This window comes from Microcystis viridis FACHB-1342 (assembly GCF_014698335.1).
GTDB lineage: Bacteria > Cyanobacteriota > Cyanobacteriia > Cyanobacteriales > Microcystaceae > Microcystis > Microcystis ichthyoblabe_A.
In genome coordinates this window covers 1-54,823 of record NZ_JACJSV010000028.1, presented here as the reverse complement: position 1 = coordinate 54,823, position 54,823 = coordinate 1, and the positions used below count along the sequence as shown (strand labels likewise).

General features: G+C 42.7%; 58 protein-coding genes. 42 read left to right on the top strand and 16 right to left on the bottom strand.

What is annotated here, in order from left to right; genetic code table 11:
• Nucleotides 1-333: 333 nt before the first annotated feature.
• Entirely contained in the window at nucleotides 334-1,686 is a 1,353-nt protein-coding gene (gorA, locus tag H6G40_RS11155) for a glutathione-disulfide reductase (RefSeq protein ID WP_069475569.1), read from the top strand.
• Between the two features lie 261 nt (nucleotides 1,687-1,947).
• Here gorA and H6G40_RS11150 read toward each other — a convergent pair whose 3' ends face one another.
• Nucleotides 1,948-2,700, bottom strand: coding sequence for a slipin family protein (locus H6G40_RS11150; protein WP_002745305.1), 753 nt, complete (start codon nucleotides 2,698-2,700; stop codon nucleotides 1,948-1,950).
• Between the two features lie 232 nt (nucleotides 2,701-2,932).
• On the opposite strand from H6G40_RS11150, the gene H6G40_RS11145 reads away from it, so the two are divergent.
• The 13 genes from H6G40_RS11145 to H6G40_RS11085 all read left to right on the top strand — a co-directional run bounded on the left by H6G40_RS11145 (nucleotide 2,933) and on the right by H6G40_RS11085 (nucleotide 13,034).
• Nucleotides 2,933-3,418 carry an allophycocyanin subunit alpha-B gene (locus H6G40_RS11145; RefSeq protein ID WP_002738559.1) on the top strand — a complete coding sequence of 162 codons (486 nt, stop codon included), beginning with the start codon at nucleotides 2,933-2,935 and terminating at the stop codon, nucleotides 3,416-3,418.
• A gap of 229 nt (nucleotides 3,419-3,647) precedes the next feature.
• On the top strand, nucleotides 3,648-4,160 hold the full coding sequence (locus H6G40_RS11140) for a hypothetical protein (RefSeq protein ID WP_002738762.1): 513 nt from the start codon (nucleotides 3,648-3,650) through the stop codon (nucleotides 4,158-4,160).
• Between the two features lie 24 nt (nucleotides 4,161-4,184).
• A complete protein-coding gene (locus H6G40_RS11135) occupies nucleotides 4,185-4,694 on the top strand; it encodes a tetratricopeptide repeat protein (protein ID WP_002739264.1) in 510 nt (169 codons plus the stop codon).
• Between the two features lie 662 nt (nucleotides 4,695-5,356).
• Nucleotides 5,357-6,823, top strand: a complete 1,467-nt coding sequence (locus H6G40_RS11130; RefSeq protein ID WP_190537677.1) for a cation:proton antiporter — start codon at nucleotides 5,357-5,359, stop codon at nucleotides 6,821-6,823.
• A 143-nt stretch (nucleotides 6,824-6,966) separates the two neighbouring features.
• Nucleotides 6,967-7,314, top strand: coding sequence for an NADH-quinone oxidoreductase subunit K (locus tag H6G40_RS11125; protein ID WP_002796737.1), 348 nt, complete (start codon nucleotides 6,967-6,969; stop codon nucleotides 7,312-7,314).
• Nucleotides 7,311-8,747 (top strand): cation:proton antiporter, encoded by a 1,437-nt coding sequence (locus tag H6G40_RS11120; RefSeq protein ID WP_190537675.1) that lies wholly within the window; start codon nucleotides 7,311-7,313, stop codon nucleotides 8,745-8,747. Before H6G40_RS11125 ends, H6G40_RS11120 begins: the two co-directional genes overlap by 4 nt.
• Entirely contained in the window at nucleotides 8,744-9,127 is a 384-nt protein-coding gene (locus H6G40_RS11115; protein ID WP_190537673.1) for a Na+/H+ antiporter subunit E, read from the top strand. Before H6G40_RS11120 ends, H6G40_RS11115 begins: the two co-directional genes overlap by 4 nt.
• A complete protein-coding gene (locus H6G40_RS11110; RefSeq protein WP_069475571.1) occupies nucleotides 9,124-9,375 on the top strand; it encodes a hypothetical protein in 252 nt (83 codons plus the stop codon). Before H6G40_RS11115 ends, H6G40_RS11110 begins: the two co-directional genes overlap by 4 nt.
• Nucleotides 9,372-9,641: a monovalent cation/H(+) antiporter subunit G gene (locus tag H6G40_RS11105; RefSeq protein WP_002738537.1), complete on the top strand. Its 270-nt coding sequence runs from the start codon at nucleotides 9,372-9,374 to the stop codon at nucleotides 9,639-9,641. The genes H6G40_RS11110 and H6G40_RS11105 overlap by 4 nt, the downstream gene beginning before the upstream one ends.
• A gap of 8 nt (nucleotides 9,642-9,649) precedes the next feature.
• Nucleotides 9,650-10,192 (top strand): DUF4040 domain-containing protein, encoded by a 543-nt coding sequence (locus H6G40_RS11100; RefSeq protein WP_002738849.1) that lies wholly within the window; start codon nucleotides 9,650-9,652, stop codon nucleotides 10,190-10,192.
• Nucleotides 10,192-10,854, top strand: coding sequence for a Na(+)/H(+) antiporter subunit B (locus tag H6G40_RS11095; protein ID WP_002738825.1), 663 nt, complete (start codon nucleotides 10,192-10,194; stop codon nucleotides 10,852-10,854). The genes H6G40_RS11100 and H6G40_RS11095 overlap by 1 nt, the downstream gene beginning before the upstream one ends.
• Before the next feature lie 701 nt (nucleotides 10,855-11,555).
• Nucleotides 11,556-12,338: a pentapeptide repeat-containing protein gene (locus H6G40_RS11090; protein WP_004161935.1), complete on the top strand. Its 783-nt coding sequence runs from the start codon at nucleotides 11,556-11,558 to the stop codon at nucleotides 12,336-12,338.
• Between the two features lie 243 nt (nucleotides 12,339-12,581).
• A complete protein-coding gene (locus H6G40_RS11085) occupies nucleotides 12,582-13,034 on the top strand; it encodes a hypothetical protein (protein WP_069475572.1) in 453 nt (150 codons plus the stop codon).
• 17 nt (nucleotides 13,035-13,051) lie between these two features.
• Here H6G40_RS11085 and H6G40_RS11080 read toward each other — a convergent pair whose 3' ends face one another.
• Both H6G40_RS11080 and gatB read right to left on the bottom strand, forming a co-directional pair.
• Nucleotides 13,052-13,717, bottom strand: coding sequence for a ParA family protein (locus H6G40_RS11080; RefSeq protein ID WP_002739071.1), 666 nt, complete (start codon nucleotides 13,715-13,717; stop codon nucleotides 13,052-13,054).
• Nucleotides 13,718-13,866: 149 nt separating this feature from the next.
• Nucleotides 13,867-15,339, bottom strand: coding sequence for an Asp-tRNA(Asn)/Glu-tRNA(Gln) amidotransferase subunit GatB (gene gatB, locus H6G40_RS11075; protein ID WP_190537671.1), 1,473 nt, complete (start codon nucleotides 15,337-15,339; stop codon nucleotides 13,867-13,869).
• A 714-nt stretch (nucleotides 15,340-16,053) separates the two neighbouring features.
• Here gatB and H6G40_RS11070 point away from each other — a divergent pair.
• Nucleotides 16,054-17,583, top strand: coding sequence for a pyruvate kinase (locus H6G40_RS11070; protein ID WP_159253552.1), 1,530 nt, complete (start codon nucleotides 16,054-16,056; stop codon nucleotides 17,581-17,583).
• A 170-nt stretch (nucleotides 17,584-17,753) separates the two neighbouring features.
• Here the strand turns inward: H6G40_RS11070 and H6G40_RS11065 are convergent, their stop codons facing one another.
• The gene (locus H6G40_RS11065; protein ID WP_002738625.1) at nucleotides 17,754-17,948 is read right to left on the bottom strand and encodes a hypothetical protein; all 195 of its coding nucleotides are present in this window, start codon (nucleotides 17,946-17,948) and stop codon (nucleotides 17,754-17,756) included.
• Between the two features lie 236 nt (nucleotides 17,949-18,184).
• Between H6G40_RS11065 and H6G40_RS11060 the strand changes: the two genes are divergently transcribed.
• From H6G40_RS11060 to H6G40_RS11045, 4 genes are all read left to right on the top strand, one after another.
• Complete coding sequence (locus H6G40_RS11060; RefSeq protein ID WP_002738922.1) at nucleotides 18,185-18,760, top strand: hypothetical protein; 576 nt, start codon at nucleotides 18,185-18,187, stop codon at nucleotides 18,758-18,760.
• Between the two features lies 1 nt (nucleotide 18,761).
• On the top strand, nucleotides 18,762-20,441 hold the full coding sequence (locus H6G40_RS11055; protein WP_069475573.1) for a glycosyltransferase family 39 protein: 1,680 nt from the start codon (nucleotides 18,762-18,764) through the stop codon (nucleotides 20,439-20,441).
• Nucleotides 20,442-20,452: 11 nt separating this feature from the next.
• On the top strand, nucleotides 20,453-20,662 hold the full coding sequence (locus H6G40_RS11050; protein ID WP_002739214.1) for a hypothetical protein: 210 nt from the start codon (nucleotides 20,453-20,455) through the stop codon (nucleotides 20,660-20,662).
• Between the two features lie 305 nt (nucleotides 20,663-20,967).
• Complete coding sequence (locus tag H6G40_RS11045; protein WP_002738634.1) at nucleotides 20,968-21,366, top strand: hypothetical protein; 399 nt, start codon at nucleotides 20,968-20,970, stop codon at nucleotides 21,364-21,366.
• Between the two features lie 106 nt (nucleotides 21,367-21,472).
• Here the strand turns inward: H6G40_RS11045 and H6G40_RS11040 are convergent, their stop codons facing one another.
• The 5 genes from H6G40_RS11040 to rpmH form a co-directional block, all read right to left on the bottom strand.
• Entirely contained in the window at nucleotides 21,473-21,967 is a 495-nt protein-coding gene (locus H6G40_RS11040; protein WP_069475574.1) for a Jag family protein, read from the bottom strand.
• The gene (gene yidC / locus H6G40_RS11035; RefSeq protein ID WP_002739053.1) at nucleotides 21,967-23,115 is read right to left on the bottom strand and encodes a membrane protein insertase YidC; all 1,149 of its coding nucleotides are present in this window, start codon (nucleotides 23,113-23,115) and stop codon (nucleotides 21,967-21,969) included. Before yidC ends, H6G40_RS11040 begins: the two co-directional genes overlap by 1 nt.
• Before the next feature lie 84 nt (nucleotides 23,116-23,199).
• Nucleotides 23,200-23,595, bottom strand: coding sequence for a PH domain-containing protein (locus tag H6G40_RS11030; protein WP_002763099.1), 396 nt, complete (start codon nucleotides 23,593-23,595; stop codon nucleotides 23,200-23,202).
• Nucleotides 23,585-23,947, bottom strand: coding sequence for a ribonuclease P protein component (gene rnpA, locus H6G40_RS11025; RefSeq protein ID WP_002738574.1), 363 nt, complete (start codon nucleotides 23,945-23,947; stop codon nucleotides 23,585-23,587). Before rnpA ends, H6G40_RS11030 begins: the two co-directional genes overlap by 11 nt.
• A 26-nt stretch (nucleotides 23,948-23,973) precedes the next feature.
• A complete protein-coding gene (gene rpmH / locus H6G40_RS11020; RefSeq protein ID WP_002739276.1) occupies nucleotides 23,974-24,111 on the bottom strand; it encodes a 50S ribosomal protein L34 in 138 nt (45 codons plus the stop codon).
• A gap of 91 nt (nucleotides 24,112-24,202) precedes the next feature.
• Between rpmH and H6G40_RS11015 the strand changes: the two genes are divergently transcribed.
• Nucleotides 24,203-26,167 carry an amylo-alpha-1,6-glucosidase gene (locus H6G40_RS11015; protein ID WP_190537668.1) on the top strand — a complete coding sequence of 655 codons (1,965 nt, stop codon included), beginning with the start codon at nucleotides 24,203-24,205 and terminating at the stop codon, nucleotides 26,165-26,167.
• 90 nt (nucleotides 26,168-26,257) lie between these two features.
• Complete coding sequence (locus H6G40_RS11010) at nucleotides 26,258-26,899, top strand: HAD-IA family hydrolase (RefSeq protein ID WP_069475576.1); 642 nt, start codon at nucleotides 26,258-26,260, stop codon at nucleotides 26,897-26,899.
• 94 nt (nucleotides 26,900-26,993) lie between these two features.
• Here the strand turns inward: H6G40_RS11010 and grpE are convergent, their stop codons facing one another.
• Nucleotides 26,994-27,716 (bottom strand): nucleotide exchange factor GrpE, encoded by a 723-nt coding sequence (grpE, locus tag H6G40_RS11005; protein WP_002738986.1) that lies wholly within the window; start codon nucleotides 27,714-27,716, stop codon nucleotides 26,994-26,996.
• 240 nt (nucleotides 27,717-27,956) lie between these two features.
• Here grpE and H6G40_RS11000 point away from each other — a divergent pair, with 240 nt between their 5' ends.
• The 3 genes from H6G40_RS11000 to H6G40_RS10990 all read left to right on the top strand — a co-directional run bounded on the left by H6G40_RS11000 (nucleotide 27,957) and on the right by H6G40_RS10990 (nucleotide 32,580).
• A complete protein-coding gene (locus tag H6G40_RS11000) occupies nucleotides 27,957-29,972 on the top strand; it encodes a GspE/PulE family protein (RefSeq protein ID WP_190537666.1) in 2,016 nt (671 codons plus the stop codon).
• A 145-nt stretch (nucleotides 29,973-30,117) separates the two neighbouring features.
• On the top strand, nucleotides 30,118-31,224 hold the full coding sequence (locus H6G40_RS10995; RefSeq protein WP_069475578.1) for a type IV pilus twitching motility protein PilT: 1,107 nt from the start codon (nucleotides 30,118-30,120) through the stop codon (nucleotides 31,222-31,224).
• 141 nt (nucleotides 31,225-31,365) lie between these two features.
• Nucleotides 31,366-32,580 carry a type II secretion system F family protein gene (locus H6G40_RS10990; RefSeq protein ID WP_002778013.1) on the top strand — a complete coding sequence of 405 codons (1,215 nt, stop codon included), beginning with the start codon at nucleotides 31,366-31,368 and terminating at the stop codon, nucleotides 32,578-32,580.
• 220 nt (nucleotides 32,581-32,800) lie between these two features.
• Here H6G40_RS10990 and H6G40_RS10985 read toward each other — a convergent pair whose 3' ends face one another.
• Nucleotides 32,801-35,371 carry a TIGR03960 family B12-binding radical SAM protein gene (locus tag H6G40_RS10985; protein WP_190537664.1) on the bottom strand — a complete coding sequence of 857 codons (2,571 nt, stop codon included), beginning with the start codon at nucleotides 35,369-35,371 and terminating at the stop codon, nucleotides 32,801-32,803.
• A gap of 242 nt (nucleotides 35,372-35,613) precedes the next feature.
• On the opposite strand from H6G40_RS10985, the gene H6G40_RS10980 reads away from it, so the two are divergent.
• The 6 genes from H6G40_RS10980 to H6G40_RS10955 all read left to right on the top strand — a co-directional run bounded on the left by H6G40_RS10980 (nucleotide 35,614) and on the right by H6G40_RS10955 (nucleotide 40,250).
• The gene (locus H6G40_RS10980) at nucleotides 35,614-36,396 is read left to right on the top strand and encodes an ABC transporter ATP-binding protein (protein WP_002739028.1); all 783 of its coding nucleotides are present in this window, start codon (nucleotides 35,614-35,616) and stop codon (nucleotides 36,394-36,396) included.
• A gap of 46 nt (nucleotides 36,397-36,442) precedes the next feature.
• Nucleotides 36,443-37,777: an MlaD family protein gene (locus tag H6G40_RS10975; RefSeq protein ID WP_069474211.1), complete on the top strand. Its 1,335-nt coding sequence runs from the start codon at nucleotides 36,443-36,445 to the stop codon at nucleotides 37,775-37,777.
• 107 nt (nucleotides 37,778-37,884) lie between these two features.
• A complete protein-coding gene (gene wecB / locus H6G40_RS10970) occupies nucleotides 37,885-38,988 on the top strand; it encodes a non-hydrolyzing UDP-N-acetylglucosamine 2-epimerase (RefSeq protein WP_069474210.1) in 1,104 nt (367 codons plus the stop codon).
• 3 nt (nucleotides 38,989-38,991) lie between these two features.
• Nucleotides 38,992-39,477 (top strand): crossover junction endodeoxyribonuclease RuvC, encoded by a 486-nt coding sequence (locus H6G40_RS10965; protein ID WP_069474209.1) that lies wholly within the window; start codon nucleotides 38,992-38,994, stop codon nucleotides 39,475-39,477.
• Between the two features lie 108 nt (nucleotides 39,478-39,585).
• Nucleotides 39,586-39,930: a type II toxin-antitoxin system RelE/ParE family toxin gene (locus H6G40_RS10960; protein ID WP_232306098.1), complete on the top strand. Its 345-nt coding sequence runs from the start codon at nucleotides 39,586-39,588 to the stop codon at nucleotides 39,928-39,930.
• Complete coding sequence (locus H6G40_RS10955; RefSeq protein ID WP_002752110.1) at nucleotides 39,927-40,250, top strand: helix-turn-helix domain-containing protein; 324 nt, start codon at nucleotides 39,927-39,929, stop codon at nucleotides 40,248-40,250. The genes H6G40_RS10960 and H6G40_RS10955 overlap by 4 nt, the downstream gene beginning before the upstream one ends.
• Here the strand turns inward: H6G40_RS10955 and secF are convergent.
• The 4 genes from secF to H6G40_RS10935 all read right to left on the bottom strand — a co-directional run bounded on the left by secF (nucleotide 40,247) and on the right by H6G40_RS10935 (nucleotide 45,227).
• Nucleotides 40,247-41,179 carry a protein translocase subunit SecF gene (gene secF, locus H6G40_RS10950; RefSeq protein WP_069474208.1) on the bottom strand — a complete coding sequence of 311 codons (933 nt, stop codon included), beginning with the start codon at nucleotides 41,177-41,179 and terminating at the stop codon, nucleotides 40,247-40,249. The genes H6G40_RS10955 and secF overlap by 4 nt on opposite strands.
• A 174-nt stretch (nucleotides 41,180-41,353) precedes the next feature.
• Nucleotides 41,354-42,760: a protein translocase subunit SecD gene (secD, locus tag H6G40_RS10945; protein ID WP_002738599.1), complete on the bottom strand. Its 1,407-nt coding sequence runs from the start codon at nucleotides 42,758-42,760 to the stop codon at nucleotides 41,354-41,356.
• A gap of 26 nt (nucleotides 42,761-42,786) precedes the next feature.
• Nucleotides 42,787-43,770, bottom strand: coding sequence for an alpha-ketoacid dehydrogenase subunit beta (locus tag H6G40_RS10940; protein ID WP_002742584.1), 984 nt, complete (start codon nucleotides 43,768-43,770; stop codon nucleotides 42,787-42,789).
• Between the two features lie 269 nt (nucleotides 43,771-44,039).
• Nucleotides 44,040-45,227, bottom strand: coding sequence for an RNA-guided endonuclease InsQ/TnpB family protein (locus H6G40_RS10935; RefSeq protein ID WP_190537662.1), 1,188 nt, complete (start codon nucleotides 45,225-45,227; stop codon nucleotides 44,040-44,042).
• A gap of 89 nt (nucleotides 45,228-45,316) precedes the next feature.
• Between H6G40_RS10935 and H6G40_RS10930 the strand changes: the two genes are divergently transcribed.
• The 12 genes from H6G40_RS10930 to H6G40_RS10875 all read left to right on the top strand — a co-directional run bounded on the left by H6G40_RS10930 (nucleotide 45,317) and on the right by H6G40_RS10875 (nucleotide 53,595).
• Nucleotides 45,317-46,885 carry a YcjF family protein gene (locus H6G40_RS10930; RefSeq protein WP_190537661.1) on the top strand — a complete coding sequence of 523 codons (1,569 nt, stop codon included), beginning with the start codon at nucleotides 45,317-45,319 and terminating at the stop codon, nucleotides 46,883-46,885.
• An 80-nt stretch (nucleotides 46,886-46,965) separates the two neighbouring features.
• A complete protein-coding gene (gene yqeK / locus H6G40_RS10925) occupies nucleotides 46,966-47,562 on the top strand; it encodes a bis(5'-nucleosyl)-tetraphosphatase (symmetrical) YqeK (RefSeq protein WP_069474205.1) in 597 nt (198 codons plus the stop codon).
• A 55-nt stretch (nucleotides 47,563-47,617) separates the two neighbouring features.
• Entirely contained in the window at nucleotides 47,618-48,022 is a 405-nt protein-coding gene (gene rsfS / locus H6G40_RS10920; protein ID WP_002739249.1) for a ribosome silencing factor, read from the top strand.
• A 5-nt stretch (nucleotides 48,023-48,027) separates the two neighbouring features.
• Nucleotides 48,028-48,531 (top strand): CGLD27 family protein, encoded by a 504-nt coding sequence (locus H6G40_RS10915; protein WP_069474204.1) that lies wholly within the window; start codon nucleotides 48,028-48,030, stop codon nucleotides 48,529-48,531.
• A gap of 22 nt (nucleotides 48,532-48,553) precedes the next feature.
• The gene (locus H6G40_RS10910) at nucleotides 48,554-49,507 is read left to right on the top strand and encodes an asparaginase (RefSeq protein WP_002738548.1); all 954 of its coding nucleotides are present in this window, start codon (nucleotides 48,554-48,556) and stop codon (nucleotides 49,505-49,507) included.
• 144 nt (nucleotides 49,508-49,651) lie between these two features.
• Nucleotides 49,652-50,482, top strand: coding sequence for a 4-hydroxy-tetrahydrodipicolinate reductase (gene dapB, locus H6G40_RS10905; protein ID WP_069474203.1), 831 nt, complete (start codon nucleotides 49,652-49,654; stop codon nucleotides 50,480-50,482).
• Nucleotides 50,483-50,736: 254 nt separating this feature from the next.
• Nucleotides 50,737-51,594, top strand: a complete 858-nt coding sequence (locus tag H6G40_RS10900; protein ID WP_069474202.1) for an Rpn family recombination-promoting nuclease/putative transposase — start codon at nucleotides 50,737-50,739, stop codon at nucleotides 51,592-51,594.
• The gene (locus tag H6G40_RS10895; RefSeq protein WP_002749813.1) at nucleotides 51,582-51,677 is read left to right on the top strand and encodes a hypothetical protein; all 96 of its coding nucleotides are present in this window, start codon (nucleotides 51,582-51,584) and stop codon (nucleotides 51,675-51,677) included. The genes H6G40_RS10900 and H6G40_RS10895 overlap by 13 nt, the downstream gene beginning before the upstream one ends.
• Nucleotides 51,678-51,872, top strand: coding sequence for a DUF2887 domain-containing protein (locus H6G40_RS24140; RefSeq protein WP_081330820.1), 195 nt, complete (start codon nucleotides 51,678-51,680; stop codon nucleotides 51,870-51,872).
• Nucleotides 51,821-52,579, top strand: a complete 759-nt coding sequence (locus H6G40_RS10885) for an Rpn family recombination-promoting nuclease/putative transposase (RefSeq protein WP_069474201.1) — start codon at nucleotides 51,821-51,823, stop codon at nucleotides 52,577-52,579. The genes H6G40_RS24140 and H6G40_RS10885 overlap by 52 nt, the downstream gene beginning before the upstream one ends.
• Nucleotides 52,572-53,381: an Rpn family recombination-promoting nuclease/putative transposase gene (locus H6G40_RS10880; protein WP_002739057.1), complete on the top strand. Its 810-nt coding sequence runs from the start codon at nucleotides 52,572-52,574 to the stop codon at nucleotides 53,379-53,381. Before H6G40_RS10885 ends, H6G40_RS10880 begins: the two co-directional genes overlap by 8 nt.
• Before the next feature lie 4 nt (nucleotides 53,382-53,385).
• A complete protein-coding gene (locus H6G40_RS10875) occupies nucleotides 53,386-53,595 on the top strand; it encodes a hypothetical protein (protein WP_069474200.1) in 210 nt (69 codons plus the stop codon).
• A gap of 65 nt (nucleotides 53,596-53,660) precedes the next feature.
• Here H6G40_RS10875 and H6G40_RS10870 read toward each other — a convergent pair.
• A partial coding sequence (locus H6G40_RS10870; protein WP_190537659.1) for a tetratricopeptide repeat protein occupies nucleotides 53,661-54,823 on the bottom strand: 1,163 nt, incomplete at its 5' end.

Sequence of the window (54,823 nt, the reverse complement as noted above, 5' to 3'; positions counted from 1 at the left end):
GAAACTATCTCATCAAATTAGTCCCCCCATAGAACCCCCTTGAGCCATCTTGCACACTTTTCTCTTTTTGTCAAATTTTATGTTAAGAAAGATGTGACTAATGGATAGCTTAATAAGGGGGGCAGGGGGGATCAAAGACAAAATCTATCTTCAATTTAATTATAACCAGCTACTTAGTAAATAAATTGGCTCTAATTTAGCAGCATTAGTGACTATATTGTGCTAGTTACTCGATAGATTCAGTTAGGGATTGATCCGAGATATTCGCTCCCCTTTTTGCCCAGAAAGTTTTTTGATTCCGTCAAATTTCTATACATTCGCGAGGATATTTTTATGAGTTATGATTTTGATTTATTCGTGATTGGTGGTGGTTCTGGGGGTATTGCCACCGCTAGACGGGCAGCCGAATACGGGGCAAAAGTGGGATTAGCAGAATATGATCGCTTGGGAGGAACCTGTGTTAATCGCGGTTGTATTCCTAAAAAATTAATGGTTTATTCTAGTCGTTTTCCGCAACTATTTAAGGATGCGGAAGGTTACGGTTGGAGTCCGGTAGAGAGTCAGTTAAATTGGCAAAAATTAATTAGCGCGCTTAATCAGGAAACTATCCGTTTAAATGGCATTTATCAAAAGATGCTCGATAATTCTCAAGTGACGATTTTTCCTAATTATGCCAAGTTTCTTGATAGCCATACCCTAGAGGTGGGAGAGGAGAAAATTACTGCCGATAAAATTTTAATTGCCGTGGGGGGACATCCGGTTAAACCCGATATTCCAGGGATCGAACATACGGTAGTTTCTGATGCCATGTTTCAACTGCCAGAACAACCGAAAAGAATTATAGTTTTAGGAGCGGGATATATTGGGGTAGAATTTGCCGGTATTATGCACGGATTGGGGACAGAAGTGGTGCAGTTAATCCGTAAAGACAAGATTTTAAGAGGGTTTGATGAGGATATCCGCGATGAGATTCAAGCGGAAATGATCCGTCAGGGAATTAAAATTATGCCCGAAACTTTCCCCACTTCGATCGAGAAAACTGAGGAAGGGTTAAAGGTACATATTCAGGGTAAAGAAACCTCAGAAATCTTATTTGTTGATGCTCTAGGTTTAGCCGCTACTGGCAGAATTCCTAAGCTGGAAAAATTAGGCTTAGAGAATGTCAATGTCGAGGTAAAAAATCGGGCAATTGTCGTCAACGAGTATAGCCAAACCAGTGAAGATAATATCTATGCCGTGGGTGATTGTACCGATAAAATTAATTTAACTCCCGTGGCGATTAATGAGGGGCGAGCTTTTGCCGATACAGTCTTTGGTAATAAACCCCGGTTAATGAGTTATGAAAACGTTCCTTCGGCAGTATTTTCTACTCCTGAAGCGGCGACGGTGGGATTAACAGAATTGCAAGCAAAAAAACAATATGGTGACACGGTAATTAAAGTTTATCGGTCTAAATTCCGCCCTGGTTACAATGTTTTACCAGGCCGAGAGGACAAAACTTTGATGAAATTAGTTGTCCATCAGGAAAGTGGTAAAATCCTTGGGGCGCACATGGTGGGAGATCACGCCGCCGAAATTATTCAAGGAGTAGCCATTGCCGTAAAAATGGGGGCGACAAAAGCCGATTTTGATGCCACTGTCGGCATTCATCCCAGTGCTGCCGAGGAATTTGTCACCATGCGTTAATTAAGTAGGTAGGCGTTAAAAATTATCAGACACCCCCCTTATCAAGGGGGGATTAAGGGGGGATCCCCCCGCCTATCGACACCCCCCTTATCAAGGGGGGATTAAGGGGGGATCCCCCCGCCTATCGACACCCCCCTTATCAAGGGGGGCAGGGGGGATCAAAGACAAAATCTATCTTCAATTTAATTATAACCACTTACTTAAACCAACCTAACACACCAGAGAAAATTAACCTTTTTGGCTATTGACAACTGAGCCATTTTATGATTTTTTTTCAGTTAATTTTTGAGCGAGATTTAAGATATCGGAGGGGAGCATAATCACGGTACTGGTGTTATTTTCCGCTCCAATTTCCGTTAACATTTGTAGGCGGCGTAATTCCAAAGCGGCGGGATTTTCCATGATTAATCGGGAAGCTTCCGCTAATTTTAGCGAAGCTTCCTGTTCTGCGGCAGCTTTAATCAAACGGGCCCGTTTTTCTCGCAATGCTTCCGCTTCCTTGGCCATAGCTCGCTGCATACCAGTGGGAATTTCCACATCTTTCATCTCCACCCGTTCGATATCGATGCCCCAAGGTTCGCTAATTTCATCGACAATTTGTTGAACCGCTTGATTAATTTTGTCTCGTTTTTGCAAGACATCATCGAGATGATTTTGACCGACGACATTTCTTAAAGTGGTCATGGCCGCTTGATAAACGGCCGCAGGATAGGATTCGACTTTATTAATCGCTTTGCTAGGATCGATAATGCGATAGTAGAGAACCGCATTAACCTTAATTGTGACATTATCGGCGGTGACAGTTTCTTGCGGGGCAATATCGACGGTTTTGGTGCGAATATCCAGCTGCATTTTTTGGTCAACTAGGGGAATGATCCAGTACAGTCCGGGGCCTTTGGTGTCTTGATAACGACCTAGGCGAAAGATAACACCACGCTGGTATTCTCGATCGATTTTAAAGCCATTTAACCCCAGAATGCCCGCTATCAACAGCAAGGGTGCTAGAAATTCCATATTAATTACCACTTATCGGGTTCAAGTTAATCAGTGTGCGGTGACATCTCAATTGCCATCTCCTCGCTCCTGACCACTAATACATTCATTCTAGACAGTAACCGGGCTGTCGGGGAAACTCATAACGAAATATTACAATTTTTAGGAATTGCCCACCCAGCAGGGATGACTCGACTTCCAGACCCCGACCTGAGATAAACTACAGAATGTTATCAGAATTTACCTTGATATTATGAGCGTAGTTAGCCAAGTCATCCTCAAAGCCGACGACGAACTTCGTTATCCTAGTAGTGGTGAACTACAGGGTATCGGGCAATTTTTAAAAACCGGTGAGCAGAGAATTCGCATTGCCGAGACTCTCGCTGAAAATGAGAAAAAAATCGTCGATCAGGCTCAAAAACAACTGTTCAAGAAACGTCCCGATTATAGAGCGCCGGGGGGTAATGCCTACGGTCAGCGTCAATATAATCAATGCTTGCGCGATTATGGTTGGTATCTGCGTCTAGTTACCTATGGGGTATTAGCCGGAGATAAGGGTCCGATCGAACAAACCGGCCTGATCGGGGTCAAAGAGATGTATAACTCTCTTAATGTTCCCGTCCCCGGCATGGTGGAGGCGATTCGTTGTCTCAAAGAGGCCGCTTTAGGTCTTTTGACTCAAGAAGATGCCGTGGCAGCAGCCCCCTACTTCGACTTTATCATCCAGTATATGTCCTAAGCGATCGGGACAATCCCAGAGGCCTGAAGTCTGAAAAGGGGCAATTCTCCCCTCTTTCAGGGTTCAGGCTTGACTTTTTTCAGTGATCAGTAAACAGTGATCAGTAAGCAGTAAACAGTAATCAGTGAAAAGACAGTAGTAAACTGGCATTTGATCAGGCTCACTTAATACATACTGCTCACTTAATACTCAAAACTGATAACTGATAACTGATAACTGATAACTGATTATGTTTTGGCGCATTATACTACTTACTTTTCTAATACCATCGGTCTATGGGCTGTTTGGCTGGTCGATCGCCCAGGAGCGTTTATCATGGAGTGATTGGTTACTTGCCCGCGGTGATGAGATGAATTGGACTCTCACTAGCGAATGGCTAGAAATCATCATCTATATCCTAGCGGTAGGGGTTATCCTCTCAATTGCCCTAGGATTAACTCTGTTTAGTAACTTAATGCCGCTATTTTTCCGCAGTTGGTTTAAAAATGATATTAGCGCTGTATTATCAATTCTTGGCTGGTCCTTGGCGGTAGTCTTTATCTTCCACAAGTGGGCGGTATTTACTCGAGCTTTAATTCTGTTAGCTGCTGCTATCCTCGGTCGTCTAGAACTTCAGGAAGCGGGTTACAATAGGTGGCAAGTTTTCCTGACGATCACCATTCTCTGCTTAGGTAGTTTTAGCTTGGGAATTTGGGCTTATAATCTTTGGGGTCACGAATTTCATCAAGTTACTACTGATTAATCTTATCTCTAATCTTGAAAAAGTATGCCCAAAAAAAATAACGATACCCTCAAACGAGTCTTAATTGTTTCCTCTGGTTTAGTATTTTTGGCTTTAATGGTGGTGCCAACTTTAGGTTTATGGAAAAATAATAATTCTAATTCCCCCCAAGGCAGTCAACCCGGGCAAGAGGCAACTATTGCCCCCGAAAAATTACAAGAAATGGTCAAAGGTTACGAGAAAATTCTTGAACGCGAACCAGATAACCCCACTGCTTTGCAAGGACTGGCCCAAGCTCGCCTACAGTTAAAAGATTTTATCGGAGCTAGAGAACCTTTAGAAAAGTTATATCAAAAATATCCCAACAATCTGGAAGTTATGCTGGTTCTTTATGGAACAAGATTACAAACTCAAGACGTTTCTGGAGCGAAAAGTCTCCTAGAAAAATTAGTCAAAAATTATCCCCAAGAACCGAAGTTTAAAGAAGAATTAACTCGTTTAAATCAAGCGATTGCGGCAGCTTCCAAACAGCAAACCCCAGAACCTAAAAAGTAATGAAAAAAGAATTAATGGCTCTCCTAGACTGAGTAGGATCGATTAGTAACAAAACGCCAATTTAGGAGGACTCTTCGCCTAAAGTTATCAAAGTTGTTTAACCGATAAGCCTGACTGCTTGACATAAGTGGGTGAAAGCTAGTAGCAGAGGAACTGGGAGAAAAAAGGGTAGAGAGATATAATTGGTTGAAGTAATCACACTTTCGCGCTCCTTTAAGTTTTGATAAGCTAAGACGCATTTAAAACGCTTATTCTTAGATTAGCCGAACCTTCCCCAATCCCTTTACTGTTGCCTTTTGACTCTTGCCTCTTGCCTCGTCTCAACAAGCAATTTAAATTACGAACAGCTTAATCCATATTTTTGCTAATAAACATAGCAAAAGTATGGATAATTTCTTGACCTAAGATCACATCACATTTTATTCTTTTTTCCACTTCTATCTAAAAATCGAGAAAAAAGCAAGACTTTCCATTATACCATAAAAAAATCATACAAGAAGTCTATTATAGAACCAAAACAATCTATTGGCCACCTGAAAAATCTTGAGCAATTGGGACTCGATCGAGGATAATTAGAGAAAGTATCTTTGCTGGTGAAATTGAGCAGATTAGTCCAGGAAAACCCTGCCCTAGACAAAGTAAAGATCAGAAAATCCTACACCATCAATACTCTAACGATCGCTTGGATAGTCGTTCCCTTTTTGAGCGGCTTTATTGGCTATTTACTGTCTCGCTGGGCTAAATATCTGTCCTTAATTACTTCTGTTATCTCTCTCGCCTATTCTCTCCTTCTATTTAGCCAATCCGCCCCCATAACCCTCAACCTACTGGATAATTATGGCGTGAAACTGGTAGCCGATCAGTTAAGTGCCTATTTTATCCTCACTAATGCCCTCGTGACGATGGCGGTGATCCTTTATAACTGGGAAAGTAGCAAAACCGCCTTTTTTTACGCCCAAGCTATCATTCTCCACGGCAGCATTAATTCTGTCTTCGTCTGTGAGGATTTTATTAGCGTTTACGTTGCCTTAGAAGTAATTAGTATTGCCGCTTTTCTGGTGATTGCCTATCCTCGCAGCGATCGCTCTCTCTGGGTTGCCCTGCGTTATCTGTTTATCAGCAATGTGGCGATGTTATTTTACCTTATTGGCGCAGTTTTAGTCTATAAAGCCAATAATTCCTTTGCTTTTGCTGGTTTAAAGGACGCACCTCCCGAAGCCTTGGCTTTAATCTTCATGGGATTATTAGTCAAAGGGGGAATCTTTGTCTCGGGATTATGGCTACCGATGACACACTCGGAATCGGAAACCTCCGTCTCGGCGCTGATGTCAGGGGTGGTGGTAAAAGCGGGCATTTTTCCCCTCCTGCGCTGTGCTTTAATCCTAGAGGATTTGGATGGACTAATTCGGCTTTTCGGGGTGCTAACGGCGATTTTTGGTGTACCCTATATGATTTTTGAAAAGGATAGCAAGCGGATGTTAGCCTTTAGCACGATCGTGCAGCTGGGTTTTATTTTAGCCGCCCCGGTAGTCAGTGGTTTTTATACCCTTACCCACGGTTTAGTTAAATCTTCCCTATTTCTATTAGCGGGAGTTTTACCCAGTCGCAATTTTAAAGAATTACAGCAACAATCGATCCCTAATTCCCTCTGGATTGCTATTGTTATCGCCAGTTTTTCCATCTCTGGATTCCCCTTATTATCTGGTTTTGGGGCGAAAGCGTTAACGATGAAAAATTTATTACCTTGGCAAGAGGTAGCCATCAATTTAGCAGCCGTAGGTACAGCGATCGCCACTGCCAAATTTATCTTTTTACCCCACGCAAAAGTTACCACTGGGAGAAAGTTAACCTTGAGTGGTTGGTTAGGAATAATACTATTGTTAACTGCCTTATTTGTAGCCAATGCTGTCTATTTCGATGCCTACAATCTGGGAAATATCAGCAAAGCTTTAGGGATTATTGCTATCGGTTGGGGGTTGTATCTAGGGATATTTAAAAAGCTGTCCTTACAATTATCAACAGCTTGGGAACAATTTGATAATCTCGTCGGTATGATGGCTGTTATATTAATGCTGTTGTTCCTTTCAATTCTAGCCCAATTAGCTCCCTCATTCCTAGCTTTTAGCTAATAGTAACTATAGATCTTCACCAATTCACCGATGATTCAAGGAAGAAGCGGCAAAGCCTGAGAATTTTTTGATCAATTGGGACTCGATCGAGGATAATTAGAAAAAGTATTTTGACTCATAACCAAATCTAATCAAGAAGCCCAGTGACGATTCCCCTGCTAGAGTTGTTTGTATTCGCCACCGTTTTGTGCGGATTTTTAGGAACATTCCTGAAAAAAAACTTAATCATGAAGATTATCGCCATGGATGTCATGAGTACGGGCGTTATCGCCTACTATGTGGTGATTTCTTCCCGTGACGGTTTATTTACTCCCATCCTCGGTACAGTTAAACAGCAAAATTACGCCGATCCTGTACCCCAAGCAGTGATTTTAACAGCGATCGTCATCGGTTTTTCCATTCAGGCGTTAATGCTGGTGGGAGTGATGAAATTAGCCAAAGATAACCCCACCCTCGACAGCAGCGAGATAGAAAAAAATAACACACCATGAATACTTTAACGATCGCTTGGATAAGTTTACCCTTTTTGATCGGCTTTATCATCTATTTATTGCCGCGATTAGACAAATATCTTGCTCTCGCCGCCACTATTATCTCTCTCGCCTATTCTCTCCTTCTATTTAGCCAATCCGCCCCCATAACCCTCAACCTACTGGATAATTATGGCGTGAAACTGGTAGCCGATCAGTTAAGTGCCTATTTTATCCTCACCAATGCCCTCGTGACGATGGCGGTGATCCTTTATAACTGGGAAAGTAGCAAAACCGCCTTTTTTTACGCCCAAGCTATCATTCTCCACGGCAGCATTAATTCTGTCTTCGTCTGTGAAGATTTTATTAGCGTTTACGTTGCCTTAGAAGTAATTAGTATTGCCGCTTTTCTGGTGATTGCCTATCCTCGCAGCGATCGCTCTCTCTGGGTTGCCCTGCGTTATCTGTTTATCAGCAATGTGGCGATGTTATTTTACCTTATTGGCGCAGTTTTAGTCTATAAAGCCAATAATTCCTTTGCTTTTGCTGGTTTAAAGGACGCACCTCCCGAAGCCTTGGCTTTAATCTTCATGGGATTATTAGTCAAAGGGGGAATCTTTGTCTCGGGATTATGGCTACCGATGACACACTCGGAATCGGAAACCTCCGTCTCGGCGCTGATGTCAGGGGTGGTGGTAAAAGCGGGCATTTTTCCCCTCCTGCGCTGTGCTTTAATCCTAGAGGATTTGGATGGACTAATTCGGCTTTTCGGGGTGCTAACGGCGATTTTTGGTGTACCCTATATGATTTTTGAAAAGGATAGCAAGCGGATGTTAGCCTTTAGCACGATCGTGCAGCTGGGTTTTATTTTAGCCGCCCCGGTAGTCAGTGGTTTTTATACCCTTACCCACGGTTTAGTTAAATCTTCCCTATTTCTATTAGCGGGAGTTTTACCCAGTCGCAATTTTAAAGAATTACAGCAACAATCGATCCCTAATTCCCTCTGGATTGCTATTGTTATCGCCAGTTTTTCCATCTCTGGATTCCCCCTATTATCCGGTTTTGGAGCGAAAGCGTTAACGATGAAAAATTTAGTCCCCTGGCAAGAGATTATGATCAATCTTGTGGCGGTGGGGACGGCGATTTCCTTTGCTAAATTTATCTTTTTACCCCACGCGGGTGGCGAAAGTAAACAGAAGCTAACTATCGGTTTCTGGATAGCAATAATTCTGCTCCTTGCCGCCCTATTTTTATCCAATGCCGTCTATGTTGAAGCTTATAATATCCCCAATATTATCAAAGCTTTAGCTGTCATTGGTGCCGGGTGGTGGTTATATCTGGGAGTTTTCAAAAAGTTATCCCTAAAATTATCACGGGCATGGGAACAATTTGATAATCTCATCGGTATGATGAGTATAATGTTAGTTCTATTGTTTTGGATGGTTTTAGCATGATCGGACATATAATTCTGCGTTTAACTATGTGGTTTTTACTCACCGCTAATTTTACCCCCGCTAATATTATGATCGGGGTGGCTATTGCTTTTCTTTTGCCCCGTAATTTCGCCTCTAGCGAAACTTTAGGCGATTGGTTAAAGGTAATAATTAAAGTCTTTATGGCTATTCCCCAAGCTTATAAAGAAGCGTTTGAAATTATCTTTCGTCCCCACAAGGAAGAAGAAATTATTTTCGAGAGAATTTCGGGTAAACGTTCACCCAGACTGGCTTTTTGGGATATATTTCTCATTACCTTTACCCCGAAAACTATCGTCACCGAATACAAGGAAAATGAGGGTTATGAAGTTCATGTAATTAAACGGAGTACCCAGGGATGAATATTGTTCTCATTGCCATGATTGTCGCCCTATTAATTCCCCTTTATGAAGTGGCAAAAAATGATGACATCTGGCAAAAAATGGCCGCCTTTGCCAGTGCTTCCAGTAAATCATCGATTATTATTCTAGTGGTGTCGGTTCTGCGGGATGATTGGATGATTGGAGTGGTAGGAGTGATTATTCTCAGTGTTGGTAATGCCGGTTTTATGTTATTAGCACAAATTCTTAAACGATTGAACGAATCATGATTGACATTTTCAGTTATATCTGCATCGCTATCGGAGTTTTTTTCTGGTTTTGGGGAACGGCGCATCTTTTAGACAAGCGCTCGGTATTATATAAATTACATGGTCTATCTGTCGCTGATACTTTGGGTTCGATGGCGATTATTTTCGGGCTACTTTTGAAAGTTCCCCATAATTGGCCTTTATTATTATTGGCAATAATTTCCCTAGCAATTTGGAACACCATGTTAGGCTACGTTTTAGCTTATACTTCTAGCGATCGAGAGTAGAATTAAAGATGAATGAAAGTTATCTCTATGTTATTGTTGCCCTCTTGCCTTTAACTGCGGCGATGGTGATGTTACAATCTAATCCCTACCAAGCTTTAGTAATTCGCGGGGTTTTAGGGGCAATAGCCGCTTTAGTTTATGCTTTATTAGGGGCAGCAGATGTATCTTTAACCGAAGCTTTGATGGGAACCATGTTAGCCGTAACTCTCTACGCGGTGGCGATTCGTTCCTCTTTAGTGATGCGTTTAGGAGTAATTGCCGAGGAAACCGATACAGTTTTAGAACAGTTAAAAACTCAACTACAAACGGTTTTAAGTAAACGTTTTATGCGTTTAGAATTAGTTGCCTACAGTGATAAACAAGCTTTGCAACAGGCACTTATAGATAAGGATATTCATGCCGTCTGTATCCGTCAAGACAATCCAGAAACCATCCCCTACGAAACCACAATTAGATTACCCTATCTCTACGATATTTTTAAAAATGAATTAACGGCAGCCAACACGATTTTAACTTGTATTGAAACCCCAAAATTAGAGGAGAAACACTAATGAAATGGATTTATACTCTAGCCGCTATTGCCTTCGCTGTCAAAATGGTAATTATTCCCAATACTGCTTCCTCTATATCATCCTTAGAAATTGTTGAATCCCTGGTGCGCGATGGCGGTGTTCCTAATGCGGTTTCGGTGGTTATTTTTCGTAATCGTCTCTACGATACCATCTATGAAGTGGTTGTTTTTACCATTGCCATTATGGGGGCGAATTTTCTTTTAGCCACCGAAAAACCCGCCAGTAAAATCCATCAATTTACCGACCAACCTTCAATTATTTTAGCCCGTTTAGGGTCAACAATTGCCGCTTTAGTGGGCATTGAATTAGCTATCCGCGGACATTTAAGTCCGGGGGGAGGTTTTGCCGCTGGAGTCGCCGGAGGTACGGCAATTGGCTTAATAGCAATTACCTCGTCTCCCGAATGGATGCAAGCAATTTATCGCCGTTGGCAAGCGGCAACATGGGAGAAAATTTCCGTCTTAGTTTTTATTGTTTTAGCCGCCATTACTCTCTCAGGATTTGAGTTACCCCACGGGGAATTAGGGGCGCTATTTAGTGGGGGTATTTTACCGATACTAAACATTTTAGTCGCCGTTAAAGTAGCTTTAGGTTCTTGGGCAGTAATCCTCGTTTTTATCCGTTATCGCGGTTTATTGTGAGAGGTTAATATAGTCATTTCAATTAAGATTGGGCTCTTCTAGGTTCTGTGTGATAAGTTTAATTGACATAATGATCGATCGATCTTTGTGTCCTTTGTGTCTTTGTGGTTCGTTCCACCCCCTCGCTCTTGAGAAATGTATCTTAGAATACATTTTACCCACCAAAGCTGGGAGAGCCAAGATTGAGAATATCAATGTCGGGGTAAGCGCATCTTAACAATCCTTGACAAAATGAACTTTATGTGAGTTGCTTACCCAGAGGACGATTCAAGCATATTTGAGTAGAATTTACCATCTCAATTGTTAAGCAAAAATAGACCAAATGGGTCGATTTCCTAACTATTCTAATCGACTGGTATCACTTGAAAGTCCCACGCGGATCACAAAATTGGCCAATTGTCAATAGCGTTTGAGACGCTTTCACCCTGCTCGCTTCCCCACTTCTCTCTCCCTAACCCCCAACAGCACAAATTAAGTTTTGTATCAAAAACTTGCTAATTTTGCTGTTATGTGCTATACAGTTACGCATCAAAACAGGATAGAAAAACGAGATTTTCTTAATTACCAGACATTTTCTCAAATTTTATGGCAACTCTCCCAGAGTCAAATTATCCTGAAAGAAATCCTCTCCTAGAAAATCCGACAAGACTCAGAGAAATTGTAGCCATTAATGCTTTTATCCTTGTATTAGGACTTCGATAATGAAAGAATTGGAGCGATACTATAAAGTTTTAGGGTTAGATCACGGGGCATCTCTCGACGAGATCAATCAAGCCTACAAAGATTTGGTGTTTATTTGGCATCCCGATCGCATTCCCAAAGATAATCAGCGTCTTTTGGAAAAAGCCACCGCTAAACTGCAAGAAATTAACCAAGCTAGGGAACAATTGCGGCAAATTCATCAAAATTCTCCTAAACGCTCCAATTCCGCCCCTAAAACTGAAACACAGCCCGCCCACGCCTATAAAACTGCTTCTCCCTATCAGCCTCACCCTAGCCAACCCGGCCAAAATTCCCAAACCCACAGTCATAAAACCCACAGTCAACAAACCCATAGTCAACACAGCCACTCCCAGAATAACCATCAGGTTCACAATCATGGCGCCTGGCGCCCTCACTATCGGGATTTAAACGGAGCCGATTTACAGGGAGCTAACCTGAAAGAAAAAGATCTCTCTAGTCGCAGTCTCATCGGGGCTGATTTAAGCCATGCCGACTTAAGCGATAGTTTCCTGCACAAAATTAACCTAGAAAAAGCTAATCTGTACAAAGCTAATCTTTTTCGCGCCAATCTCCTCGAAGCGAACCTTAAAGGCGCAAATTTACAGGAAGCCAATCTCATCGGGGCGGATTTAAGCGGGGCGGATCTGTCGGCGGCGGATTTACGCGGGGCAAAAATTGGCTTTGGTAAGCGTATTATGGTGAAATTAACCGGGGCAATTTTAACAGGAACAATTCTCCCCGATGGTTCGATTCATCAATGAATAACCTCCTGCTAATTTTGATTTTTCTGGTTCTTCGGTTTGTCTTATGCAATAGACGGGAGTTATAAGGGATGGAACCCTTATAGAGAAAGACATTGGGCGATTTTTGTCAATTGTTTTTTATCTAAAGCAAACTAATCAATTAAATCCCTTACCAGATAAAGATTTTGTTGATTTATGCCCCCCTATCGAACCATAACAAGTAACGAAGAGCCATTTTTCTTTAATAGGAACTATCACCTGATGGGCATTTATTACACAATCGCTGCTGTTTTTCTAGGGATGCAATTAGCCACAGGAGAAAATTTATCGGCGGCAAACCCTGATTTTCTCCAGCTGCAGAAAGCTTTAGAAAAACACAATTTCATCGTCAAAATTGCCCCGCCACCAGCACGAGGAGCCTACGGTTTATTTGATAGTAAAACTAGAATTATTTGGATTCATCCTCTGGTTTTTGACTTAGGTATTGCCCGACCAACATTAATTCATGAAGCTGTCCATGCCGCTCAACTTTGTCATGGAGGCAAAACAGTTAAAGCTCTTAATTTAGGCATAGAACCCCCAGCAATGACCAGAAGATTTTTTATGAATTATCAGGGTTTTAGCAGACAAATTGAAGCCGAAGCCTATACTGTTCAAGTTCAGCCCGATGGTCTAGATTTAGTGATTTCTTTACTGCAAAAATATTGTCCTTAGAAAACCTGTCGATAAATCTACCAATCCCGTTCTAATTCTTCGGCCACACGACGATAATCGGCGCTGGCTTCTTGGGCATTTTTACCGCGCCAATTGGTAATAGCAACCCCGTCTAAAACGGCTTTTTCGTGGGCCTTATAATTTCTGACAAAAGCATGACAAGCAGGAATACCTAATTCTAATAGAGTATTTTGTGCTTCTAAAGTTTCCTTAAGACTACGGGAATCCACTTTTGTTAATAAAACCCGATAGGCAATTCCTAGGGGTTTAACTGCCGTGCGTACCGTGTCAATTAAAGCCATTAAATCCATCGGTGCGGGAGGAGTCGGTAAAATTAAATAATCTGATTCTGCTATTACTGCCGTCAGTAATTCGGAGCGCAAAGCTGGTGGTGTGTCAATCACGATCAGATCATACTCGATAATTTGACGCAATTCTCCTAATTTCTCTGTATTAATTTGTTTGGCTAAATCAAATACCATACCCGCTTGATTTCTTTCTACCCACCAAGTGGAGGAACCCTGGGGATCCGCATCCACCAGCAAAACACGCTGATTCTGTCCCCAAATTGCCGCTAAATTAACCGCAGTGGTGGTTTTACCCACACCACCTTTACCGTTGACAACAGCGAGAATTTTTGGGCTATTAGGCTTTAATTGCGAGGTTGTTGGGGAATTTGGCATTTTCAGTTATCAGTTATTTTAGCTCTCAGGAGACAGGAGACAGGAGACAGGAGACAGTATTCGGGAGAGTGTTTTTATTTATTCTCCCCCCTCCCCAATTCATAATTCATAATTCATAATTTCTACTGATTACTGATCACTGAATATAACTAACCAGAAAGTTTTTGATCTAAGATTTGGCTAGTTAATTTAGGATCGGCTTTACCGCCGCTTTTTTTCATGACTTGACCGACAAAAAATCCCTTAAGATTGGTTTTACCCGCCCGGAATTTTTCTAACTCGCTTGGATGGGCAGCGATAATTTCCTCGATCAGTTTTTCGATGGCAGAAGTGTCAGAAATTTGTATTAATCCTTTCTTTTCCACCAGCGCTTTGGGTGAACCGCCCTGGGTGAGAAGTTCGGGTAAAATTTCCTTAGCAATTTTACCACTAATTGTTCCCGTTTCAATCAGTTTAACTAATTCAGCTAAGTCTGACGCTTGCAGGGCAATTTCCGTGATCATCAGCTTATTATTATTCAAATAAGCGGCGATATCTTGACTGATCCAGTTAGCGACTAATTTCGCATTGGCCCCCGCAATTACGGCAGTTTCAAAATATTCGGCCACGGTGCGATCATCGGTCAAAACCCTGGCATCGTAGGGGGAAAGACCAAATTCTTCTTCATAACGACGACGTTTACGAGCGGGTAATTCCGGTAATTCTTCTGCCCAAGCTTTTAACTGTTCGGGGGAGACTTCTAGGGGGGGTAAATCCGGTTCGGGAAAATAGCGATAATCGCTAGAACCTTCTTTTTTCCGCATACTAATCGTCCGTTGAGTAGCTTCTTCCCAAAGACGGGTTTCCTGTACAATTAGTTCGCCATTTTCGATCGCTTCAATTTGTCGATCAATCTCGTATTCTATGGCTTTTTGGATAGCACTAAAGGAGTTCATATTTTTAATTTCTACCTTAGTCCCGAACTTTTTAGTGCCTTTTTTGCGAACAGAAATATTGACATCGCAGCGCAGGGAACCTTCCTGCATATTACCGTCACTGATGCCGAGATAACGCACTAAACGCCGTAATTCTTGGGCATATTCCGCCGCTTCGGCCCCGGTGCGTAAATCCGGTTCCGAGACGATCTCCAATAATGGTACACCTGTACGATTAAAATCCACGAGGGAATGGGTGGAACCGGAGAGACGTTCGCTGCCAGCATGAACCAGTTTTCCCGCGTCTTCTTCCATGTGCAGACGGGTAATGCCGATAATTTTGCGGCTAACTTCCTTAGTTTTTTTATCGACGATCTCGATTTCTAGTTGACCCTGTTCGACAATAGGGAGATCATACTGGGAAATTTGATAATTTTTCGGCAGGTCGGGATAAAAATACTGTTTGCGATCGAATTTGCTATGAGGTGTGATTTTACCATCGATAGCTAATCCCAGTTTAACGGCACTGGCCAGGACTTCTTGGTTAAGGACGGGTAATACCCCCGGATAACCCAAACAGATGGGACAGACGTTAGTATTGGGGGGACTATCGAAGTTGGTGGGACAGGAACAAAATATCTTGCTTCTGGTGTTCAGTTGACAGTGGGTTTCTAAACCGATAATTGCTTCGTATTCAGTGGCAGACATATTTTCTCGCTCTCGCCGACACAGGAATGATCTGTTTAATCATTATAGTCGCGATTCTGGATCATTCCCTCCCTTCATAAAACTTAATACTGTAGTTACTAATAACTTTATGCACCTTTAATATAGCTCAAAAAAGATAATTTATTCAACCAATGTCCGCCATTATTTTAATAATATCAAAGGTATAAGACAGGGAAGCTTATCGATAATTTTTCACCGATAAACCTAGCTTTTTTAGTATCGACCACCGACTCCCGAAAAAGAAAACTTCCCAACTCACCATGAAGATAACCGACATAAATCGTAGCAAAAATTAACTTCTAGAGGCGGGATATTCGCTTAGTATAGAAACAGAGAGATTATGTCCAAGAACTGACCCCATAGCCGGACAAAAGCAATATAAGCGGCGAAAGTGAGCATTTTCTAGGCAAATATTGCCTTAGTAAGTAGGTGGATGTTAAAAATTGTCAGATACCTCCCTTATTAAGGGGGGATCGGCACCCCCCTTATCAAGGGGGGCAGGGGGGATCAAGGACAAAATCTATTTAATTGAAACCACTTACTTAAGTAGGTAGGCGTTAAAAGTTGTCAGATCCCCCCGCCTATCGGCACCCCCCTTATCAAGGGGGGCAGGGGGGATCGAACCTAAAATCTATCTTCAATTTAATTGAAACCACTTACTTAATTGACGATTTTTACTTTTCACTTGATTTTATGTCTTTAACTCTCTCAGAACAACTCAAACGAGAACAATTATCCTACCCTCAAACTCTCCTCCATCATCTGCAAAAGTTACGGCATTTTGTAACAGTAGAAGGAGAGGAGAAATTGCAGCAGTGGAAAAACCTGATTGAAAAGGATAATTTTCAACCTAGCACCCGTAATTTAGCCTATTATCTCGCCCTGAGACAAGAAGATATCCGGGATTTACAATTAGCTTTAATGCCCTGGGGATTATCTTCCCTAGGCCGGATTGAATCGAAAGTTTTACCGACTCTCGATGCGGTAATTGCCACTTTAGGGGCGGTTTGTCATCAAGAAGCCTCATTATTACCCAAACATCCCCCTTTAGAGGCATTTTTCCAAGGAGATCAACTTTTAGCCTCCCATAGCGCGGAAGTTTTCGGTCTGCCTTCCCCCCGGCGTCGGGTGCGAATTATGGTGACAATGCCGACGGAGGCGGCAACCGACCCCGATTTTATCGCTCAATTACTGCGTTGCGGGATGGACTGTATTCGCATTAATTGCGCCCATGATGGACCCAAAGAGTGGCAGGGAATGATCGAAAATCTGCGCGAGGCGGTCAAAAATCCCGAAAATTTAGTCAATGGACATACCTGTAAAGTTTATATGGACTTAGCCGGTCCAAAAATCCGTTTAGAACAGATTTTAGCTCCCCAGTCCCAAACCAGACTATATCAAGGGGATTTTCTCCTCTTAACCACCCAACCGCCCCACACTGCTCATCCTCAGTATTTTCAGGCTAATTGTTCCCAACCGGAAATTATTCCCCAAATTCCCGTCGGGGCGAAAGTTTGGATTGATGATGGTCATATTGGGGCTGAAGTTATTGCCATAATGCCGGAAGGTCTTTTACTAAAAATTACCCACGCCAGGGAGAAAGGGGAAAAACTCAAAGCAGATAAGGGACTAAATTTCCCCGATACCGTCTTAAATATCGATCCTTTGACCGCAAAAGACCGGCAAGATTTAGATTTTATTGCCGAAAATGCCGATATTATCGGTTACTCTTTTGTACAAAAAGCCAGCGATATCGAGACACTACAGCTAGAGTTACAAAGTCGTTTGGGGGATGCTTGGCGACAAAAAGCAATTGTGGCCAAAATAGAAACACCTTTAGCCGTGAAAAATCTACCGGAATTAATCATCCATGCCGCCGGTAAACAACCTTTTGGCGTGATGATTGCCCGGGGTGATTTGGCCGTAGAAATTGGCTATCAAAGATTAGCAGAAATTCAAGAGGAAATTCTCTGGTTATGCGAAGCGGCCCATATTCCGGTAATTTGGGCTACCCAAGTCCTAGAAAATCTGGTCAAGAAAAGTATTCCCTCCCGGGCCGAGATTACCGATGCCGCTATGGCCGAAAGGGCCGAATGTGTCATGCTGAATAAGGGGAAATATATCCGCGAAGCGGTGACAATTCTCGATGATGTTTTACAAAGAATGCAGACCCACCAAGCTAAAAAAACGCCCCAATTACGCGCTCTCCATTCTTGGGTTTAAGCAGTTATCAGTTATCAGTTATCAGTTATCAGTTATCAGTTATCAGGAGTCAGGAGTCAGGAGTCAGGAGTCAGGAGATTATTTTTATTTATTCTCCCCAGTTCATAATTCATAATTCATAATTTATAATTACTCACACCTTTTAAACAGGATTGAGAATCAGAGGCAAATTAACGCATATTATTGACCGCACCGCTAACCAAACCAGCGCTAACATAGCGACCATAACCATCAAGACGGTTTTGTTGAGCGATTCGAGAGGGATTATTGACGAGATCGGCAACTCCCACACCCATCATCACCACGGAGATAACTGCGATTAAGTAGTTACGGACAAAAGTTGGATTTTGGTGGCTGACTAACATGGTTGTTACCTCTCTTTCCTGTCGATAACCTTAGAATACGAGAGGGTTTGGGGTGATGTCAGTCCCATAATTCCGGGTGACAGAAGTGGAAAAAAGTGGAATCCACAGACAAGCTATGATTTTTTGTCGATTAGAATCGGTAGATAGGGAATCGGGAACAGGAAAAGGGCAATATTCGTCATTAATCTGGTTAAATAATCAGTAAATTGCCTAAAAACTCAGATATTCTCCAGAATATGACCTTAGAAACCGCGATTATGACCATAAAATTTTTCTGGCCTTTAGTTTTAGGATTATCTATTGTTATTATTGACAATGGGCAATATTTGAGAGCAGAAACGGTAACTTTGAGCGCCAGTCAACGCCAACAACTGCGATCGCTAGATGCTAAGATTATTTTACCTAACTATATCCCTCCTGGATTTCGGGCCAGCGAGATTAAAATCCTCGCAGAAGAGGGGAAAGGATACGCAGTCCTCTTTGAAAATGCCGAGAATAGCTGTTTTTTGGTGGAAGGAATCGAAAACGCCAGGGGCGATGATGGTTTAGAATTAGAGGGAACCCTAGCGCTCAATTCCCCACTATTTGGAGAAGGATACTGGCTTAATTATGGTACACCCAAAGACTCGGAATTAAGGCAACAATTTCCCGAACCCGATTTGTATTCCGATTGGATGAAAATGGGAGAATATTTTTATCGTCTCAGTGGGGCATTAATTGCCCGGGAGGAGTATGATTATCCTAATTGCCGTCAAGATATTTCCCCATCGGAAGCGGTTAAAATAATCGAATCTTTTGGAGATAACAATTAAATTGAATTTATCTACAGTCATTTCTAATCTACAACAAAAAGGCAAGGAGCGGTTAGCTTGGTCTGATTTTTTTGGGTTAGGATTAGTAATAATTTTGGGACTGGTTATTAGGTTAACACAATTAACGAGCAAACCTCCCTGGACGGATGAATTTGCCACTATGGTTTTTAGTATTGGCAATAATTACCAGATAGTGCCGTTAAATCAAATAATTTCCCTAGACACTTTATTAGCACCTCTCCAGAGCAACCATCAGGCAACTATTGCCGATGTAATTAAATTAGTTATTCAGGAGGACAATCATCCACCTTTATATTTTATTTTCGCCTATTTCTGGAATAAATTATTCTTTGATCGGGGAGAATATGTATCCTTAGCAGGAATGCGATCGCTGGCAGTATTTTGGGGAGTTATTTCGATTCCTCTAATTTATTTTATCAGTAAATTGGTCTTTAAATCTGGCTCGATCGCTTTTCTGTCGGCGATTTTAATGGCGGTTTCTCCCTACGCGGTTTTTATCTCCCAAGAAGCGCGTCATTATACTTTAGCGGTTGTATTTGTCCTCATATCTTTAGGCTGTTTTCTGAGGGCAAGCAGCAAAATTATCGACCATAAGAGAATATCCCATACTTTGGTTTTTTTCTGGTTAATTGTCAACTGTCTAGGGTTATTAGTCCACTATTTTTTTAGTTTAACTATCCTAGCGGAAGTGCTAACTTTATTATGGATTTTATTCAATCAAATCAAACAAAAAAACTTTTGGATAACTAATTGGTGGCGTTTAAGTTTAGTTTTTTTAGGTAACTTGAGCTTTATTATTATTTGGTTTATCAGCTTTGTACCCAAAGATTATGGCAATCAGATGACTGGTTGGATTCAGAGAGACAATGATAGTTTTTTAGCCGTAATTAGCCCCCTTTTTCAGTTACTGGGAACATTAATAACTATGCTTTCCCTGCTCCCCGTTGAATCAGAATCTTTAATAATTATCTTGATTTCTGGGGCAATAATGATCGGTTTTTTTCTCTGGATTATCCCACAATTAAAAACAGCATGGCTAGACTCCTATAAACCAGAATTAGGCATTCTCTCGGCATTTTTTCTCAGTTCAATTGCCATTTTCTTTGTCATCACTTATCTGCTTTCGATCGATATTACCCGGGGAGCTAGATATAGTTTTGTTTACTTTCCCTCGGTAATTTTAATTCTGGCAATTTTATTAGACAATTGTTGGCAAAGGCAGCAGAAAAGAATAGTAATTATTGTAATTATCATGGCTTTAGTTAGTTCCCTAAGTGTGACTTTTAATTTAGGCTATCGTAAGTATTATCGCCCAGATAAATTAGTTACCACTATCGAAAATAATAGCCGTTATCCGTTAGTAATTGCCACTAGCTATAGGAGTTTGGTGCAGGTGGGAGAAATGATGGGAATTGCTTGGGAATTTAACCAAAGATTTCCCGATAAAAACCCTAAGTTTATCTTAGTTAACCCAGAAGAAAAGCCAAATTTTAATCGGTCATCTTCTCCCCCTTTTGAATTATGGTTAATCAATTTCCATTCTTCAATAGATTTATCGGACTGTCAACCTTCAGAGTTGTCCTCCAATTATGTAACAGGTTATCAATATCAAAAGTTTCTCTGTGGGCGATCGATGGATTATAATAATAAAGTTAAGTAGGGCTATTAACTATGATTATTTGGGTAAATGAACAGATTGATCCCTGTGGTTTAGTACAAGCTTGTATTGCCTGTCAAGACGAACAAGCGGCAAAAGATTGTCATCAAAGTTGGTTAACCAGTCTTACGGACGAACAAAAACAAGCGGGGTGGGTGGCAGTTTTAAGAACCGTAGAATCTTGGGATGATGTACCAGTAAATGCTCTGAAGTTAAGTTATTAACTAGGGTTTGCGGCAAAAAGTTTTGCGTGGGTGTGGGGTGTTTTTAAAGTTGAATAGGGAGTTAATCCCACTATTAACAACGTCAATCGATGACAAAATTTTGGCTGCCAGAGCTTTGAGAGCAAAAACAGGCGAAAAGACAGAAGAGAAAGGAGATATCTGGCTAAAATAACGTCAGTTCGGGTTAGGCAGATTTTGCCATGACTTTCAGGAAAGAATAGGACTGACTGGCTAAGGTAAAATTAGGGTTTCGGCTTATCTTGAACTGAGGTTAAAATAAAAAATATTTCAGTTATCAATTTTTCATGAATATCAGACAAGAAATCACTTTATTGATGATGTGCATGGCATTTTCGAGTACATTTTTCGGTGAGGTTTTCGCTGCTCCACGTCTTGACTGGCACAGTGCCGATTTTGAAGGTCTGCGAGTAATTGCCGAGTCAGCTTGGAAGACCGAATACGAAGCAAAGAAACGCGGGGAAGAACTACACTTCAAATATGGATTTCAAAATCTGGGTATTCTTTGGATTCCTTACTATAGTAATCTATCGGGAAAATCGCTCTATCAAACAATTATCGTTCCAGAGGGCAATTGTGATCGATTTTTACAAGAGAATATTCGACGAATCAATCGCGATGCCTACTGCTTTACACCCAGTAATCGTGGTTTAGCCCCCAATCGTCGAGGTGGTCGGATTTTCTAATTTTATATCTCCCTGGCTGTGGTAATTCTCAACTCAATTTTAGAGTGAGCAAGAAGGCTAAAGCCTAAAATAAAAAAGAGGGCAGGTTTTACCCCACCCTTTGATCTTATTTTAAACGAATTACTAACCGGCGATCGGGTTCCACGCCGCGACTTTCCGTGGTTAAATCGTTTTCTTCCTGAAAAAAGGCATGGATTTGGCGACGTTCCGCCGAAGATAGGGCTTTTAATTCTATTTCCTGTCCTGTTTGCCGCACTTGCGTCGCCGCTTGATTAACCCAGTCGAAAAGTTCTGACTGTCTTTGTTGACGATAGCCATTGATTTCGACAATATAGAACTGATGTTCTGCCGACTCGACATCAATATTCAGAATCGTATTAGCTAGGGATTGAATCGCATCCAGTCCCTCACCCTTGTTAGCGAGGAGAAGTTCCACTTGTTGGGGACTCAATTGACTGCTATCAATAATTAACCAACAGGAGGAAGGTCCAGTTCCCAATTCCTGCACTCCAATCTGGACATCTGCGGGCATGGCCATCAACTTTAGCAGTTTTTCCAGCCATTGTTTAGCTTTCTCGCTATTTTGCTCCCATATACTCATTACGATGTTTTTTCCTTTTTCTTGCTAGAACGTTTTTCAAAGGGGAGAGCATCGCGGGATTTTTCCGTTTTTTCCTGTTCCGCTACCAATTTTTGCAGGTTTTCCGGTAAAGGTTCCCGCATCAAAATCACCGTTTGAATAGTTTGGAAGATGTTCGCAGTTAAGATATACATCAATACCCCCGCCGGTAAGGGGAAAAACAGGAACATCATACTAAAAATTATCGGGGTGATTTTATTCACCGTTTGCTGTTGTTGGGCTGCTCCCCCCGAAGGAGCGCCGGCGCCGGATAACTCTTGGTTAACATAGATACTAATACCGAAAGCGATCACCATCGCCAAGATATCCCAGTGAATTTCACCATTGGCACCGGTTGCCCCAATTCTTCCCAGGGCCTCAATAAAGAGAAAACCCGTATTAGCGGCAATCCCCGGCACGATAACTTTAATACTGGCATCTCCGGGGGCTAAAGCGACGATAGAACCGTCTTCATTAACTTGCACCAGTTCTTGACCTTTAACCACCTCGTAGGTGGGTTTTAGGTTATTTTCGGGTGCTTCCGTGGCTAATTGGCTTAAAGACTTGCCCTGGTCGTTTTGCAGGTCGATTTTTACCTGTTCTCCCGGGGCGATTTTATTGCCTTGGGGTAAAAAAGCAGTGATGGGATAGTGGAGAGACTCGTCAATATAAACGTTTTGGGGTTTGGTGCCATAGGGTTGGCGCTGGACGAGGGCGATTTGTTCGCTCGGTAACACCTGTAAATCGACGGTGTAGTTAATATCCGAGAAGGGGGAACCCCGCAGCGTCGCAAATAAAGCCAAAAGAATCGGCATTTGTAATAACAGGGGTAAACAACCGGCCAAGGGATTGCCCAACTCCTGCATTAATTTGCCCATTTCCTCCTGTTGTTTTTGGGGGTCATTTTTGTAGCGTTGTTGAATTTCTGCCTGTCTTTCCTTCATCAAGGGTTGAGTGATTCGCATTTTTCTCATATTGCGAATCTGGCCGGCGCTGAGGGGAAAGACGGCAAATCTGACCACCAGCGTTAAAGCAATGATGGCGAAACCGTAACTATGCACAATCCGAAAGAAAAAATCTAGGATTGGCAACATGATATTTGTGGAAATAAATCCGACTCCAAAATCCATGGCTTTAATCTATGCCTTCTCGTTTAATGGGGGTTCACTTTGACAAATCTAATTTATCGAATCGCGGCGATCGATTATTTTGTTTTATTGACTGATGATCGATTCTAGGGGACGACCGGTTTTATCGGCGACTCTTTCGGCAATGTAGTCATGAATTTCCCGGAATTTCGGCATCGCGCGCATTTCTAAACGACTTCTATCCTTGAGAGTTACGACAATGTCTCCCCAAATACCAATTCCTCTCGGCATTTTTGCCACTTTTGCCACTTCTGAATAGATAATATCTGTGCGATCGCGTCCCATCCAACCCCCAGTGATTGAAATCCGCCGATCGGTTATCTTATATCTTAACCAGATTGCCCGCACCACTGCCCCAACGGTTAAAGGTAAACAAATCACTGTAAATCCTAGCAGTATATTGATGATTAGGTCGCCGATGTGCGGACCGCCTTCATAAAAAGTTTCTTCTTTAATGCCCATGAATTATATTGGCCTTCACTAACAACTGCTTTAATTCTCGCAAAAAATGTTCATAATTGCACTCGATCGCCCCGGGACGGATAATGATTATTCCTCGCCATCCTGTCGCTATTTCTGGCAATAACTGCCGAATTACCGCTCTTATTTGCCTTTTTAGTCGATTACGAACCACCGCTTTTTTACTAACTTTCTTGCTAATCGAGATGCCAAAACGACTGGGAAGAGGCTTATCCGGGCCAGAATCCTCTAAACTAATTAAGGTTAAGTGGGAACCGTGATAACGCTTCCCTGTTCCATAGACAGCTTGAAAATCCTGTCGATGTTTTAAGCGATGAACTTGGGGTAATCCCACGAAAATTAGTCGGTTCCCAGAATAACCTAAACACTTAAACGATAGCGTCCTCTTTTCCGACGAGCTTTAATCACTTTACGTCCGTTGACGCTACGCATTCTCGCTCTAAATCCGGAAGTGCGCTTCTGTTTGCGCGTGGTTCCTTCTAAAGTACGTTTACTCACTGCTGATTTTTCTCCTTAAGATAGAGTTAGTCTATAGATATTAAAGACACAATTTTTGATTATAACAAAATTCCTAGGAATTTGGAAGCCTATGGTCAAGCTCCGTTTTGGTCGAGATATCTGTAATTGTCTCCCGGTGGCTGAAAAGCGCGAATGGTTAGTCACTAATGGTATTGGGGGTTTTGCCGCGGGAACTGTGGCCGGATTGCTAACGCGCTGTTATCATGGCCTGTTGATCGCTGCTTTGGCTCCACCGACGAAAAGAACACTTCTAGTGACTAAAATCGATGAATCGGTACAATATAACCAGAAACTCTATCATCTGGCCAGCAATCGCTGGTTAGGTGCTACGATCGAACCACAAGGCTATATTAATATCGAAAGTTTTCATCTGGAAGGGACAATTCCCGTCTGGACTTTTATCTGTGGGGATGCCTTACTAGAAAAGCGTATCTGGATGGAACAGGGAGAAAATACCACCTATACCCGCTATACCTACCTTCGCGGCAATTCTCCTTTAACCCTGAATCTGACTGCTTTTGTCAATTATCGTGATTTTCACGGCAATACCCAGGGTTTTAACTGGCAAATGGCTATTAGTCCCCTAGAAAAAGGAGTAAGAGTGATTGCCTATGACAATGCTGTACCTTTTTATCTATTAATCAGTCAAGGAGAGGTTTTTCCCGCTCATATCTGGTATTATCGCTTTGATTTGGCTGTGGAACGTTATCGTGGTTTAATCGATCGGGAAAATCATCTCCATGCCGCCAGTTTTTCGGCTACTCTTAAAGTGGGAGAATCGGTGACAATTGCCGCTAGTACCCGTCCCGATCCCAGTTTAGACGGTCAATCTTCTCTAGAGTCTCGCTATCGCTACGAAAATAGTCTGATTAATCCCCAGCAGCCGCCATGGATTCAACAACTTACCCTCGCTGCCGACCAGTTTATCGTTAGTCGTCCTCTCCGGGATCAACCGGATGGCAAAACGATAATCGCGGGTTATCCTTGGTTTGGTGATTGGGGTCGCGATACGATGATCTCCCTAAGAGGATTAACTTTGACTACAGGCAGATCTGCGATCGCCCGTCAGATTTTACTAACTTTTTCCCGTTATCTAGACCGGGGTTTATTGCCCAATTTACTGCCCGATGGCGGAGAAATGCCCGAATATAACGCTGTCGATGCTATTCTTTGGTATTTTGAAGCCATTCGTTCCTATTTTAACCAAAGCCAAGATTTTGAGTTTCTCAAAACTATTTATCCCGCTTTAACGGAAGTGATCGCTTGGTTTCGTCGCGGTACTCGCTACAATATTCACCTAGATGACGATGGTTTGATCTATGCCGGCGAAACGGGAGTACAGTTAACTTGGATGGATGCCAAAGTTGATGATCTGGTGATTACTCCCCGCATCGGCAAACCCGTAGAAATTAATGCCCTTTGGTTCAATGCCCTAAAAATTATGGTTCAATTTGCCCATTATTTGGGCATGGATGCCACTGATTACGAAAAAATGAGAGAAATGACCTTAAAAGGGTTTTCTCGCTTCTGGGACGATTCTCTAGGGTACTGTTACGATGTTTTAGATACGGACAAGGGTAATGATGCCAGTTTACGACCGAATCAACTTTTTGCCCTGTCTTTGTCGGTGGAGGAGTTATTAAATTCCCCACAGAAAAAGGCCATTCTCGATATTTGTGCTTTAAAACTTTTGACTTCTCGCGGTTTGCGATCGCTAGATGTGGATCATCCTGATTACCTTGGCGTTTACAGTGGCGATCGCTTAAAAAGAGATAGTGCCTACCATCAGGGGACAGTCTGGGGATGGTTATTAGGGGCATTTATCGAAGCCCATCTAAAAGTCTATCGCGATCCCATCCTAGCCCAGAGTTTTTTAACACCGATGATTGACCATCTTCGGGATAGCTGTATCGGTAATTTAAGTGAAATTTTCGATGGTAATGCTCCTTTTACTCCTAGGGGTGCTTTTGCCCAAGCATGGACGGTGGCAGAGGTATTAAGGGTTTGGCAAGGGATCCAAGAATTTCGGCCATAATCCTTTAAAATAAGCAATGGTTAGGTGTGTTAAACCCCCCAAAAGACCGACCCTAAAAACCTCAGTTAGACCGTTAAAGACAAAACTCTTATGCAGAAACCGCAAGTTATTTTTCTCGATGCTGTGGGAACCCTTTTTGGGGTAAAAGGCAGTGTCGGAGGAATTTATAGTCAAATAGCGGCGGATTTTGGGGTAGAGGTGGCGGCCGAGAGTCTAGAACAGTCTTTCTTGGCTATTTTCCCCACTTCTCCCCCCCTAGCTTTTCCTAAGGTTGAACCGGCACAAATTCCTGAGTTAGAGTATCGCTGGTGGCGATCGCTGACTGGGGCAGTTTTTAATAATTTAGGTTATCTGGGAAGATTTCCCGATTTTGAGGCTTTTTTTGGCGAACTTTATCATCATTTTGCCACGGCCGAGCCTTGGGTGCTGTACGAGGATGTCATTCCCGCTTTAAGACTCTGGCAGATTCAGGGGATCGAGTTGGGCATTATTTCTAATTTTGATAGTCGTATCTACCAAGTTTTGGCCGAATTAGGCTTAGAATATTTTTTTCGATCGATCACGATTTCTTCCCAGACAGGAGCAGCTAAACCCGATCGGGAAATTTTTCAAATTGCCCTGCAAAAACATGATTGTCCCCCCGCACAAGCTTGGCATATTGGCGATAGTAAAAAAGAAGATTACCAAGGAGCAAAAGCCTTGGGTATAGAAGCGTTTTTAATTAAAAGATAAAAGCGAGAAAAAGTCTTTCAGTGGGAAGAGGGGATAGGGAGGAAACACATATCCCCAAAACCAAAATATCTGAACACTTTTTGATGTGGAGGTGTTAGAGAGATTCCTGGGATGGAATGGAAGGAGATTCGGACTGATCAGCGTTAGGATCTGTCTCTTTGGGGGCGGCCACTTTTACCAAAGCATGACGCAAAACATCTTCTCCGAGAGTGTATCCTCGCACTAGCTGCTCGACTACCGTGCCTTCGGGATGTTCATCGGTGTACTCCCGCATCATCGCTTCGTGGTAGCTAGGATCAAAGGGTTGACCTTCCGGACGCATGGGGGAAACGCCCAAACGCTTGAGACTGTCCACTAAGGTTTTATAGACCCCTTGGTAACTCTTGTGAATACCCATCTCGCCATCGTTAGCTGGTTTAATTTGAGTACGAGCGCGCTCAAAATTATCCACCACACCAAGAATTTCCATCAGGGTTTTGCCCTTGATTTTTGTTTCCAGTTCCTCTTTTTCCTTGGCCGTGCGTTTGCGAAAATTGTCGAACTCGGCTGCTAGAGTGATATAGCGTTTCTTATAGGCATCAACCTGTTGGGTTTGTTCCTCTAACTGCTGTTTGAGAGTATCAATTTCCTCTTGTAGAGTATCGATAGTCATTCCACCTAGAAAGGAAAATTCCTCGCTAGAGGCGGCCTTGTCCGTCACCGTTTTGGCTTCATCGGTGACACTGGCTTCTGATTCGTTTGTAGGAGATTCAGGGGAATTAGAAGAGGATTCTTGGTTTTCGTCGAAAATTGCCGAGGTATTTGGTTCTGCACTCATGGTATAGGATTTTAGTGGGGAATTTGGCAATATATGACCATTTAATGCTGATTTTGGTCTTTAAGTACCAGCTAATAATCAAGGTTTAACCCTTAATGTAACATTTTGTGGACAAGATCCGTAACCAGATATAAGCGGCCCCGATCGATAATCAGTGATCTAGAAAAATTTTTGCTAGAATGCAGTTTTCTCAGTAAAATTGGGAAGATTAAAGGGTAGTGAAGAGGTTAGGAATCGTCTATGACATTTTCTTCCAAGAAAACCCGTGCTGTCGCCCTACGCAATTACTTTTCCCCCTTTGGTAACAAGTTAGTGCAGTCGGGCTATATCGGTGCCGAGCAAATGCAACAGGCCCTGGTAGAAACGCGGAAATCGGGACGATCGCTAGTAGAAATATTGCAAAAACTAACCGGGCGGCCTTTGCCCCCGGATTTACAGCGACAGTATAAGAAAAACCAGTTATTTGAACTAAAAATCCTCTACGGAGTCGAATCGCTCGACCCAGAATTGAGCGATGTGGATGGACTGGAAATAGCCAGGCTGATCGATTCTTTGATTCCGATCGATCTTTGTCGTCGCTATCGTCTCATCCCCCTGCGTCGAATCGAAGGAGAGCCAGCCGCGATTTTGATAGCCATGGTCGATCCTGACAACCTCGAGGCTACTGACGATATCAATCGTATCCTCCGCCCCAGGGATTTAGGTTTACAGCGTTTGGTGATTGCCGGGGAAGATTATGAAAGATTACTGGAAAAATTCCACTCGGCTCAATCGGAACTAGAACGGGAGAAAGCCCGACTGCAAAAAGAAAAAGAACTGGAAAAACTCTCGGATCTGACCGATATTGTCGGCAGTCTTGATTTGACCTCTGGTGTTGCTAACGATGAAGTGGCCGATGATCTCGGAGAAGGGGATGCTAATCAAGCCCCCGTCATCAACCTTGTCAATAAAATTATAGCTAAAGCTCTACAGGAAGGATCCTCCGATATTCACATCGAACCCCAAGAAGAATTCCTGAAAATTCGCTTTCGCAAAGATGGAGTTCTTCATCAAGCTTTTGAGCCACTGCCGAAAAAAATTGCCCCGGCGGTCACAGCCCGGTTTAAAATCATGGCCGATCTCGATATTTCCGAACGTCGTCTTCCCCAGGATGGTAAAATTCGGCGGATGTATCAAGGACGAAAAGTAGATTTTCGGGTTAATACCCTGCCCAGTCGCTACGGGGAAAAAGTCTGTTTAAGGATTCTCGATAACTCGGCTACCCAGTTGGGTTTAGATAAACTAATCACTGATCGAAATACTCTGCAAATCGTCCGAGACATGGCTAGTCGTCCCTTTGGTCTGTTGCTGGTGACAGGCCCCACCGGTTCAGGGAAATCCACCACTTTATACTCGGTGTTAGCGGAAAGAAATCACCCTGGGGTCAATATTAGTACGGCCGAAGACCCGATCGAATATTCTCTGCCAGGCATCACCCAGGTGCAGATAATTCGCGAAAAAGGCATGGATTTCGCCTCGATTCTGCGGGCATTCCTGCGACAAGACCCGGATGTGATTCTGGTGGGAGAAACTAGGGATAGGGAAACGGCTAAAACGGTGATCGAGGCCGCCTTAACCGGTCACTTGGTCTTAACTACCCTACACACCAACGATGCCGCAGGTGCGATCGTTCGTCTTGATAAGATGGGGATTGAACCGTTCATGATTTCTGGTTCTCTGTTGGGAATCTTGGCCCAGCGTCTCGTGCGGCGCGTCTGTACCCAGTGTCGGGTCGCCTATCACCCTAGTCAAGAGGAATTAGCCCGTTTTGGTCTTTCCGCTGCCAATGAACAGGAAGTGACTTTTTATAAGGCTAATACCCTAACTATGGAGGAAATTCAACAAGCGCGAAAACAGGGCAATCTCTGCCTTAAGTGTGCTGGCAGCGGTTACAAAGATCGCATCGGTGTCTATGAGGTAATGCAGAATAGTGAACGAATACAGCAGTTAATTAACCAAGGGGCGACAACCGATCGCATTAAGGAGGCGGCCGTTGATGAGGGCATGGTGACACTCCTAGCCTATAGTTTAAATCTGGTGCGCGAGGGTTACACCACCCTCGAAGAAGTAGAACGGGTGACACTGACCGATTCTGGTCTAGAAGCGGAATTAAAAGCCAAACGGAAAAGCGGTTTAATCTGTAGTGGTTGTCGCGCTGAACTACAACCAGAATGGCTCGATTGTCCCTATTGTATGACACCGCGATTTAGTTATTAAGACAGTTTTTCAGTTATCAGTTATCAGTTATCAGTTATGAGATTTGAGTTTTAAGTAAGGAGTATTAAGTGAGTAGTCTTAAATAGCACTTTCCCAATGTCTTTTCACTGTTCACTGATTTTACCTTATAGATGGGGTTTAACTTATGGAATTAATGATCGAAGATTTAATGGAACAATTGGTCGAGATGGGCGGTTCCGATATGCACATTCAGTCTGGGGCGCCGGTCTATTTTCGCATTAGTGGCAAACTGTCCCCGATTAATGAAGAATCTTTAACCCCGCAAGATTGTCAGAAATTGATTTTTAGTATGCTCAATAATACCCAAAGAAAAGAGTTAGAGCAGAATTGGGAATTAGACTGTTCCTACGGGGTGAAAGGATTAGCAAGATTTAGGATCAATGTTTATAAAGAAAGGGGAGCCTATGCAGCTTGTTTACGCGCTTTGTCCTCTAAAATGCCTAACTTTGAACAATTAAATTTACCAGAAGTGATCCGAGAATTATCGGAAAGACCGAGGGGATTAATTCTCGTAACTGGCCAAACAGGTTCAGGTAAAACTACCACTTTAGCGGCAATTTTAGACTTAATTAATCGGACTAGGTCTGAACATATTTTAACTGTAGAAGACCCAATTGAATACGTTTTTCCTAATATAAAAAGCCTGTTTCACCAACGACAAAAAGGAGAAGATACCAAGAGTTTTGCTAACGCACTAAGAGCAGCTTTACGAGAAGACCCTGATATTATCCTTGTGGGAGAAATGCGGGATTTAGAAACAATTAGTTTGGCAATTACGGCCGCGGAAACCGGTCACTTAGTCTTCGGAACCCTACACACTAGCTCGGCAGCGGGAACAGTGGATCGGATTATTGACGTTTTCCCCGCTAACCAACAGGCACAAATTCGCGCCATGTTATCCAATTCTTTACTAGCAGTTTTTAGTCAAAACCTAGTCAAGAAAAAAAATCCCAAACCGGGGGAATTTGGCCGGGCAATGGTACAGGAAATCATGGTGGTAACTCCAGCGATCGCTAACCTAATTCGCGAAGGAAAAGCCCCCCAAGTTTACTCGGCAATTCAAACGGGAATGAAGCTAGGAATGCAAACTATGGAACAGGGATTAGCTAATTTAGTTGTTAGCGGTGTTATATCCTTTGAAGAGGCAATTTCTAAAAGTAGTAAACCCGATGAATTACAACGTCTGGTCGCTGGGTCCGTTGCTAACGCCAAAACTAAAACCCGTTTCTAATGATAAATACTGTTTAAAAGGCATAGGAGATTGGGGAGTACCGAAGCAGGGACAATAAATAAAAATAATCTCCTGACTCCTGATGGCTAACAGCTAACAGCTAAAAAACTGATAACTGATAACTGATAACTAATTTGTCCTATGCCTACTTTTGTCGCACAAGTTAAAAGCAGCTCTGGAAAAGTTTTCCAAGAGAAAGTTGAAGCTATGTCTCCCGATCATGCTCGAATGATACTGAAGGCAAAATATGCCGCCGTCGGTAAAGTCAAAAAAGCGGGAGGAGAGATCGATCTTTCTAGTTTAGAGTTGATATTTGCCAAGATTTCCATCAAAGATAAAGCGGTTTTTTCCCGTCAATTTTCGGTAATGATTAATGCTGGTGTGCCGATTATGAGATGTTTGGGAGTTTTGGGGGATCAATCCAGTAATCCCAAGATGAGAAAAGCACTACAAGCGATTAGCACCGACGTACAGCAAGGGAGTCCGTTATCGGAAGCGATGGCCAAACATACCGAATGTTTTGATGAACTTTATGTCAGTATGATCGAAGCTGGAGAGACGGGGGGGGTACTCGATGAAGTGCTGCTCCGTCTCTCGAAACTTTTGGAAGATATGGCCCGCTTGAAAAACCAGATTAAATCAGCGATGACCTATCCGGTAGCGGTGGGAATTTTGGCGATAATTGTGTTTTTCGGGATGACCATCTTTTTAATTCCCGTGTTTGCGAAAATTTTCACCGATTTGAAGGTGCCACTACCAGCTTTAACGCAATTTATGCTCTTTTTAAGTGGTGTGATGCGTAGTTGGTTGATTTTAATTCCGATTGTCACCATTGCTGCCACGGTTTTTTTGCTGCGTCGCTATTACAAAACCCCGATAGGTCGTCTGCAAATTGACTGGTTTTTCCTTAAAATGCCCCTTTTTGGCGATTTGAATAAAAAATCGGCTGTGGCTAGATTTTGCCGGGTTTTTGGGACTCTGACGCGTTCTGGTGTCCCGATTTTGAATTCCCTTGATATAGTTTCTAATACGGTGGGTAATCAGGTAATTGCTAATACGATCGCTAGTGCTAAGAAGGAAATTCAGCAGGGGGGAATGATGAGTTTGTCCCTACAAAAAGCCAATGTTTTCCCACCTTTGGCCATTCAAATGATTAGTATTGGTGAAGAAACAGGAGAATTAGATACCATGATGATGAAAGTGGCGGATTTCTACGAAGATGAGGTGGAACAGGCCGTTAAAGCTTTAACCAGTATCATTGAACCCTTGATGATGGTTGCTATTGGGGTGATGGTGGGAACTATTCTTGTGTCTATGTACCTACCCATGTTTAAAGTCTTCGACGCCTTGCAATAAGTTTATCAGTGATCAGTTATCAGTGACTATTGCCGGTAGCCTGAAATCAACCAGATTTTAATTTTCATCTCCTTTTATTTGATTAGGTGAATCTGTCTCTTAGGAAACTTTTGGTTGTTCAAAATTACCGGCCAGCTTTGGTTGATGATTCCTTGGAATTAGTCGATCAAGATTAGCTGACTTTCTGGGGTTAGAGCATAAAGGGAACAATTTACGATGGTTAAGCTCCTAAAATCAAGCGCTGACGATGAAAATTAAGCAGCGAAATCTCTTGGCCAGAAACCCTTTCTAACATCTCGACGATATGATCGGGCTGTAGTAAAGTGCCATCATTGCGACAACTGCCCACATAGCACAAAACGGCTTGTTTGTCAACAGTTTTTAACTCTAATTCATATAATTGTTCTCGCAGATTAATCGTGACTTTTTTGCCGGATTTGGTGGTTTTTTCCCGTTCCATCACCGTTGCTTGTTTAATTGCCTCGATCCAATTTTGCCACTGTTGGCAGTCAATTCCCTCGCTATTAAAAGTGAGCAAATACTCGGCTTTTTCTAACACACGGGTGGCAGCAGGAGCATTTAAGGGAATTTCTTCCACCTGATAAACCGGCAAATCTGCGGGTAATTGTGCGGTTAACTGCTGTTTAAACGTCTCTAAATCCATCACTTTTGTCAATTCAAAATCGACAATCTCACCGCTACTGGTTGCTCCCAAGGATAAAGCATTGGCGATCGAAATGCGCGGACCGGGGTGAAATCCACCAGTAAAGGAAATGGGAATAGCAGCCCGACGGACGACGCGATCAAATAAACGCACCAGATCCAAGTGGCTAACTAGAGCCATTTCGCCAATTTTGCCAAACCAAACCCGAATTCTTTGGGTGCGTTCTTGATTGGGTTGAAAATGTCCGGCAAAAGCGGGAATCGGGGGCGCTTCAATGACGATATTATGACCAAAATCGACGCTACAAACGCCACAATGGGAACAACCCTCAAAAGAACAATCGGGAACCGTTGCCGCGTCTAGAGCGCGTTTTAAGTCCTCCTCTAGCCATTTTTTATCGATACCGGTATCCAGATGATCCCAGGGCAAAGGACGCTCTAAAATATCTTTGTCTGTATCGGCAAAAATATTCCATTCTCCCTGTTCTATCTGACGATATTTCCAGGTTAAACCGGATTCTTCGATCGCCTGTGACCATGCTTGATAGGCTTTTTCCGTATTATCCCACCAAGCATCCATCCCGGCTCCCAATTGCCAAGCGCGCAGCACCACTTTCCCTAAACTTCTGTCACCGCGACCGATAAAATCTTCCATAGCCGAGATGCGGACATCGGTATAATTGACTTTTACCCCTCTCATGCCTTGGAATTCCTGTCTTAATAACTCCTGTTTGCGGATAAATTCGGCCGTGGAGACGGAATGCCACTGGAAGGGGGTATGGGGTTTAGGGGTAAAATTCGAGATAGTTAGGGTAAAATCGAGGGGTTTCCGCTTCGGTAAACGACATTCCCGACGCAACCAGCGCACCGTTTCCACGATACCGATGACATCCACATCGGTTTCCCCCGGCAAACCGATCATAAAATAGAGTTTGACCTTATCCCAACCCTGTTCGACGGCAGTTTTTATCCCTCTGAGTAATTCTTCGTTGGTTAACCCTTTGTTAATCACATCGCGCATTCGTTGGGTTCCCGCTTCCGGTGCAAAGGTTAAACCCGATTGACGATTGCCCCCAATTATGTTAGCAATATTTTCGTCAAAGCGATCGACTCTTTGACTGGGTAAGGATAGAGATATATTCTCATTCTGGAGACGGTTTTTAATCTCCATACCCACGGCAGGTAAAGCTAGATAATCGGAGCAACTGAGAGATAATAGAGAAAATTCGTTATATCCCGTCGCTCGCATTCCTTTTTCAATCGATTCGATGACTGCTTCCGGTTGCACATCCCGCGCAGGACGGGTTAACATCCCCGGTTGACAAAAACGACATCCCCGAGTGCAACCGCGACGAATTTCCACCACTAGGCGATCGTGAACCGTTTCCACGAAGGGAACTAAACCGATAGAATAGGCTGGGATAGGAGTGGCTACCCGGCGTAAAATTCTTTGCGGTACATCGTCACGATTGGGGATAACTGCACCGATTGGGGTGACATCGTAGAAACGCGGCACATATACCCCCGGAATTTGGGCTAAATCTAGCAATAGTTCTTCTTTGCTTAGATTAGCTAGTTTACCTTCTTCTAAAATTAAACCGATTTCTGGCAATAATTCTTCGCCATCACCAAGGGCGATAAAATCAAAAAAGTCGGCGTAGGGTTCGGGGTTAGAGGTGGCAGTTTGTCCCCCGGCAAAAATTAGCGGATAGTTACCCGCATCTCTTGCTCTCCAAGTCAAGGGAATTGCCGCTAGGTCGAGCATTTCTAAAATATTGGTGGCTCCTAGCTCATAACTGAGACTAAAACCCAGAATATCAAAATCTGTGAGGTAACGACGGGATTCTAGGGCAAATAAGGGGGTTTTTGTCTGTTTGAGTTTTTGGGCTAAATCCGGTGCGGGTAAATAAGTGCGATCGCAGAGTTGGCGGGGTTGTGCATTGAGGATATTGTAGAGGATAATATGGCCGAGGTTAGATGCCCCCACTTCGTACACTTCCGGATAGGTTAACACCCAACGAACCACCGCACTTGCCCATTCTTTATGTTTAGCACCTAACTCGTTGCCCAAATAACGCGCTGGTCGAAAAATGTCGGGGGTAAGCAGTTGGTCTAAAGCAATAGTCACGGCAATCTACCTCAGATATCGTCAGCAATGGGTGCTTTTCTACTATAGCAGCCAGAATCGAGTCAGTATTCAGGAGTCAGTATTCAGGAGACAGGAGATAGGAGATAGGAGACAGGAGATAGGAGGCAGCTTTATTCTCCCCACACCCCACTTCCCCACACCCCACACCCCACACCCCACACCCCACACCCCACTTCCCCATCTCCCTAAAATTCCAGAGGTTATAAGATAATTAAGCGACGATGAAAGAACCGTTAATTGAATTGAGAGGAGTATCGAAAAGATTCGGGGATAACGTTATTCTCGACGGATTAGATTTAACCATTTATCGAGGGGAGGCCCTGGTAATTATCGGGCCGTCGGGGACGGGAAAATCAACGGTTTTACGGTTAATTGCGGGATTAACGGGGATAAATGCGGGAGAAATTCGTATTAAAGGCCAATTGCGTCAGGGATTGCTAGAAGATGGTCGAGAAGCGATGCGAACTTCCTTAGTTTTTCAACAAACAGCCCTGTTTGATTCTCTCACCGTCGGGGAAAATGTCGGTTTTTATCTCTACGAACAAACTAACTTAAAAAAAGCCATAATTAGGGAATTAGTGGAAAAAAGCTTGGAAATGGTCGGTTTACAGGGAATTAGTGACCTTTATCCCTCGGAACTATCGGGGGGAATGCGTAAACGGGTGGCTTTTGCCCGCGCTATTATCACTAATCCCGATAATCCGGCTGATAATCCTGAATTACTGCTGTATGATGAACCTACCGCCGGATTAGACCCAATAGCTTCTACAATTATCGAGGATCTAGTGCGGACTCTCCATGAAAAATCGGGGTCTGCGAACACTTATGTGATGGTTTCTCACCAACAAAGCACCATCCGACGCACCGCCGATCGAGTAGTATTTCTCTATCAGGGAAAAGTGCAATGGCAGGGATTAGTGGCAGATATCGATCGTACCGATCATCCCATGATCCGGCAATTTTTTAGCGCCAGCATTGAAGGCCCGATTAGGACAATCGTTTAAGCTAGATTAAGCTAAATTAAGAACTATCGAGAATGAGAGAAAAATCATGCAGAGTTCGCGAGCTTTACGGGAAGGAAGACTAGGTTTGTTTGCCCTAGGCGGATTATTGGTCTTTGGGGTGCTCGCTATCTGGGTTCGCGGGGGGGGATTTGGTCAAAGAACCTATCAATTAATCTTCGAGTTTGCCGACGTGGAAGGGTTACAAGTCGGGGCGCCGGTGCGTTTTCGCGGGGTGAGAGTGGGAAGAATTACGAGTTTTATCCCGGGAAGCAATCAAGTGGAAGTTATTGCCGAAATCGCTTCTGCTACTTTAGTTATGCCTAGGAAGGTAACTGTTACTACCAATCTTTCCGGATTAATTGGGGAGGCAGCCATCGATATCACTCCCTTAGTTTCTTTAAGTGCTGAGGCCAAAAATCTCGACCCTCTGGGTCCCGACTGTGATCAACAGTTAATTCTCTGTAATAATACTCGTTTACAGGGGACAACAGGAACACAATTAATGTCTAGTGTTGGTCGTTTAGTGGATACTTTTACCAGTCCTGAATTTGTGGGTAATCTCAATGATGTCACCAAAAATACCGCTATAGCAGCTCAAAAAATCGCCCGTTTATCCGATGATACCTCTCAGACTATCCGTAATGCCCAAAGAGAAATCTCTCGTCTATCTTTGGAATTAGCTACCACCAGTCGCTCGGTCACTAATACGGCTAATAATGCCTCCCGTTTTGTCAATACTTTAGATAATACCGTTCAGGAAAATCGCAGTCAAATCAGCAGGACTTTTCAACAATCCTCCCAATTAGTCGCTAATCTCAATGCTGTTCTCAGCGAAAATCGGGGACAAATTGTTAATACTCTCGATAATATTAATCAAGCTAGTTTAGGTATTGGCAGTCTCGCTAATAATCTCAATAATACCGCCCTGAGGTTGAATGCTGGTTTAGATGAAATTGATACTAAACAAGTCATGCAAAATATCGAGACGATTTTGAATAATGCGGTGGAGACATCGAATAATTTACGAGAAATTACTAAAACTATTAACGATCCTGCTACAATAGTCCTGCTGCAAAAAACTCTCGAATCCGCTAGGGTGACTTTTGAAAATACTCAAAAAATCACCTCCGATATCGATGAGTTAATCGGTGATCCCCAATTTCGCGAGAATTTAAGACGTTTAATCGATGGCTTAAGTAATTTGCTTTCTTCTGGGGAACAATTAGAATATAATTTGCGTATCGCTCAAACTTTAGATACCATGACTCAAGAGTTAGCCAAACAAAAAGTTTTGACCATCTCTCGACCTTCTTTAAATCCTCAGCAAATGCAACTCTATCCCCAAGTTATTGTTCAACAAACCCCCACCGGTGAAAAATGACAAAACAGCACAATTCAATAGATTTTCATGGATCATTCAACAGTAATCAGTGAACTGAAAACTCACATCTGATAACTGATAACTGATAACTGATAACTGATAATAATATGTCGAAATCAATTTGTATTACTCTTGGAACTCGTCCCGAAGCGATTAAATTAGCTCCCGTTATTCGTGCTTTTCAAGAATCGGAACAGTTTCAAACCCATGTAATTCTGACGGGACAGCATAAAGAAATGGTAGCGCAGGTGATGGAATTATTTGCTTTAAAAGCAGATGAAAATCTCGATATTATGCAAACCCGTCAAACCTTAACTGATATTACTTGCCGCAGTTTACGCGGTTTAGAAACGGTCTTTGAGCGCATAAAACCAGATTTAATTATTGTGCAAGGTGATACTACTACTGCTTTTGCTGCTGCTTTAGCGGCTTTTTATCAACAAATTCCTATCGCTCATGTGGAAGCAGGATTAAGAACTAATGATATCTATAATCCCTATCCCGAAGAAGCTAATCGCCGCCTAATTTCTCAACTGACTACCCTACATTTTGCTCCCACTACTTTAGCCGTGGAAAATTTACAAAAATCTGGGGTGACAGGAAATATTCACCACACCGGTAATACAGTTATTGATGCTTTATTAACCGTAGCCAAAACCGCCCCAGAATGTCAAATTGCGGGCTTAAATTGGTCAGATTATCGGGTTTTATTAGCCACGGTTCACCGCCGGGAAAATTGGGGCGAACCCTTACAGGATATTATCAAAGGATTCACTTTGTTGTTAGAAAAATATACCGATACAGCCCTATTATTACCCCTCCATCGCAATCCCACCGTCCGAGAACCAATACAGTCCGCTTTGGGCAATCATCCCAGGGTATTTTTAACTGAACCTCTCGATTATGCCGAGTTAGTGGGGGCGATTCAACGCTGTTATTTATTATTAACTGATTCTGGAGGCATTCAAGAAGAAGCACCGAGTTTAGGAAAACCGGTTTTAGTATTGCGAGAAACCACAGAAAGACCGGAAGCAGTGCAAGCGGGAACAGCGAAATTAATTGGGACTAATCCGGAGCAAATTTTAGCCGCAGCGGGAGAATTATTAAGGGATAAAATCGCCTATGATCGTATGGCTAATGCCATTAATCCTTTTGGAGATGGACAAGCATCCCAAAGAATCCTCCAAATCGTCCAAGATTTTTTGGCTTAATCTATGACTACTTGGTTGGGTATCGACCCCGGATTAGCGATTGTCGGTTGGGCTATTCTCCGGGATAATAGTGAGTTAGTGCCGATCTTAGTCGATTACGGCACGATCGAAACTTCTAAAAATCTTTCTACTGCCCAGCGTTTGATCGAAATTGAACGGGATTTAAAGGAGTTAATCGCAGAATATAAACCGGGGGAAATTGCCGTGGAAATGCCCTTTTTTAACCGGCAAATCAAGGCAGCCGGTGGAGTCCTGCAAGCATTGGGAATTATCAATCTGGTTAGCTGTCGCGATGGAGGAATTGAACCGATTTTCCTCCATCAAGCTAGTTGGAAATGTCATCTCGGCCATGGTAAAGCCACTAAAGCTGAGGTGGCTGAACAAATTAAGTATTTATTCGGATTGACAAAAATGCCTATTAATGATGCTGTAGATGCTATAGCGATCGCATACGCTGCTTTCAGTGGCGTTCGCAATCAAATCTCTTGAAGCAATTTGACGAAATTGGCGCAAAAATTTAGCTGACAACTAAAAGCCATCTTTGGATTTAGTATAATGGGGCTTGACAGGTGGTATCAGTTATATCACCATAAGCGAATGCGTAATACCCGTCCTATATCTTGGATTAAAGCGGCACGGAAAGATTTTCAAAAGTTTCCCAAGGAAGCCCAAGAAATTGTACTTGACGCTTTAACTATTGCAGCAGAAGGGGCAAAATCATCCCTAACCAAGCCTTTTAAGGGGATAGGTTCTGGTGTGTTCGAGATTGCTCTACCTTTCAAGGGGGATGCCTATCGAACTATTTATGCTGTCCAGTTAGGTGAGGCTATCTGGGTGATTCATGCCTTCCAGAAAAAATCCCCAAAAGGGATCAAAACACCACAGCAAGAAGTCGAAGTTATCAAAGCACGGCTCAAGCGATTGAAGGAGGAACTCTCATGAGTGAAGAACAATTTGAACTGGTACAAGGTAGCGGGAATGTGTACCGCGATTTTGGCGATGTAGATGCGGACGTGCGACAAGCGAAAGCACTGCTTGCTGCTGAAATTATCAAGGTTCTGGAGAAGGAAGACTTATCAACCCGCGATGCTCAAGTGCGAACTGGAATTAATCACAGTGAATTTGTCCAGATTCGCCGTGCTAATTTGGGACGCTTTACTATTGACCGTTTGATATCAATTTTGGGTCGTCTCAATCAACAGGTTGAAATTACTATTACGACCCATCCAAGAACCACTGATTCTTCACCAATGGCATCCTAACTGTAATTGAGTGTGGGTCGATGGGAACGACCGCGCCACCAAGCTAGTAGGGTACTAGCGATAAAAATACTCGAATAGGCCCCCGCTACAAAACCAATAATTAAAGCTAGGGCAAAATATTTTAAGGTCGTGCCACCAAAGAGAAAAATCGCCACCAGAGGCAATAAAGTAGTCAGGGTGGTATTAATTGAACGAGTTAGGGTTTGACTCACCGCATTATCGACAATTTCATCCACGGATAATTCGGGGGTATTAGCAAAATTTTCCCGCACGCGATCATAAATTACCACTGTGTCATTAACAGAAAAGCCCACAATTGTCAAGAGGGAAACCAAAAATAAACTATCCACTTCTACCCCCGCAATTAAGCCTAAAACCGCAAAGACCCCTAAAGTGATCAAAACGTCGTGCAGCAGGGCGACAATGGCAAAAAAAGCGTAATCCCGTTGAAAACGGAAGCTTAGATAGACAGCAATGCCAAAAAAGGAAACTAATAAAGCTAAAAATCCCGACCTAAATAATTCTTGACCGATGGTGGGACCAACTGTATCGATTTGACTGGTTTCGGGGTCAAAGGCTCCGATTTTCTGGTTTAAGGTGTCGAGTAATTTTGTTCTCTGTTCTTCTGCCAGGGTTTTCGTCCGCACCGATAAAGTATATTTATCCAACACCTGCACACTACTGTTACCCAATCCCTCCTCGTCTAAAATCCCTTGCACTTCGGCAGTAGTTAAAGGTTTCTCACAGGTATTCTTTTTGGCACAAGCTAATTCTATCTGAATTCTCGTGCCACCAACAAAATCTAAACTCGGTCGCAAAGGCGCTTGAATAGTGAACCAAGAAATTACCATGGCCAAAATACTACCAATCGTCAGCAGGGCCGAGACTGTCCACCAAAAATTACGCTGTTTTGTAACGTTAAATGCCATATTTTTAAAGGAAAAAGGAAAAAAGGAAAAAAGGAAAAAAGGGATTTGGGGAGTGGGTTATGGTAATCGGTGGGTTACGGCGAATCAGAAATTATTGGTCAACAGCATAACTTATCGTCGCCTAACCCACCCTACTGATAACTGGTAACTGGTAACTGATAACTGATAACTGAATTATTGGTTTGCCGGTAAATTAGGGCAGAAAAGTTGGGGTTTTTGGCGAATGCTAGGGACGCTTAACACAGTGATTAACAGGAGAGTACGACTACAGGTTAAAGCGGTAAACATACTCACAGCTACCCCAATGGCTAAAGTTAAAGCAAAACCCTTGACTAATCCCGAACCCAACCAAAATAGGGCAGCACAGGCGATTAAAGTAGTGACATTACTATCAAGAATACTGGAAAAAGCCCGGTAAAATCCCGACTCCACCGCCCGAAATAGGGATTTTCCGGCCCTTAATTCCTCCCTGGTACGCTCAAAAATCAGTACATTTGCATCAACTGCCATGCCGATACTGAGGATAAATCCGGCAATACCGGGTAACGTCATCGTGACTCCCACTAGGGCAAAAGCCCCCAGAGAGAGAATAGTATAGATAATCAGGGAAACATCGGCAATAATCCCGGGTAAACGGTAATAAACCGCCATGAAGATTAAAACTAACAGTAAACCCACTAAACCGGCGTAGATACTACGACGGATGCTATCCTGGCCTAAAGTTGCCCCGACAGTGCGAATTTCTTCCACTTTGACGGGAAAAGGTAGGGAACCACCGCGCAATTGAATCGCTAGATCGTTGGCAGTTTCGGCGGTAAAATTACCAGTAATCACGGCCCGGCCCCCTGTAATTCCCGTTTGGGCAAACTGCACATCAACCACAGGGGCGCTAATTAATTCATTATCGAGGAAAATCCCAATACTGCGACCAGTACCAGCGATCGCTTTAGTCAGTTCGGCGAATTTACTGCCCCCTTCCGAGTCGAAAGTAATGGCCACTTCCCAGTTAGTGCCTTGGGTGGAACTAATAGTGGCATTTTGCAGATTTTTTCCAGTTAAGTCCACCGATTCAAATAAATTTAAAATTGCCTCTTTAGATTTCTGGAGAGATTGTTCTAGTTCGGCAATTTTAGCGGCATTTTCGGGTTTATTCTCGGCTTTGAGGGCGGCTAATTCCGCTTTTTTTTGTTGAAAAATTGAATATTCAGCCCGAAATTCTCCTTCTGTACCTTGTTTTTGCTGACGAAATTCTAATTGGGCCTGAACATTTAAGTTTCTCTCAGCTTCTTTGGGATCTGTGACCCCGGGTAGTTGCACGATTACCTGATTTTTACTGTCCACAGTCTGCACTAATGATTCAGAAACACCGAGGGCATTAACGCGATTTTCAATCACATTTTGTACGGCTTTTAAATCATTAGGTTGAATGGTTGTCACGGTTTCAGTGGGTTTAACCTGAATGGTTAATTGACTACCCCCGCGCAGGTCTAAACCTAATTGTAGGGGTAACTTAATCAGGATAAAGATCGAGGCAACAACTAGGCCGACGATCAGTAACAATAACCAATTTTGTCTCTGCATAACTTCAGTATCAAAAGGAGAATTTGTTAAATGCGATCGCCGACCATTTTTTGGACAGCTTCGACAATTTGATTAGGTTGAATAATCGTCAATCTTTCTAGATTACCGTTATAAGGTGTCGGTATATCTTGGGAAGATAATCTTAACACGGGGGCATCTAATTCATCGAATAACTGCTCGTTAATTAAAGCAATTAACTCGGAAGCAATTCCCGCCGTTTTCATACATTCTTCCACGATAATCACCCTATGAGTCTTGCGAATCGAAGCGGCAATCGTCTCCATATCAAAGGGTTTCAGAGAAATTAAATCGATAATTTCTGGATCATAGCCATCTTTTTCTAACTGTTTTAATGCCTGTAAACAGTGATGACGCATACGCGAATAGGTGAGAATAGTTATATCTTCTCCCTTGCGAACGATTTCCGCCTTATCGAGGGGTAAAAGATACTCGCTATCAGGTAAATTTTCCTTGAGATTATAGAGAAGAACGTGTTCAAAGAAAAGCACGGGGTTATTATCTCTAATCGCCGATTTTAATAAACCTTTGGCATTGTAGGGAGTGGAACAAGCGACAATTTTTAGACCGGGTACCGCGTGAAAATAGGCCTCTAAACGTTGGGAATGTTCCGCACCTAATTGTCTCCCTACACCCCCCGGACCGCGGATAACCATGGGGATTTTAAAATTACCGCCGGAAGTATAACGTAACATCCCGGCATTGTTGGCAATTTGGTTAAAGGCAAGCAGAAGAAAACCCATATTCATGCCTTCAATAATCGGACGTAATCCCGTCATGGCTGCCCCCACTGCCATGCCCGTAAAACTATTTTCAGCGATGGGAGTATCTAAAACCCTTAAATCGCCATATTTTTTGTAGAGATCTTTGGTAACTTTGTAGGAACCGCCGTAATGACCCACATCTTCACCCAAAACAAATACTGTCTGGTCCCGGCCCATTTCCTCATCGATCGCCTGTCGCAAAGCATTAAATAATAGGGTTTCTGCCATATCAAGTCCCCGCTTACAATTCGGTCATCTTATCACTAAACTTATTATCTTACCCCTTTTCTGGTCCGAGGGAATAGGAAGTGGGGAAGTGGGGAAGTGGGGAGGTGGGGAAGTGGGGAAGAACGTAGGTTGGGTTGAAGCATGAAACCCAACGCCCGATTATGTTACGCTACCGCTAACCCATCCTACAAATAATTTTGCCTCCCTACTGATGAATAAAAACAATTTTGACATCCTCACCGCCGTAAACGGACGGCGATTCCCAAACCTCACGATTTAGGTTTCTGCTTCTTTCCCTTGCGGGGTTCCGCACCTGCCTTAACAGATTTACTCTGTTCTGGTCTTATGGTCGCTCGACAGACTGACACCGCAAGCCCTGCGGCCAAAATATTTTTACTAGCGTTAACATCTCGGTCATGGTGTGTTCCACAGTCTGGACAGTCCCATTCTCGAACATTTAACGGCATTTTCTCAGCAATATACCCGCAATTACTACACCTTTTAGAACTGGGAAACCATCTATCTATTTCGATGTAATTTCTGCCATACCAACGGCATTTATAGGCTAATTGTCGAGTGATTTCTCCCCAACTAACGTCAGATATTGCCTGAGATAATTTCGGGTTTTTGACCATATTCTTGACGGCTAAATTCTCAACCACAATCGTTTGGTTTTCACGAACTAATTGAGTGGTTAGCTTATGTAAATGGTCTTTTCTGCTATCGGTCATTTGAGCGTGAATCTTGGCTACTTTGATTCTTGCTTTTTCCCGATTTTTTGACCCTTTCTGTTTTCTAGAAAGGCTTTTAGATGCTCTTCGCAGTCTCCGATAATGCTTGTTAAAATGCTTGGGATTAGATACTTTGTCACCATCGCTGGTAATCACAAGGCTACTAATTCCTAAGTCAATTCCGATGGCTTTATCGGTTGGGGGTAATGGCTTAATCGTTGGGTCATCAAATCTTATTGAGATATGCCAACGTCCTGATGGATGTAATCTGACTGTTACTGTGCTTGGTTCACAGCTTTCTGGTATTTGTCTTGACCATCGAATAGGTAAAAGTTCTGTGCATTTAGCTAAATAGATTTGTCTGTCTTTAAATTTAAAAGCAGATTTGGTAAATTCGGCACTTCCTCCTTGATGTTTTTTCTTAAAGTTAGGATACTTAGTACGACCAGCAAAGAAATTAGTGAAAGCTGTTTGTAAATGTCTTAACCCTTGTTGTAAAGGTACACAGCTAACTTCGTTTAAAAACTCTAATTCTTCTTGTTTTTTCCAATCGGTTAGCATTGAAGAAGTTTCAGCATATCCTACTCTTTCTTGTCTTTCATACCATGCTTGTGTTCGTTCGTGGAGAGCTTTATTGTAAACTAATCTTACACAGCCCAATGTGCGCCGCAATAGCGACTCTTGTTCTGGTGTCGGGTAAAATCGAAACGAATAGGCTTTTTCCATGCCTCACATTCTAGAATATATCGTCTAAATGCGCTAGTATTTAACGGTAAAGCCGCCGTAAAACGGCGGGGTTTCAGACCCAATTTTCGATGAAATTACCCCGTCTTGCCGCTTTAATCATTGGTCTGAGCTTTATTTTCGGATTAATGTTGTGGTTAGTCAACTCTATCTATCGTCTTTACAGAGATATCGTTTTTCTCGCTCCCCTACTAGCCAATATTCTGCTTTTACTGATTATCGGACTGCTGGGCTTGCTGATCTACATTCTTTTGTACTACTTTTATCTGCTGCCCCAGCAGCAAAAAAGTCGCCGCGGGTTGCGTTCTTCCTCCCGTCCACCCCTAAAATTACCAGTAGAAAAAACCGAGGCCGCCGGGGAAACCTTAAAAGCTATCCGGCAACAAGTGGAGCAAATTCAAGATAAAGTAACCCAACAGGTTTTTATTAATCGTTCCCAAGAAATTGAGCGAAGTTTAGCCAGAAAAGAAGTTAAAATCATTGTTTTCGGCACAGGATCGGCGGGAAAAACCTCCCTAATTAACGCCCTCATCGGTCAAATGGTGGGCAATGTGGAGGCAACCATGGGAACCACGGAAAAAGGGGAAACCTATAGTTTAAAAATGAAAGGTGTGAATCGGGAAATTCAAATTACCGACACTCCCGGCATTCTTGAAATTGGTGCAGCTGGAGGTCAAAGGGAACAGTTAGCGCGACAATTAGCCACGGAAGCAGATTTACTTTTATTTGTCATCGATAACGATATTCGACAATCGGAATACGGCCCTTTATTGGGTTTAATTGATATTGGTAAACGTTCTCTCTTAGTCTTTAATAAAATCGATCTCTATAGCGACGAAGATCGAGACATTATTTTAAAACAATTACGAGAACGTCTAAAAGGAGTGATCCTTTCCGCCGATATTATTGCTGTTACCGCTAATCCCCAACCAGTACAGTTAACCAGTGGACAAATGATCACACCAGAACCAGATATTTTAGCTTTAATTAAACGTTTGGCTTCAGTTTTACGGGCCGAAGGGGAGGATTTAGTGGCGGATAATATCCTCTTACAATCCCAACGATTAGGAGAAGAAGCTAGGAAAATTATCGATCGCCAACGTCGTCGCCAAGCTGATAAAATTATTGATCGCTATCAGTGGATCGGTGCGGGAGTGATTGCCGTGACTCCCTTACCAGTGTTCGATCTGTTAGCAACGGCGGCGGTTAATGCTCAAATGGTCAGAGAAATTGGTCAAGTTTATGGCTGTGAAATTAACAGCGATCGAGGCAAGGAATTGGCTCTATCTTTGGGTAAAACTCTAGTTAGTTTGGGAGTAGTGAAAGGAGCAGTAGAATTATTAGCCAGAATCCTACAATTAAATTTTACTACCTATATAGTCGGTAAGGCAATTCAAGGGGTCAGTGCCGCCTATTTAACCCGCATTGCTGGCAAAAGTTTTATTGAATATTTCCGTCAGGATCAAGACTGGGGTGACGGTGGTATGACGGAAGTGGTACAAAGACAATTTCAACTCAGTCGCAAGGAAGAATTTATTAAGTCTTTTGTGGCCGATGCGATCGGTAAAGTGGTACAACCTTTTCAGGATGATTGGCAGCAAGAAGAAGTTTTAGAAGCTAGTTGCGAGGATGATTGGTAAAGATCGAACCCGGGAGCGATAGGCAAAATTGTATAGTAATTGTTACAATCGTTTTGGGGTTCCACAAGGGCAAAAAAAAGATGCGACAGCAAGTTATCGACTGGTTAAAAGAAAACGTCAACGAACACCGTCTGCGACATATTCTCGGTGTGGAGACCATGTGTATTGATTTAGCTCGTCATCACGATCTCGATCCCGTCCAAGCAGGGCAAGCTGGGTTGTTACACGATCTGGCTAAATTTTTCAAGCCCAAAAAACTGCTAAAAATGGCAGAATCGGCGGGAATAGAGGTGGATAATATCTGTTTATCCCATCCCCACTTACTCCACGCCGACGTGAGCGCAATTGTCGCCCAAAAAGAATTTAACATTACCGATGAGGAAATTCTCGAAGCGATTCGCAATCATACCCTCGGTAAACCCAATATGAGCGATCTTAGCTGTATAGTCTTTATTGCCGATGCCTTGGAACCCAATCGCGGCGATACACCCGAATTAAACGCCCTACGACAACTCAGCTATCAAAATCTCCATAAAAGCGTTCAACAAACCTGCGATTATTCCCTAAAATATCTTTTAAGTAGCCATTGTCCCATTCATCCCCGCACCGTGCTAACCCGCAACTGGGCGTTACAAATTGTTAAAGAACAACTAACGGAAACTAAAACCATTGATTAACATAATCTCAAGACTCCCTTACAACCACCTCAGCCAAAGGATAACCACAACCTGAATGACCAATCCCACTGGAATTATTACCCCCGTCGCCGAAAATCTCAAGACCGAAAATTTTCTAGAGACAATTGTTACCGCTGCCGAAGACAAGAAAGCAGGGGACATCGCCATCCTGAAAGTCGCCGATATCTGTTATTTAACCGATTATTTTCTGATTATTACCGGCTATTCTACCACTCAAGTGCGAGCGATCGAGGATGCGATCGAAGCCGCTATGGAACTAGAATGGCAACAATCCCCCCGACAAGTGGAAGGAAAAAGCGAGGGTAGCTGGATACTGATGGATTATGGCGATATCATTGTCCATATCTTTTTACCAAAAGAGCGAGAATTTTATAATTTAGAAGCATTTTGGGGTCATGCTCAACGGATTCCTCTACCTAGCGACCATTTGGAGGAGTAGAATCCATGAAATCCTCCCTTGATTTCTGTCCCGTCCCGGAAGAACAGCAGCCGGTTAACGAGTACGAACAGTTAAAAGAATCTTGGTTTTTCCGTTGGGCGAGGCTAGATGTAGCTTCTTATACAAAAAAATTTCTCTGGTTATGGTTGTGGACATGGTTAATTGTCGGACCGATTGCCGCCGCTAGTTTTCCCCTCAAAAAGGCCCCTTTTCTCTTCTTCTGCGCGGGGATTTTTGGCTCGACAATTTTGGTAGGATTGGTGTTATTGCGCTTGTATTTAGGCTGGATCTACGTCTATGACCGCTTGCAATCGGAGAAAGTATTTTATGAGGAGTCGGGCTGGTATGATGGCCAAATCTGGACAAAAACCGCCGCTATTTTAACCCGCGATCGTTTAATCGTCTCCTATCAAATCCAGCCCATTCTCCGCCGTTTACAAAAAACCGCCCTGATTTTAGGGGCAATTGTCGCTATCAGTGGTCTTTTCTGGCTATTTTTCACTCACTAACCGCAACCAATCACCAATCTGAATGAATAGGGTAAAACGTTCACCAACCCACCGCTTAGAAATTCATCTCCTCCGGGAAGGCATTATTGAATCGGTCCATCATGTCGAGGCCGCTATTTGCGATGACCGCGGCCGGGTATTATCCACCGCCGGCAGTGCCGAAACTAGCGCCTTTATTCGTTCGGCCCTAAAACCTTTTCAAGCACTGGCTGTCATCAGTACCGGCACCCTCGAACGCTACGATCTCAACGATAAGGATCTAGCCATTATCTGTAGTTCTCACCAAGGCACAGTGGAACACGCCCGTCAAGTCTTTAATATTCTCTGGCGTGCCGATATCGATCCCAACGCTCTGCAATGTCCCCTCCCGTCCGGTAAACCCAGTCGCCTTCAGTACAATTGTTCTGGTAAACACGCCGGGATGTTAGCGGTGTGTCAACAGCGTGGCTGGCCGTTAAATAGCTATCTGCGGCGTTCTAGTCAGATACAGAAGCTAATTTTAAGCAAAATTGCCGAATTATTGGGGATGCCGGGAGATGAATTAATCAGCGCCCACGATGACTGCGGTGCGCCCACCTATTCAATGCAGTTGGGGCAAATGGCCCATCTCTACGCCCAGTTAGCCTCTGGCAACCGTTTAGACTTAGAAAGAATCGTCCGGGCGATGACCTATCATCCCCGCATGGTAGCAGGAGAAGGGGCTTTTGATACGGAATTAATGCAGGTTAGCCAAGGGGAAATCGTCAGCAAAGCCGGGGCTGAAGGGATTCAATGTATTGGGCGCGTCGGTGAAGGTTTAGGATTAGCAATAAAAGCTTTAGATGGTTCCAAACGGGCTAAATATGCCGCCGCTTTGCAAATTCTCAAACAGTTAGGCTGGATTACTCCCAATGTGGCCGAATCTCTCTCGGAAAAATTCCTCAAAATCGGCAGTTATACCCGCTTGGAAGTGGTGGGAGAAATGGCTTTATTATAAGTAGTGGGTTGACCAAGGGTAACACATCAAAAACTTTTCTTTTTGGTGTGTTAGGGCAGTATTTATATCTTGATTTTTTTCCCTAAAAAACGTTATTACCCATTTACAATCTATAATCGCCATACATAAGGAGAATAATTAACTATGACCGAAAATAGAAACCCGATTCCCGTGGTTGTCAACGGTGCAGCCGGCAAAATGGGACGGGAAGTCATTAAAGCCGTTGCTCGTGCCGACGATATGATCCTAGTGGGTGCAGTGGATCGAAATCCAGCTTTTCGAGGTCAGGATGTGGGAGAAGTGGCCGGTTGTGAACCCCTAGAAGTGCCGATTCTCGACGATTTACAGAGTGTTTTAGTCCTGGCAACTCAGGAAAAAGTGCAGGGGGTGATGGTGGATTTTACCCATCCCGACGGTGTTTATGACAATACCCGCAGTGCGATCGCCTATGGAGTGCGTCCGGTGGTGGGAACTACGGGATTATCGGCGGCACAACTGCAAGATTTAGCCGAATTTGCCGAAAAAGCCAGCACCGGCTGTTTAGTTATCCCCAATTTTTCCATTGGCATGGTTTTACTACAACAGGCTGCCGTGCAAGCATCTCGCTACTTTGATCATGTAGAAATTATCGAACTGCATCACAATCAAAAAGCAGACGCACCCAGTGGCACAGCGATTAAAACCGCCGAATTACTGGCAGAATTGGGTAAAATCTTTAATCCTGCTCAAGTTTCCGAAAAAGAAACCATCCCCGGCGCTAGAGGCGGTTTAACTGCCGAGAACATCCGTATTCATAGCGTCCGTTTACCCGGTTTAATTGCTCACCAGGAAGTAATTTTCGGTTCCCCCGGGGAAATCTATACCCTTCGTCATGATACCAGCGATCGCTCCTGTTATATGCCGGGGGTTCTCCTTTCTATCCGCAAAGTTACTCAGCTGCAATCCCTCATTTACGGTTTAGAAAAAATCCTCTAAATCGAGATATTTGAGAGGAAGGAGAGGAAAAGGGCAAAGAAGAGAAATCTCGACAAATTGCCCTAAAAATGCTATCTGCTGGCTTTCCTATACCCAAACTTTAGACTTAGAGATTGAACAAGTAAGTAGTCATGCAAAATAAATTTCCTAGTGAAGACAGGCAAGAGGCAATAGGCAAGAGGCAAAAGCTTTATCGAAATGTGTAATTAATTTTGCTTAGGTACTTACCACAAGTCATTGAGGGACAAAATTGAGTGAAAACGGACAGTATTTTCTATCGTCTCTTTCAGACTTTTCCCGAAAGTTTCTTTGATTTGCTCAATCTTCCCCCAGAAACAGTCAATCATTATCAATTTTCCTCCCTAGAAGTTAAACAACTAGCTTTTCGTTTAGATGGGGTTTTTCTTCCCGATAACCTCAATGACCCGATTTACTTTGTTGAGGTACAATTTCAAAAAGATGAACGGTTTTACTCGCGCTTTTTTAGTGAAATATTTCTCTATTTTCATCAAAGCGAGTTAAGCCAGAATTGGCAAGGGGTGATCATTTATCCCCATCGGGAAATTGAAAATAGTCCCAAATCTCGTTATCAAGAATTCTTTGAGTCAGGACGGGTTAACTGTTATTATCTGAATCAGTTAGATGAGGGGGATTCTCTGGGGGTAAAAGTGTTACAATTAATTGTGGAATCGGAACAAAATACCTTAGCTCAAGGAAAACAACTGATTCAACAAGTTAGACAACAATTCCAGGAGTCTTTAAAAAGACAGGACATTCTAGAATTAATTGAGACAATTCTCATTTATAAATTGCCCAAATTAAACCGTAAGGAGATAGAAAAAATGTTTAGTTTAAGTGATTTAAGAGAAACTAAAGTCTATCAAGAAGCTTTAGAGGAAGGGCGAGAGGAAGGCAGAGAGGAAGGCAGAGAAGAAGGAGAATTATCTGCTAAAAAAAGCCTAATTTTGCGTCAGCTAAATTTAAAACTAGGTTCTATTCCTTTAAAGGTAGAACAAAAAATTAAACAGTTAAATCCTAATCAACTGGATAATTTAGCTCTTGCTTTATTGGACTTTTCGGATTTGGAAGATTTGCAACAATGGTTAAATTAATAGTATTAACTATAGAACAAATTGCCCAAACTTTAGACTTAGAGATTGAACAAGTAGCACAAGTCATTGAAGGACAAAATTGAGTGAAAACGGACAGTATTTTCTATCATCTCTTTCAGACTTTTCCCGAAAGTTTCTTTGATTTGCTCAATCTTCCCCCAGAAACAGTCAATCATTATCAATTTTCCTCCGTCTCTTTCAGACTTTTCCCGAAAGTTTCTTTGATTTGCTCAATCTTCCCCCAGAAACAGTCAATCATTATCAATTTTCCTCCCTAGAAGTTAAACAACTAGCTTTTCGTTTAGATGGGGTTTTTCTTCCCGATAACCTCAATGACCCGATTTACTTTGTTGAGGTACAATTTCAAAAAGATGAACGGTTTTACTCGCGCTTTTTTAGTGAAATATTTCTCTATTTTCATCAAAGCGAGTTAAGCCAGAATTGGCAAGGGGTGATCATTTATCCCCATCGGGAAATTGAAAATAGTCCCAAATCTCGTTATCAAGAATTCTTTGAGTCAGGACGGGTTAACTGTTATTATCTGAATCAGTTAGATGAGGGGGATTCTCTGGGGGTAAAAGTGTTACAATTAATTGTGGAATCGGAACAAAATACCTTAGCTCAAGGAAAACAACTGATTCAACAAGTTAGACAACAATTCCAGGAGTCTTTAAAAAGACAGGACATTCTAGAATTAATTGAGACAATTCTCATTTATAAATTGCCCAAATTAAACCGTAAGGAGATAGAAAAAATGTTTAGTTTAAGTGATTTAAGAGAAACTAAAGTCTATCAAGAAGCTTTAGAGGAAGGCCGAGAGGAAGGCAAAGAAGAAGGTAAAGAGGAAGGCAAAGACGAAAAAGCTCGACAAATTGCCCTAAAAATGCTATCTGCTGGCTTTCCTGTCCCAGAAATCGCCCGATTTACCGATTTATCCCCCGCAACTATCGAGCAATTACAAAGACAAAACGCTCACGATGTTTGATAATATTTGTAAATTTATCGCCGAAAACTTCTCCGATGATCTAGCCACTTGGTTGTTGGGTTCTCCCCTCTCCTTAACCGTCCTCGACCCGACGGAATTACAATTAGACCCCATTCGTGCCGATTCTCTGATTTTTTTGCAGTCAGAGCATTTAATTCTCCATACCGAATTTCAAACCGATCCCGACTCCAAAATTCCTTTCCGAATGCTTGATTATCGCATTCGCGTCTATCGTCGTCATCCCCAAAAACAAATGCGTCAAGTGGTAATTTATCTGCGACGCAGTGATTCCCCCCTAGTACAAGAAAATACCTTCCGTCTGGGGGAAACCTTTCATTCCTTCCAAGTCATCCGTCTTTGGGAAGAAAATACACCACAATTTTTCCATCATCCCGGTTTATTACCCTTTGCCGTCCTCAGCAATACCGATGACCCTGAACAGGTGTTAAGTCTGGTGTCCCGTTCTTTAGAAACTATCTCCCAAAAACAGGTGCAAAGCAATCTCGCTGCCGCTACCAGCATTCTCGCCGGGTTAGTATTAAATCGAGAGACGATTAAAAAAATCCTTCGGAGTGACATTATGAGAGAATCCGTCATCTATCAAGATATTTTAGAGGAAGGCAGAGAGGAAGGGGAAGAAAAGGGACTACAAAAAGGTAAAGAGGAAAAAGCTCGACAAATTGCCCTAAAAATGCTATCTGCTGGCTTTTCTATCCCAGAAATCGCCCAATTTACCGATTTATCCCCCGCAACTATCGAGGAATTACAATCGAGAGACGATAAAAAAAATCCTTCGGAGTGACATTATGAGAGAATCCGTCATCTATCAAGATATTTTAGAGGAAGGCGAGGAAAAAGGACTACAAAAGGGCAAAGACGAAAAAGCTCGACAAATTGCCCTAAAAATGCTATCTGCTGGGTTTCCTGTCCCAGAAATCGCCCAATTTACCGATTTATCCCCCGACGCGATCGAGCAATTACAACCGAGAGAAGATCAGAAATATCTTTCGGAGTAGGATTATGGGAGAATCCGTCATCTATCAAGAAATTCTCGAAGAAAATGAGCGAGAAGGTTGACAATTTAGAAATTATCCGAAATAAGCTCGATAAATCGGGGGTCTTGACGAATTTTATCGAAGTCAGAATCTTTTTTCGCCTGTTCTCTATCACTGGGTCTTAATTGAATCGCCTTGGCGAGATATTCGACCGCTAAAGGAATATTATCCTGAATAGCGTAGTAGCAGGCTAGGTTGTAGTTTGTATTAGGGTGGTTTGGATTAATGGCTAGGGCTTTTTGTAAAATTTGTTCTACTTCCTCATATTGTCCTAAGCAAGTTAGAGAAGCGGCATAGACATTCCAAAAATCAATTGTTTGATTGTCTTTGTTTTTATACTGCTGACAAGTTTCAACAATTAAATGGAATTGCTGGTTTACAATATCTTGATGACCTAATTTTTTTAAAAGTATTGCTTTATTGAAGATTGCTTCAATGTAGTCCGCTTTAAGCTTAATTGCTTCATCATAGGCGGCGATCGCTTCTTCATACCTTCCTAAATTTCCTAGACAAGCGCCTTTACTATACCAAGCGGCCTCATAATCAGGTTTCAATCGAATGGCTTCCTCGTAAGCAGACAGCGCCTCTTCATAACGCCCTAAATCGCCCAATTCATTGCCTATATTGAGTAAAGAACTAGAGCTTTGAACTGTTTGGGGATCTAACATTGCATCCATTCCTTCTCTATCATTAGAGTCTTGAAAAATTGGTAACCAATTTTTTATATACTCGTCTGCTTCTTTATATCGAGCCAAGCTGATTAGTAAGGATGGGTAAAGATAAACTTTTTTAAGCAGAGCAGAACAACGCTCAACAACAGGCAGATTATTTAGACTTGATAATTGATAAGCTTTATAAAGCAACTGATATGATAAGATATCGTTATCTAATTCATATTTAGATATTTTTGACAACTCCAAATAGTCAATAACTAAAATAATCAAGTTTTTATCATTACCATTTTTTAACTTGGATAATTCATTTTCATAAAAATTTAACCTTTTCCGAATTGAGTAAGTTTTATTAATAACCAAATTTCTACTGTCGATTGCAGATGTATAATCAGGTTTCAATCGAATAGCTTCCTCGTAAGCAGATAGCGCCTCTTCATATCTTCCTAAATTCGCTAGTTGATTACCTTTACCAAGCCAAGCGGCTTCATCATCAGGTTTCAATCGAATAGCTTCTT

What these genes read in the sequence shown, in the direction of transcription:
- gorA (WP_069475569.1), top strand. Translation starts at nt 334, where the DNA reads ATGAGTTATGATTTTGATTTATTCGTGATTGGTGGTGGTTCTGGGGGT.
- H6G40_RS11150 (WP_002745305.1), bottom strand. Translation starts at nt 2,700, where the DNA reads ATGGAATTTCTAGCACCCTTGCTGTTGATAGCGGGCATTCTGGGGTTA.
- H6G40_RS11145 (WP_002738559.1), top strand. Translation starts at nt 2,933, where the DNA reads ATGAGCGTAGTTAGCCAAGTCATCCTCAAAGCCGACGACGAACTTCGT.
- H6G40_RS11140 (WP_002738762.1), top strand. Translation starts at nt 3,648, where the DNA reads ATGTTTTGGCGCATTATACTACTTACTTTTCTAATACCATCGGTCTAT.
- H6G40_RS11135 (WP_002739264.1), top strand. Translation starts at nt 4,185, where the DNA reads ATGCCCAAAAAAAATAACGATACCCTCAAACGAGTCTTAATTGTTTCC.
- H6G40_RS11120 (WP_190537675.1), top strand. Translation starts at nt 7,311, where the DNA reads ATGAATACTTTAACGATCGCTTGGATAAGTTTACCCTTTTTGATCGGC.
- H6G40_RS11115 (WP_190537673.1), top strand. Translation starts at nt 8,744, where the DNA reads ATGATCGGACATATAATTCTGCGTTTAACTATGTGGTTTTTACTCACC.
- H6G40_RS11110 (WP_069475571.1), top strand. Translation starts at nt 9,124, where the DNA reads ATGAATATTGTTCTCATTGCCATGATTGTCGCCCTATTAATTCCCCTT.
- H6G40_RS11105 (WP_002738537.1), top strand. Translation starts at nt 9,372, where the DNA reads ATGATTGACATTTTCAGTTATATCTGCATCGCTATCGGAGTTTTTTTC.
- H6G40_RS11100 (WP_002738849.1), top strand. Translation starts at nt 9,650, where the DNA reads ATGAATGAAAGTTATCTCTATGTTATTGTTGCCCTCTTGCCTTTAACT.
- H6G40_RS11095 (WP_002738825.1), top strand. Translation starts at nt 10,192, where the DNA reads ATGAAATGGATTTATACTCTAGCCGCTATTGCCTTCGCTGTCAAAATG.
- H6G40_RS11090 (WP_004161935.1), top strand. Translation starts at nt 11,556, where the DNA reads ATGAAAGAATTGGAGCGATACTATAAAGTTTTAGGGTTAGATCACGGG.
- H6G40_RS11085 (WP_069475572.1), top strand. Translation starts at nt 12,582, where the DNA reads ATGGGCATTTATTACACAATCGCTGCTGTTTTTCTAGGGATGCAATTA.
- H6G40_RS11080 (WP_002739071.1), bottom strand. Translation starts at nt 13,717, where the DNA reads ATGCCAAATTCCCCAACAACCTCGCAATTAAAGCCTAATAGCCCAAAA.
- gatB (WP_190537671.1), bottom strand. Translation starts at nt 15,339, where the DNA reads ATGTCTGCCACTGAATACGAAGCAATTATCGGTTTAGAAACCCACTGT.
- H6G40_RS11070 (WP_159253552.1), top strand. Translation starts at nt 16,054, where the DNA reads ATGTCTTTAACTCTCTCAGAACAACTCAAACGAGAACAATTATCCTAC.
- H6G40_RS11065 (WP_002738625.1), bottom strand. Translation starts at nt 17,948, where the DNA reads ATGTTAGTCAGCCACCAAAATCCAACTTTTGTCCGTAACTACTTAATC.
- H6G40_RS11060 (WP_002738922.1), top strand. Translation starts at nt 18,185, where the DNA reads ATGACCTTAGAAACCGCGATTATGACCATAAAATTTTTCTGGCCTTTA.
- H6G40_RS11050 (WP_002739214.1), top strand. Translation starts at nt 20,453, where the DNA reads ATGATTATTTGGGTAAATGAACAGATTGATCCCTGTGGTTTAGTACAA.
- H6G40_RS11045 (WP_002738634.1), top strand. Translation starts at nt 20,968, where the DNA reads ATGAATATCAGACAAGAAATCACTTTATTGATGATGTGCATGGCATTT.
- H6G40_RS11040 (WP_069475574.1), bottom strand. Translation starts at nt 21,967, where the DNA reads ATGAGTATATGGGAGCAAAATAGCGAGAAAGCTAAACAATGGCTGGAA.
- yidC (WP_002739053.1), bottom strand. Translation starts at nt 23,115, where the DNA reads ATGGATTTTGGAGTCGGATTTATTTCCACAAATATCATGTTGCCAATC.
- H6G40_RS11030 (WP_002763099.1), bottom strand. Translation starts at nt 23,595, where the DNA reads ATGGGCATTAAAGAAGAAACTTTTTATGAAGGCGGTCCGCACATCGGC.
- H6G40_RS11015 (WP_190537668.1), top strand. Translation starts at nt 24,203, where the DNA reads ATGGTCAAGCTCCGTTTTGGTCGAGATATCTGTAATTGTCTCCCGGTG.
- H6G40_RS11010 (WP_069475576.1), top strand. Translation starts at nt 26,258, where the DNA reads ATGCAGAAACCGCAAGTTATTTTTCTCGATGCTGTGGGAACCCTTTTT.
- grpE (WP_002738986.1), bottom strand. Translation starts at nt 27,716, where the DNA reads ATGAGTGCAGAACCAAATACCTCGGCAATTTTCGACGAAAACCAAGAA.
- H6G40_RS11000 (WP_190537666.1), top strand. Translation starts at nt 27,957, where the DNA reads ATGACATTTTCTTCCAAGAAAACCCGTGCTGTCGCCCTACGCAATTAC.
- H6G40_RS10995 (WP_069475578.1), top strand. Translation starts at nt 30,118, where the DNA reads ATGGAATTAATGATCGAAGATTTAATGGAACAATTGGTCGAGATGGGC.
- H6G40_RS10990 (WP_002778013.1), top strand. Translation starts at nt 31,366, where the DNA reads ATGCCTACTTTTGTCGCACAAGTTAAAAGCAGCTCTGGAAAAGTTTTC.
- H6G40_RS10980 (WP_002739028.1), top strand. Translation starts at nt 35,614, where the DNA reads ATGAAAGAACCGTTAATTGAATTGAGAGGAGTATCGAAAAGATTCGGG.
- H6G40_RS10975 (WP_069474211.1), top strand. Translation starts at nt 36,443, where the DNA reads ATGCAGAGTTCGCGAGCTTTACGGGAAGGAAGACTAGGTTTGTTTGCC.
- wecB (WP_069474210.1), top strand. Translation starts at nt 37,885, where the DNA reads ATGTCGAAATCAATTTGTATTACTCTTGGAACTCGTCCCGAAGCGATT.
- H6G40_RS10965 (WP_069474209.1), top strand. Translation starts at nt 38,992, where the DNA reads ATGACTACTTGGTTGGGTATCGACCCCGGATTAGCGATTGTCGGTTGG.
- H6G40_RS10960 (WP_232306098.1), top strand. Translation starts at nt 39,586, where the DNA reads ATGCGTAATACCCGTCCTATATCTTGGATTAAAGCGGCACGGAAAGAT.
- H6G40_RS10955 (WP_002752110.1), top strand. Translation starts at nt 39,927, where the DNA reads ATGAGTGAAGAACAATTTGAACTGGTACAAGGTAGCGGGAATGTGTAC.
- secF (WP_069474208.1), bottom strand. Translation starts at nt 41,179, where the DNA reads ATGGCATTTAACGTTACAAAACAGCGTAATTTTTGGTGGACAGTCTCG.
- secD (WP_002738599.1), bottom strand. Translation starts at nt 42,760, where the DNA reads ATGCAGAGACAAAATTGGTTATTGTTACTGATCGTCGGCCTAGTTGTT.
- H6G40_RS10940 (WP_002742584.1), bottom strand. Translation starts at nt 43,770, where the DNA reads ATGGCAGAAACCCTATTATTTAATGCTTTGCGACAGGCGATCGATGAG.
- H6G40_RS10935 (WP_190537662.1), bottom strand. Translation starts at nt 45,227, where the DNA reads ATGGAAAAAGCCTATTCGTTTCGATTTTACCCGACACCAGAACAAGAG.
- H6G40_RS10930 (WP_190537661.1), top strand. Translation starts at nt 45,317, where the DNA reads ATGAAATTACCCCGTCTTGCCGCTTTAATCATTGGTCTGAGCTTTATT.
- yqeK (WP_069474205.1), top strand. Translation starts at nt 46,966, where the DNA reads ATGCGACAGCAAGTTATCGACTGGTTAAAAGAAAACGTCAACGAACAC.
- rsfS (WP_002739249.1), top strand. Translation starts at nt 47,618, where the DNA reads ATGACCAATCCCACTGGAATTATTACCCCCGTCGCCGAAAATCTCAAG.
- H6G40_RS10915 (WP_069474204.1), top strand. Translation starts at nt 48,028, where the DNA reads ATGAAATCCTCCCTTGATTTCTGTCCCGTCCCGGAAGAACAGCAGCCG.
- H6G40_RS10910 (WP_002738548.1), top strand. Translation starts at nt 48,554, where the DNA reads ATGAATAGGGTAAAACGTTCACCAACCCACCGCTTAGAAATTCATCTC.
- dapB (WP_069474203.1), top strand. Translation starts at nt 49,652, where the DNA reads ATGACCGAAAATAGAAACCCGATTCCCGTGGTTGTCAACGGTGCAGCC.
- H6G40_RS10895 (WP_002749813.1), top strand. Translation starts at nt 51,582, where the DNA reads ATGGTTAAATTAATAGTATTAACTATAGAACAAATTGCCCAAACTTTA.
- H6G40_RS10880 (WP_002739057.1), top strand. Translation starts at nt 52,572, where the DNA reads ATGTTTGATAATATTTGTAAATTTATCGCCGAAAACTTCTCCGATGAT.
- H6G40_RS10875 (WP_069474200.1), top strand. Translation starts at nt 53,386, where the DNA reads ATGAGAGAATCCGTCATCTATCAAGATATTTTAGAGGAAGGCGAGGAA.